Annotated in this window: 49 protein-coding genes (2 of these 49 cut by a window edge); 14 read left to right on the top strand and 35 right to left on the bottom strand. The window is 56.9% G+C overall.

Annotation, left to right across the window (positions count from 1 at the left end; all coding sequences use genetic code 11):
• The 4 genes in view from MDHKLMBL_RS02890 to MDHKLMBL_RS02875 are tightly spaced (at most 32 nt apart) and all read right to left on the bottom strand, a layout consistent with a single transcriptional unit that may run on beyond the window.
• Window positions 1-970, bottom strand: the 5' portion of a protein-coding gene (locus MDHKLMBL_RS02890; RefSeq protein ID WP_008174693.1) for an efflux RND transporter periplasmic adaptor subunit. It extends 236 nt beyond the left edge of the window; the window shows 970 of its 1,206 coding nt (coding positions 1-970); its start codon is at window positions 968-970; its stop codon lies off the left edge, out of view.
• Between the two features lie 32 nt (window positions 971-1,002).
• Complete coding sequence (locus MDHKLMBL_RS02885; protein ID WP_104270061.1) at window positions 1,003-3,384, bottom strand: ABC transporter permease; 2,382 nt, start codon at window positions 3,382-3,384, stop codon at window positions 1,003-1,005.
• Between the two features lie 21 nt (window positions 3,385-3,405).
• Complete coding sequence (locus tag MDHKLMBL_RS02880; protein ID WP_008174689.1) at window positions 3,406-4,137, bottom strand: ABC transporter ATP-binding protein; 732 nt, start codon at window positions 4,135-4,137, stop codon at window positions 3,406-3,408.
• An 8-nt stretch (window positions 4,138-4,145) separates the two neighbouring features.
• On the bottom strand, window positions 4,146-4,466 hold the full coding sequence (locus MDHKLMBL_RS02875) for a TraR/DksA family transcriptional regulator (RefSeq protein ID WP_008174687.1): 321 nt from the start codon (window positions 4,464-4,466) through the stop codon (window positions 4,146-4,148).
• Window positions 4,467-4,609: 143 nt separating this feature from the next.
• On the opposite strand from MDHKLMBL_RS02875, the gene MDHKLMBL_RS02870 reads away from it, so the two are divergent.
• The 3 genes from MDHKLMBL_RS02870 (at window position 4,610) to MDHKLMBL_RS02860 (ending at window position 8,218) form a co-directional block, all read left to right on the top strand.
• Entirely contained in the window at window positions 4,610-4,942 is a 333-nt protein-coding gene (locus MDHKLMBL_RS02870; RefSeq protein ID WP_008174685.1) for a phasin family protein, read from the top strand.
• Between the two features lie 9 nt (window positions 4,943-4,951).
• The gene (locus tag MDHKLMBL_RS02865) at window positions 4,952-6,754 is read left to right on the top strand and encodes a PHA/PHB synthase family protein (protein WP_104270060.1); all 1,803 of its coding nucleotides are present in this window, start codon (window positions 4,952-4,954) and stop codon (window positions 6,752-6,754) included.
• 99 nt (window positions 6,755-6,853) lie between these two features.
• Window positions 6,854-8,218: a sodium:solute symporter family transporter gene (locus MDHKLMBL_RS02860; protein WP_008174680.1), complete on the top strand. Its 1,365-nt coding sequence runs from the start codon at window positions 6,854-6,856 to the stop codon at window positions 8,216-8,218.
• Window positions 8,219-8,242: 24 nt separating this feature from the next.
• Here the strand turns inward: MDHKLMBL_RS02860 and MDHKLMBL_RS02855 are convergent, their stop codons facing one another.
• From MDHKLMBL_RS02855 to MDHKLMBL_RS02785, 15 genes are all read right to left on the bottom strand, one after another.
• The gene (locus tag MDHKLMBL_RS02855) at window positions 8,243-9,244 is read right to left on the bottom strand and encodes an AgmX/PglI C-terminal domain-containing protein (protein ID WP_104270059.1); all 1,002 of its coding nucleotides are present in this window, start codon (window positions 9,242-9,244) and stop codon (window positions 8,243-8,245) included.
• A 2-nt stretch (window positions 9,245-9,246) separates the two neighbouring features.
• Window positions 9,247-9,747 carry an ExbD/TolR family protein gene (locus MDHKLMBL_RS02850; protein WP_008174676.1) on the bottom strand — a complete coding sequence of 167 codons (501 nt, stop codon included), beginning with the start codon at window positions 9,745-9,747 and terminating at the stop codon, window positions 9,247-9,249.
• Window positions 9,744-10,256 carry an ExbD/TolR family protein gene (locus MDHKLMBL_RS02845; protein WP_104270058.1) on the bottom strand — a complete coding sequence of 171 codons (513 nt, stop codon included), beginning with the start codon at window positions 10,254-10,256 and terminating at the stop codon, window positions 9,744-9,746. Before MDHKLMBL_RS02845 ends, MDHKLMBL_RS02850 begins: the two co-directional genes overlap by 4 nt.
• Window positions 10,257-10,281: 25 nt before the next feature.
• Window positions 10,282-10,989, bottom strand: coding sequence for a MotA/TolQ/ExbB proton channel family protein (locus MDHKLMBL_RS02840; RefSeq protein WP_104270057.1), 708 nt, complete (start codon window positions 10,987-10,989; stop codon window positions 10,282-10,284).
• A gap of 139 nt (window positions 10,990-11,128) precedes the next feature.
• On the bottom strand, window positions 11,129-11,434 hold the full coding sequence (locus tag MDHKLMBL_RS02835; protein WP_008174672.1) for a hypothetical protein: 306 nt from the start codon (window positions 11,432-11,434) through the stop codon (window positions 11,129-11,131).
• 15 nt (window positions 11,435-11,449) lie between these two features.
• Entirely contained in the window at window positions 11,450-12,019 is a 570-nt protein-coding gene (locus tag MDHKLMBL_RS02830; protein WP_053112302.1) for a tetratricopeptide repeat protein, read from the bottom strand.
• Window positions 12,006-14,891: a tetratricopeptide repeat protein gene (locus MDHKLMBL_RS02825; protein ID WP_104270139.1), complete on the bottom strand. Its 2,886-nt coding sequence runs from the start codon at window positions 14,889-14,891 to the stop codon at window positions 12,006-12,008. Before MDHKLMBL_RS02825 ends, MDHKLMBL_RS02830 begins: the two co-directional genes overlap by 14 nt.
• Window positions 14,884-16,827, bottom strand: a complete 1,944-nt coding sequence (locus MDHKLMBL_RS02820; protein ID WP_241956160.1) for a hypothetical protein — start codon at window positions 16,825-16,827, stop codon at window positions 14,884-14,886. The genes MDHKLMBL_RS02825 and MDHKLMBL_RS02820 overlap by 8 nt, the downstream gene beginning before the upstream one ends.
• 8 nt (window positions 16,828-16,835) lie before the next feature.
• Window positions 16,836-17,387, bottom strand: a complete 552-nt coding sequence (locus MDHKLMBL_RS02815) for a hypothetical protein (RefSeq protein WP_041645288.1) — start codon at window positions 17,385-17,387, stop codon at window positions 16,836-16,838.
• A gap of 19 nt (window positions 17,388-17,406) precedes the next feature.
• A complete protein-coding gene (locus MDHKLMBL_RS02810; RefSeq protein WP_039882068.1) occupies window positions 17,407-18,567 on the bottom strand; it encodes a DUF3570 domain-containing protein in 1,161 nt (386 codons plus the stop codon).
• Window positions 18,554-18,790 (bottom strand): DUF4266 domain-containing protein, encoded by a 237-nt coding sequence (locus tag MDHKLMBL_RS02805; protein ID WP_104270056.1) that lies wholly within the window; start codon window positions 18,788-18,790, stop codon window positions 18,554-18,556. Before MDHKLMBL_RS02805 ends, MDHKLMBL_RS02810 begins: the two co-directional genes overlap by 14 nt.
• Window positions 18,791-18,808: 18 nt before the next feature.
• The gene (locus MDHKLMBL_RS02800; RefSeq protein ID WP_014577483.1) at window positions 18,809-19,312 is read right to left on the bottom strand and encodes a TlpA family protein disulfide reductase; all 504 of its coding nucleotides are present in this window, start codon (window positions 19,310-19,312) and stop codon (window positions 18,809-18,811) included.
• 11 nt (window positions 19,313-19,323) lie between these two features.
• The gene (locus MDHKLMBL_RS02795) at window positions 19,324-19,968 is read right to left on the bottom strand and encodes an outer membrane beta-barrel domain-containing protein (RefSeq protein WP_008174661.1); all 645 of its coding nucleotides are present in this window, start codon (window positions 19,966-19,968) and stop codon (window positions 19,324-19,326) included.
• Window positions 19,938-20,690: an SH3 domain-containing protein gene (locus MDHKLMBL_RS02790; RefSeq protein ID WP_104270055.1), complete on the bottom strand. Its 753-nt coding sequence runs from the start codon at window positions 20,688-20,690 to the stop codon at window positions 19,938-19,940. Before MDHKLMBL_RS02790 ends, MDHKLMBL_RS02795 begins: the two co-directional genes overlap by 31 nt.
• Window positions 20,691-20,712: 22 nt before the next feature.
• Complete coding sequence (locus MDHKLMBL_RS02785) at window positions 20,713-23,388, bottom strand: HzsA-related protein (RefSeq protein ID WP_482805318.1); 2,676 nt, start codon at window positions 23,386-23,388, stop codon at window positions 20,713-20,715.
• A gap of 197 nt (window positions 23,389-23,585) precedes the next feature.
• Between MDHKLMBL_RS02785 and MDHKLMBL_RS02780 the strand changes: the two genes are divergently transcribed.
• The 3 genes from MDHKLMBL_RS02780 to MDHKLMBL_RS02770 are packed head-to-tail and all read left to right on the top strand — an operon-like array spanning window position 23,586 to window position 28,890.
• Window positions 23,586-24,821, top strand: coding sequence for a hypothetical protein (locus MDHKLMBL_RS02780; RefSeq protein ID WP_092029857.1), 1,236 nt, complete (start codon window positions 23,586-23,588; stop codon window positions 24,819-24,821).
• Between the two features lie 31 nt (window positions 24,822-24,852).
• Entirely contained in the window at window positions 24,853-27,318 is a 2,466-nt protein-coding gene (locus MDHKLMBL_RS02775; protein ID WP_199185476.1) for a LamG domain-containing protein, read from the top strand.
• A gap of 12 nt (window positions 27,319-27,330) precedes the next feature.
• Window positions 27,331-28,890 carry a general secretion pathway protein GspF gene (locus MDHKLMBL_RS02770; RefSeq protein ID WP_104270052.1) on the top strand — a complete coding sequence of 520 codons (1,560 nt, stop codon included), beginning with the start codon at window positions 27,331-27,333 and terminating at the stop codon, window positions 28,888-28,890.
• Between the two features lie 21 nt (window positions 28,891-28,911).
• Here MDHKLMBL_RS02770 and MDHKLMBL_RS02765 read toward each other — a convergent pair whose 3' ends face one another.
• Window positions 28,912-29,805, bottom strand: a complete 894-nt coding sequence (locus tag MDHKLMBL_RS02765; RefSeq protein WP_008174651.1) for an FAD:protein FMN transferase — start codon at window positions 29,803-29,805, stop codon at window positions 28,912-28,914.
• A 401-nt stretch (window positions 29,806-30,206) separates the two neighbouring features.
• Between MDHKLMBL_RS02765 and MDHKLMBL_RS02760 the strand changes: the two genes are divergently transcribed.
• Entirely contained in the window at window positions 30,207-31,457 is a 1,251-nt protein-coding gene (locus MDHKLMBL_RS02760) for a substrate-binding protein (RefSeq protein ID WP_008174649.1), read from the top strand.
• 109 nt (window positions 31,458-31,566) lie between these two features.
• On the opposite strand, the gene MDHKLMBL_RS02755 is transcribed toward MDHKLMBL_RS02760, so the two are convergent.
• From MDHKLMBL_RS02755 to MDHKLMBL_RS02730, 6 genes are all read right to left on the bottom strand, one after another.
• Window positions 31,567-33,309, bottom strand: coding sequence for an ABC transporter substrate-binding protein (locus tag MDHKLMBL_RS02755; RefSeq protein WP_008174648.1), 1,743 nt, complete (start codon window positions 33,307-33,309; stop codon window positions 31,567-31,569).
• Window positions 33,310-33,536: 227 nt separating this feature from the next.
• Window positions 33,537-33,812, bottom strand: coding sequence for a DUF2160 domain-containing protein (locus tag MDHKLMBL_RS02750; RefSeq protein WP_008174646.1), 276 nt, complete (start codon window positions 33,810-33,812; stop codon window positions 33,537-33,539).
• Between the two features lie 11 nt (window positions 33,813-33,823).
• Complete coding sequence (locus tag MDHKLMBL_RS02745; RefSeq protein WP_008174643.1) at window positions 33,824-34,630, bottom strand: carbohydrate ABC transporter permease; 807 nt, start codon at window positions 34,628-34,630, stop codon at window positions 33,824-33,826.
• A gap of 10 nt (window positions 34,631-34,640) precedes the next feature.
• Window positions 34,641-35,507, bottom strand: a complete 867-nt coding sequence (locus tag MDHKLMBL_RS02740) for a carbohydrate ABC transporter permease (protein WP_008174642.1) — start codon at window positions 35,505-35,507, stop codon at window positions 34,641-34,643.
• Window positions 35,507-36,607: an ABC transporter ATP-binding protein gene (locus MDHKLMBL_RS02735; RefSeq protein ID WP_104270051.1), complete on the bottom strand. Its 1,101-nt coding sequence runs from the start codon at window positions 36,605-36,607 to the stop codon at window positions 35,507-35,509. Before MDHKLMBL_RS02735 ends, MDHKLMBL_RS02740 begins: the two co-directional genes overlap by 1 nt.
• Window positions 36,607-37,701, bottom strand: coding sequence for an ABC transporter ATP-binding protein (locus MDHKLMBL_RS02730; protein ID WP_104270050.1), 1,095 nt, complete (start codon window positions 37,699-37,701; stop codon window positions 36,607-36,609). The genes MDHKLMBL_RS02735 and MDHKLMBL_RS02730 overlap by 1 nt, the downstream gene beginning before the upstream one ends.
• Before the next feature lie 332 nt (window positions 37,702-38,033).
• On the opposite strand from MDHKLMBL_RS02730, the gene MDHKLMBL_RS02725 reads away from it, so the two are divergent.
• The gene (locus tag MDHKLMBL_RS02725) at window positions 38,034-39,914 is read left to right on the top strand and encodes a sigma-54-dependent Fis family transcriptional regulator (RefSeq protein WP_104270049.1); all 1,881 of its coding nucleotides are present in this window, start codon (window positions 38,034-38,036) and stop codon (window positions 39,912-39,914) included.
• A 25-nt stretch (window positions 39,915-39,939) separates the two neighbouring features.
• Here MDHKLMBL_RS02725 and glpK read toward each other — a convergent pair whose 3' ends face one another.
• Window positions 39,940-41,412, bottom strand: a complete 1,473-nt coding sequence (glpK, locus tag MDHKLMBL_RS02720; protein WP_008174634.1) for a glycerol kinase GlpK — start codon at window positions 41,410-41,412, stop codon at window positions 39,940-39,942.
• A gap of 204 nt (window positions 41,413-41,616) precedes the next feature.
• Here glpK and MDHKLMBL_RS02715 point away from each other — a divergent pair, with 204 nt between their 5' ends.
• Both MDHKLMBL_RS02715 and glpD read left to right on the top strand, forming a co-directional pair.
• Window positions 41,617-42,375 (top strand): DeoR/GlpR family transcriptional regulator, encoded by a 759-nt coding sequence (locus MDHKLMBL_RS02715; protein WP_008174631.1) that lies wholly within the window; start codon window positions 41,617-41,619, stop codon window positions 42,373-42,375.
• A 181-nt stretch (window positions 42,376-42,556) separates the two neighbouring features.
• The gene (gene glpD / locus MDHKLMBL_RS02710; RefSeq protein ID WP_008174629.1) at window positions 42,557-44,086 is read left to right on the top strand and encodes a glycerol-3-phosphate dehydrogenase; all 1,530 of its coding nucleotides are present in this window, start codon (window positions 42,557-42,559) and stop codon (window positions 44,084-44,086) included.
• Between the two features lie 10 nt (window positions 44,087-44,096).
• Here glpD and MDHKLMBL_RS02705 read toward each other — a convergent pair whose 3' ends face one another.
• Window positions 44,097-44,705: a uracil-DNA glycosylase family protein gene (locus MDHKLMBL_RS02705; protein ID WP_104270048.1), complete on the bottom strand. Its 609-nt coding sequence runs from the start codon at window positions 44,703-44,705 to the stop codon at window positions 44,097-44,099.
• Between the two features lie 92 nt (window positions 44,706-44,797).
• Here MDHKLMBL_RS02705 and MDHKLMBL_RS02700 point away from each other — a divergent pair, with 92 nt between their 5' ends.
• A complete protein-coding gene (locus MDHKLMBL_RS02700) occupies window positions 44,798-45,538 on the top strand; it encodes a nitroreductase family protein (protein WP_092029877.1) in 741 nt (246 codons plus the stop codon).
• A 21-nt stretch (window positions 45,539-45,559) separates the two neighbouring features.
• Here MDHKLMBL_RS02700 and MDHKLMBL_RS02695 read toward each other — a convergent pair whose 3' ends face one another.
• Together MDHKLMBL_RS02695 and edd are read right to left on the bottom strand one after the other, a co-directional pair.
• Complete coding sequence (locus tag MDHKLMBL_RS02695; protein ID WP_104270047.1) at window positions 45,560-46,525, bottom strand: glucokinase; 966 nt, start codon at window positions 46,523-46,525, stop codon at window positions 45,560-45,562.
• A complete protein-coding gene (gene edd / locus MDHKLMBL_RS02690; RefSeq protein WP_104270046.1) occupies window positions 46,522-48,342 on the bottom strand; it encodes a phosphogluconate dehydratase in 1,821 nt (606 codons plus the stop codon). The genes MDHKLMBL_RS02695 and edd overlap by 4 nt, the downstream gene beginning before the upstream one ends.
• 169 nt (window positions 48,343-48,511) lie before the next feature.
• Here edd and gap point away from each other — a divergent pair, with 169 nt between their 5' ends.
• Window positions 48,512-49,516 carry a type I glyceraldehyde-3-phosphate dehydrogenase gene (gene gap / locus MDHKLMBL_RS02685; RefSeq protein ID WP_053112363.1) on the top strand — a complete coding sequence of 335 codons (1,005 nt, stop codon included), beginning with the start codon at window positions 48,512-48,514 and terminating at the stop codon, window positions 49,514-49,516.
• A gap of 68 nt (window positions 49,517-49,584) precedes the next feature.
• Entirely contained in the window at window positions 49,585-51,033 is a 1,449-nt protein-coding gene (gene pyk, locus MDHKLMBL_RS02680) for a pyruvate kinase (protein WP_008174617.1), read from the top strand.
• A 426-nt stretch (window positions 51,034-51,459) separates the two neighbouring features.
• On the opposite strand, the gene MDHKLMBL_RS02675 is transcribed toward pyk, so the two are convergent.
• Genes MDHKLMBL_RS02675 through zwf form a run of 3 tightly spaced genes read right to left on the bottom strand, consistent with a single transcriptional unit; the run spans window position 51,460 to window position 54,318 of the window.
• Window positions 51,460-52,119, bottom strand: a complete 660-nt coding sequence (locus MDHKLMBL_RS02675; protein ID WP_199185475.1) for a bifunctional 4-hydroxy-2-oxoglutarate aldolase/2-dehydro-3-deoxy-phosphogluconate aldolase — start codon at window positions 52,117-52,119, stop codon at window positions 51,460-51,462.
• 17 nt (window positions 52,120-52,136) lie between these two features.
• Window positions 52,137-52,850, bottom strand: coding sequence for a 6-phosphogluconolactonase (pgl, locus tag MDHKLMBL_RS02670; protein ID WP_008174611.1), 714 nt, complete (start codon window positions 52,848-52,850; stop codon window positions 52,137-52,139).
• On the bottom strand, window positions 52,843-54,318 hold the full coding sequence (zwf, locus tag MDHKLMBL_RS02665; RefSeq protein WP_062782442.1) for a glucose-6-phosphate dehydrogenase: 1,476 nt from the start codon (window positions 54,316-54,318) through the stop codon (window positions 52,843-52,845). The genes pgl and zwf overlap by 8 nt, the downstream gene beginning before the upstream one ends.
• 211 nt (window positions 54,319-54,529) lie before the next feature.
• On the opposite strand from zwf, the gene MDHKLMBL_RS02660 reads away from it, so the two are divergent.
• A complete protein-coding gene (locus MDHKLMBL_RS02660) occupies window positions 54,530-55,402 on the top strand; it encodes a MurR/RpiR family transcriptional regulator (RefSeq protein WP_008174607.1) in 873 nt (290 codons plus the stop codon).
• A 112-nt stretch (window positions 55,403-55,514) separates the two neighbouring features.
• Here MDHKLMBL_RS02660 and MDHKLMBL_RS02655 read toward each other — a convergent pair whose 3' ends face one another.
• Window positions 55,515-57,359, bottom strand: coding sequence for a SurA N-terminal domain-containing protein (locus MDHKLMBL_RS02655; RefSeq protein WP_008174605.1), 1,845 nt, complete (start codon window positions 57,357-57,359; stop codon window positions 55,515-55,517).
• Window positions 57,360-57,515: 156 nt separating this feature from the next.
• Window positions 57,516-57,671, bottom strand: the 3' portion of a protein-coding gene (gene hbs / locus MDHKLMBL_RS02650; protein ID WP_008174603.1) for a non-specific DNA-binding protein Hbs. Its footprint extends 117 nt past the window's final position; the window shows 156 of its 273 coding nt (coding positions 118-273); its start codon lies off the right edge, out of view — the gene reads right to left on this strand; its stop codon occupies window positions 57,516-57,518.

Raw genomic sequence — 57,671 nt, 5'->3', positions numbered from 1 at the left:
ACTCGGCGTCTACCCGATAGCCGTCCCCCAGGCTTTGCCAGGCATCAGCAGGACTGGTGATATCCGCAACCACCTGTACCCGCCTTTCTTCCACACCCAGGGCCGACACGTCCTCGAATCCAACCGGCTCAACGCGCCGGACAGTAGCGTCCAGGGTGCCGCCACCCCACCCGGTGAGGCGCGTCACCATACCGGGTTGGAGATTCACGGCATCAAAACTCAATACATCCACAACCACCTCAAGCGCCCCGGGATCCCCCAGTTCCAGAATGGCTTCACCGGCCTGAATCACACCCTCGCTTTTTCGAACAATTCCCAAAACAGAGCCGTTTACAGGGGACCTGACCGGCACACGTTCAACCGCTCCATCGCCGTTCGCACGCGCGGCAGACACCTCAAGGCGCGTTCGGGCCGCTGCCAGTTCGTGGGCCATCACTTCTTCGTCAAAGCGCGCGGAACGCAGAATGGCCTGGGTTCTGGCCGCAGTGGCCCGGGCCTGCTGCAAACGCTCGTCGGAAACAAAACGATCATCACTGAGTGCCTGGAGGCGGGCCAGCTCACGCACGGCGAGGTCTGCTTCAGCCTCGGCCGCCGCCACTTTTTGACGAGTGGAGTTCAGCGCCGAGCGGGCCGACTGCACCTTGGCCTCCGCTTCGGCCCGACTTCGGGCATCAAGGGTGCTGGCAGGCATGGGGTCAACCTCCGTCAGCAGCTCTCCCGGAATCACCGGATCCCCCACTTCCAGCAATACCCTGTGCAGATAGCCGGCAACCGGTGATGAAACCACGTATCGGTCACGCACCCGCGTTTTGCCCTCCTCCTTGATAGTGATTTCCATGGGGCCACGGGTTACCGGCGCCAGATCCACCCAGACCGGATCGGGTCGGATCGTGACCACAACTGCAACACTGGCGAGCATTACGAACACCCCCCAGAACAACCATTTTCCGGCAAACCCTTTTTTCGCCATAACCTCAGTTCACTCCCCGGTTGCTTTCGCACCTATTCCCGTGTTTTCAACACCGCTACAAGATCCAGCCGTTTCAGGCGCCACCAGGCAATAACCCCGGAAGCGATCGCCGATACCACCACGACCAACGCGGACATGCCAAGTGTCTGGCTGGTGATCGTCAAGGGCACCCGATACAGTTCGGTTTGCATGGCAGTAACGATCATGAGCGCCAGACCCTGGCCAATCAGCCAACCGAGGGGAATACCCAGAAACAGCAAGAGCGCAACCTCTCCCAACAATATATACGCAACTTCATTCTGGGTGTATCCCAGCACTCTCAGGCTCGCCAACTCCCGACCTTTTTCCGCCAGTGAAATCCGGATCATGTTGTAGACCACTCCAAAAGCGATGATTCCGCCCATCAGGCTGTTGAAAAAGGTGAACGTCAGGAAGGTTCTCGCCAGGGTGTCGTAGAAGCTGTCGAGCATGGCCTGCCGGATGCTCAGGCCAAGCACTCCCGGGGTTTCGCGAAGACTGTTATAAACTTCCGAAGCCTTGTCCGGGTCCAGGTTGATCAGGGCCTGATTGATCAGGGGCCCGTCCCCCAGTGCCCGGTTGAGGGCATCCAGATCCATGTAGGCACCAACCCCGAGAAACTCGCTGGTGATACCGGCGACCGGAACCATAACCGTTCGGCGGTCGCCCTCCAGGAGCTCCAGCTGCAGAACATCTCCCGGACCGACACCCAGTTCATCGGCCAGAAAATCGGTCAACAACAACCCCTCCCTGGGGAGCGGAACCGGCTGCAGGTCACTGTCGATGACAAATTGCAGGCGCGCCTCGGAGGGTATTCCGGTGACTGCGCTTCGCCACTCCCGATGGCCGGAAACAAGACGTGCCGGGACCGAGCGTCGCCCCTCCACGTAACGTATCCCGGCTTGCCGCTGCAAGCCGAACAACGCCGCGCTGTTCACCGGATCAATAAAGGTCGCGGACAGATCCTGTTGCTGAACCCGTGCAAACTGCGTGTGGACCATCAGGGACACCGAGTCGAACTGGAAGTTTCCCACCATCACGATGGCAGTGGCCATAGCGACCCCAGTCATGGATAACAGGGTCCGAACCGGACGACGGGAGAGCTGGCGCACGATCATTCGGGAGGGCTGGGCGAAACGGATTCCCGAGAGCAGCTTTTCCACTATGGTCACCCGGTACCTGGCGGGCCCCTCAGGCCTCATGGCTTCAGCGGGTGGCAGTGCCGCTGCCTGCCTGATGGCTCGCCAGGCACCGAGCCAGGCGACCACAATTGTCATCAACCCCAGCAGCACAACCCATGCGGGGTCAATGCGAAACAACAGCCCCGGAAAGCGGTAATAATCCATGTACAGTTCGCCGAGAGAGCGTCCAAGCCATAGGCCAAGGCCAAGCCCCGCCAGCAAACCGATGACGGCAATCACGATGACCAGTTTGCTGTAATGCCAGGCGATCTGACGGTTGCTATAGCCGAAGGCCTTGAGTACCGCGACGATATCCCGTTGGGTGCTGATCAGACGGCCAATCACCACATTCAACAAAAACATGGCGACACTCATGAAAATGAGGGGGAAAACCGTCGCCATGGTTTTCAACTGATTGAGCTCGTCACTCAGAAAACGGTGGGAAAACTGGTCGTCCCGGCCAAAAGCCCCCGTTGCCCCATACCGGGCCAGCAATCGATCCAGAGCATCAATGACGGAGGCAGCAGAATGGCCAGGTTTGAGCGTCACCACCAGGCTGTTGAAAGCGCCCCGCATATCCATGGCGGATTCCAGGGACTCTCTGTTCATCCAGAGAACACCATACCGCTGATAGTCCGGCAGCATACCGCCCGGAGGAATGACGTAGATGAATTCCGGTGACTCAACAATGCCGGTTATCGTAAGAGCCTGCCGGCGGCCGTTGATAATGGCTTCAAACTGATCTCCCAGAACCAACTCATGCGCTTCGGCAAAGCTTCCGATAACTGCGATCTCCTGGCTTCGACCAGCAGCCGGGAGCCGTCCCTGGCGAATAAAAAGGCGGTTGACGTCAGGCTGACCTTCCGGCGGAACAGACACCAGGCGAGCCGACACCGGATCCGGAAACCCGGGTATTTCCAGTTTCGCAGCGCCTTCGACCCTCCCCTCGTACCTGGCGATACCAGGCAGCGCAGCGGTGTCCTTGAGAGTATGGCGTGGAGCCCGTTTGACCGGCGCAAAGACCTCGGCAAATTCGTGTTGTTCGTAATACTGGGCTCTGGTTGCCAACAGCGATGAATAGTTCACGAGAGACATCACGCACACGCCCACGCCTCCGGCAATAACCAGTGCGATGGCCAGTACCTGACCGCGCATCTGCCAGAGTTCCCGCCGTAACTTTACGTTCAGAACCGTGTTCAATCCCTTCGGGGACATCGCTGTTACTCTTCAGTACCGTTACCAGGACAGTGTACGGGGATCCTGGCGACGCTCATTAAGACGCTCACCGCTGATGTTGCCGTCCGAGAGCGTTATCACGCGATCCGCCATGCCGGCGATGGAAGCATTGTGGGTAATGATGACGGTAGTCGTGCCGGTCTCCCGGTTGGCTTTGTCCAGTGCCTCGAGCACCAATACGCCGGTGGCGGAATCGAGGGCGCCGGTTGGCTCGTCGCACAGGAGTACATCCGGTCGTTTGGCAATGGCCCGGGCAATGGCAACGCGCTGCTGTTCACCACCGGAAAGCTGGGCCGGAAAATGGTCAATGCGGCTCTTGAGCCCAACCAGTTCAAGTGCCTCTTCCGGCGTCATTGGATTGGTCGCTATCTCGGTCACTGCCGCCACATTTTCCCTGGCGGTGAGGCTGGGAATGAGATTATAGAACTGGAACACGAAACCCACGTGTTCACGGCGATAACGGGTGAGTTCGCGGTCGCCGGCAGTACTGAGATCAAAATCCCGATACCGGACTTCGCCGGTCGATGGCACATCCAGCCCGCCAAGAATGTTAAGGAGTGTGGATTTGCCAGAACCGGAAGCGCCCAGCATGACGACCAGTTCGCCGCCATAGAGATCCAGATCTACGCCACGGAGGGCATGAACCTGAACCTCCCCCTGATCATAGGTTTTCGTCAGGCCCCGGGTCTGGAATACGGCCGAGCCGGTCGTGGATGCCTGCAGTGGCTCCATGGTGTCACTCAGTCTTCGGCACAATCCACGCAAACCGTGGTATAGGGCAGAACCTGCAAGCGGCGTGGGTCAATGGCCTCGCCGCAGGATTCGCATTCGTCACCCACACCGTTATCAATCCGAGCCAGTGCATGTTCAATCTGAGCGAGTTCGGAACGGGTTTCGGTTTCCAGCGAATCGACCACTTCGTCGTTCTGGGTCTGGGTAGCCTGCTCCTCGAAATCCTTGTCTAACGCACCCCCTTCCCGATGCTGATGCGCCTCATAACGGGAAAGTCTGGCCGTCAGGTCGGCTCTCAGTGTTTCAAGTTCGGATTTCCGGTTGGTCATATGGCGCCTCCTGCCTTGCCGGGAAAACATGTTCCTACAGTAAAGCATAAGCTGAACCCGGGATTGATGCTTGTCAAAATTGCGTCACGCAGGATGAGGCAGAATAGAATTCCATCAAATCCATACGCAAAGGAGTTGTGACCATGAACACCGAGCTTTTCGAAAAAGCGACCCGTCTGAACGAAACCCTGTTCGAGCAATTTGGCAAGGCTGCAGAAATGCAGATGAACGCCTTCCGACGTTATGCCGATGTCACCATGGAGCAGGCTAAAAAGGTGTCTGAGGTCCGTGATCTGGAGAGCCTGAAAAGCCTGACTGGCGATCAGGCGGAGACCCTGAAATCACTGAGCGAGCAGTTCACCGCAGACTGGAAAGCCTGGCAGGACTACTTCAACGAAAGCAGGGAGCAGATTCAGAAGGTGTTCGAGAAAGCACCCGAGGCATCGGCCAAGCCCGGCCCGAAAACCGCCAAATAAGGGATAGTTATGTTCGGTCTCGATACGCTCGGGAAAGCCGTAGGTCAGCTCGTCAACGGCTTCGAAACCAACGTCCGCCAGGGACAGCAGCAACTGGAGAAAGCATTGGGAGATGCTGGCGTCCTGGATGCGGCAACGCTCTCCACGATAACGGAAATGTCCGATGCCTACCGCACAATGGCCGAGGACCTGCTCCTGCACCCGCTCCGGTTTGCAGGAGCGGAACTGGATCTGGCCCGCAAACATGCCGCGCTGGGGCACTACACCCTTGCACGGCTCGTGGGCAAGCATAAGCAGCCCGTTGTCGAACCAGAGGCCGACGACCGACGCTTCCAGGCCGAGGAGTGGCACAAGCATCTGCCTTTTGATGTCCTCCACCAGGCCTATCTGATCAACTCACAGGCCTTTCTGAACTGGGCGGCCGGCATGGAAGGGATTCCCCCGGCAGGACGGGACCAGATGCTGTTCTACGCCCGACACCTGACCAGCGCACTGTCGCCATCGAATTTCCCCGCCACGAATCCGGAAGTGCTCAGGATTACGTGGGAACGCAAAGGGATGAACCTGATTGACGGTGGACGGCAGCTGATCGAAGACCTGCGGCAGAATCCTTCCCTGTTCAATGTTGGGATGACAGATCGCTCTGCCTTTGAGGTAGGACGTAATCTGGCAACTACCCCTGGCAAGGTCGTGTTCCAGAACGAACTGATGCAGTTGATCCAGTACTCGCCAACAACAGAGACCGTCAGCAAACGCCCGTTGCTGATTGTTCCGCCATGGATCAACAAGTACTACATCCTGGACCTCACCGCCAGGAACTCCTTTATCCAGTGGTTGGTCAACCAGGGACAGACTGTTTTTATTATTTCCTGGCGAAATCCCGGGCCCTCCCTGCGGGACAAAGGCTGGGAAGACTACATGGAACTCGGGCCACTGGCGGCCATGGATGCGGTTACCGAAGCCACCGGCGAAGATCAGATGAATCTGATCGGCTATTGCATCGGTGGCACCCTGCTGGGCTCAACATTGGCCTGGCTCAAGAAAAAAGGCCGTAATCCGGTAGCCAGTGCTACCTATCTGACGACACTTCTGGACTTCTCGGACCCTGGCGGAATCGGTGTCTTCATCAACGATCACTCGATCCGGGGTATTGAGAAAATGCTGGAGCGCAAGGGCTACCTGGACGGTCGCGCTATGGCATTCACGTTTAACCTGTTGAGAGAAAACGAGCTGTTCTGGTCGTTCTGGACCAATAACTACCTTAAAGGCCAGAAGCCCGCGGCTTTTGACCTGCTCTACTGGAACACCGACGGCACCAACCTGCCAGCTCGAATGCACAGTTACTATCTGCGCCAGATGTACCTGAATAATCGTCTGGTGAAGCCAGATTCCCTGAATCTGCTCGGCGAGTCCATCAACCTGTCCGAAATCGATGTACCCTCTTTTTTCCTGTCCGCCAGACAGGATCACATCGCCAAATGGAAAACCACCTACAAAGGGGCGCTGGCCCACGGCGGTGATGTCCGCTTTGTGCTCTCCGGCTCCGGCCATATCGCTGGCGTTATCAACCCGCCCTACAAGGAAAAGTACGGCTACTGGACCAATGACACCCTGGTGCCGGATGCAGACGCCTGGTTCGAGAAGTCCGAACACCATCCGGGATCCTGGTGGCCCCACTGGCTCGAGTGGATTGCCCGTTTTTCAGACGGCGACGTGCCGGCTCGCATCCCCGGCGAAGGGAAACTTCCTGCGATTGAGGACGCACCCGGCAGCTACGTCAAAGTCAAAGCTGCGGAGGCCGTGAAGCAGTAGACCTCTGCGTGGCCCGCATTCCTGCGGGCCAACGTATCTCGCCCCGCTTCCGCCGTTGTGGCACTATGGCCCGCTTGATGAACGGCGGAGAACCTCCCGATGTTTTATACCACCCTCGCGGCGATCGTGGTCGCCATGATCCTGTTTGCCTGGCTCGGACTGAGAGCCCGTCTCGCCGACGGCGGACTGGATGACTATGTAACGGCAAGAAACAGTCAGGGAGCCAGGGCCCTCGGACTGTCTTTCCTCGCTTCCGGCATGGGCGGCTGGATACTGTTTGCCCCGCCTGAGGTTGGCGCACTGGTCGGCCCTCTGGCTCTGGCTGGCTATGCCCTGGGCGCCGCCTTGCCGTTTATCGTGTTCGCCTTCTGTGGCCCCGCTATTCGCCGCTTCCTTCCGGAAGGACGCAGCATCGGCGAATTCGCCAACGCCTGTTATGGCAATGGCGTACGCCGCTACGTTTCGACGATCTCGGTGCTCTACATGCTTTGCTTTCTCACCGCGGAGCTTACTGCCATTGGTGCCATAACGTCGCTGCTTTCCGGTATTGATGGCGGCATTGTGGTCATTGGCGTTGCCATAACCACGCTGGTATACACCGCTGTCGGTGGTCTCAGGGCCAGCATCGTTACCGACCAATGGCAGGCACTGTTACTGATCGGCTTGCTGGCTATCGTCAGTTTTGTTGCCGTAGGCAAGCTTCCGGACGCAGCACCCGCAGCGCTACCGGATATCCCTGCGTCGGCAGCCCTGAGCGTGGCGCTGACTCTGGTGATTGCCGTCACCGCCGCCAACCTTTTCCACCAGGGATACTGGCAGCGTTTATGGTCGGCTCGTGATACGGACGCCCTGAGCCGCGGCGCGTTGCTGGGCGGCGTGGTCACCATCGCCGTTGTCGCCGTGGTTGGCGGGCTGGGAATACTGGCGGCCATGAGCGGCGCCGACCTGGGCAGCCCGCCGATTCCGTTTTTTGCCTTGCTTGCTGATGCGCCGGCCTGGCTCGCTTTACCGGCCCTGATCCTGGCCATCACACTCGTGGCATCCTCGGTGGATACCCTGCAGAACGCACTTGCGTCGCTGGCGGTTACCGAAAAACAGGGGTTGTCCATTGTCAGTGCCCGATGGTTTACCGTGCTGCTGATGATTCCTGTGGTTCTGGTGGCACTTCAGGGGATTTCCGTGCTGCGGCTATTTTTGATCGCAGACCTGCTTTGCGCCACGGCGGTTCTGCCTGTACTGATGGGGCTCTGGGGAAAGATGACCACGAGGGCGGCGATCCTGGGCTGTCTGGCGGGACTTTTCGGCGCGATTCTGCCCGGATGGATTACCGGTGGCAGCCTGATGGCCGGATTGGAAGCTGCCAGCTTCCCCGGCAGCATTCCCACCCTGATGCCTTTCGTTGGTGCCCTGGTAGGCTCCGGACTGGTCAGTGTCGTGATCGCGACCACAACCCGGAAACGCTAAGCGGCATCCTTGCTGTCCAGCGCCCTAGCTGGACAGCAATTCGATCGGATAACGGATCTTGGTTTGATCAACGCCCGGTCGGGCCCCGAAATCCACCAACCTCAGACGATTGCAGATCTTGCTCTCCAGCGCCGGCTCATTGAGTGTAGATTCCACCACCGAACAACTCGATACTGCACCGTTCGGCTCAATGACCAACTCCGGGGTAATACTTCCTTGCAGCGACGGTTTGCGACGAAGCTCCCGGTTGTAGATGCTGTAGATCGCGGATTTGTTGGCATCCATGGTCCGGCGCAACTCTTCCTTGCTCCGGGTTCTGGCCGCAGTTTCCTGCTGTTCCTTGCGTGCCGCCTCTTTCACCGCAGCAACTCTCTCTGCTTCGGCAACTTCCGCGCGCTGACGCTCGGCCAGGGCGACCTGACCGGCCTCCCGATTGAGCGCTTCCTCGTTCACCCCACTGCTCTTCGCGCTCGCGGTCGCGCGCGAGGCCAAAGTATCACCGGTTTTGCGGGCAATAGGTTCCGCTGTATTGGCAACCGGGCCATCCAGCTTGACCGACTCCGCCAGCGAACTGAGTTTTTTCAGTTCGTTCCCCATTGCCAGAATACCGGTATTCTTTGCCTTCTCCCGCGCCTTGGCGACCTCTTCAGGCTTGGGTTCTGGCTTGGGCTCCGGTTTTTCGGCTACCTGAGGCTCCGGCTCGGGTTCCGGCATCACCGGTTCAGGAACCGGCTCCGGCTTGGGCTCTGGTTTGGCCTGTTCCACCGGCTTCTCCTCAGGCTTCGGCGGTTCGGGCTCCGGCTCGGGCAACACCGGTTTTGGGGGCTCCTTTTTCTCGATGATCAGCTTGGCCAGCTGAGGCGGCAGAGCTTCCTGTTCCTGCCTGTCACGTTCTGGCAGCTCGACCCAACTGACATAACCTGCAAATGCAAGGAACAATGGCATCACAAAAACAGCGGCGGCCAACAACCGCTTACGTTCACCACGCTCCTGATTCCAGGGCAATCCGTACCGATAATCCATCATGGTCAGGCTCCCTGTTCCGCACGCTGATTAACCGCCAGGGAAATACTGGCGTAACCGGCGTCCACACAGGTGGACATGATTTTTTTCAGCAGCTCGTAGGGCAGTTCGCGGTCTGCAAGAATGGTAATTGGTCGACCCGCATCCGGGGCAGGTGCCGACGAGCGACTGGCCTGATAGTCCAGTTCCTGCTTCAGGGCAGGCTCCACCTGTCCGTCAAACGTCTGGAAGGCGTCGCGTTTCACTACCAGCCGACCGTTCACCAGGATATCCCGGTCTGTGACGGTGAGGGCCAGGACGTCACCAGGGGGTTGCTGAGCGGTGGAATCCGGCAGTTTGATAGTATTGTTCTGGTTCAATACCTGTACGTCGGAGGAGGAGTTCACCATCAGGAAGAACACCAGGATGGTGAAGATATCCATCAACGAGACCAGGTTCATCTTTCCCTGGCTTTTATTGCGCCGGTAATGGCGTTTCTGGCGGCGGGCCTTGGCAGATTCTTTCATGAACTCACCTCCGCGGATCCCGAAGGCTGTGCGGGCGCATCGCCGAGAGAGATCTCGGGGAACAGCTCCGCTTCAACCACACTACCAGCCACTACTGCCTCGTATGAGCGCACCGTGTCCATCACCGAGACCAGAGACTGATAGGACGTCTGCCGGGACGGCATAATAATCACATCCTTTTTGTCGGGCACACGGCTCTTGATTTCCTTCATGACATCCTTGAGCAGAACGAAATCATACTCGCCCTCGCGCTGGGGGATGTTCTTGATGACGCCGCCCTGGTTATCCGCAACGACCAGGCGATCCTCATAGATCACCACCTGGATCTGCAGCTCTTCCGCCTGCTGGGCCGAAAGGCTGTCACCGGTCGGGAAGTTGAGTTCCAGAACGCTGGTGTGGGCGAACACCATATTCAGCAGCAGTACCGGCACCAGCACAATCATGAGATTCATGAAGGGCGTGATGTCGAGATCGGCCTCACTTTGTAGGCGACGATGCTTCCGTCTCATGGCCTGACATCCTTCTGGCTGGTTATCAGGCCGGGCTACCGGCCGGAGTCGCTGCCTGTGCCGGCGAAGCGGCATTCTGTCCCTGTGGTTGAGCGGCGGTCTTACTCCCGGAACCATCGCTGAGGAGGTTCAGGACCTTGATGCCCGCCATCTCAAAGCTGTCGACGATCTCATTGGTCTTGGTCTGCAGCAGTGAGTGGATCAGCAGCATGGGAATAGCAGACATAAGGCCGAAGGCGGTGGTGTTCATGGCAACCGAGATACTCTGGGACAGAAGGCTCGCCTTCTGGGCCGGATCCGCTGCAGCTACCGCCGTAAATGCTGCAATCAACCCGATAATGGTACCCAGCAGGCCAAGCAGCGTGGCAATGTTGGCCAGCGTTGCCAGATACTGGGTGCGCTTTTCCAAACGCGGCATCACATCCAGTAACCCCTCTTCCATCGCGTATTCGATCTCTTCACGACCCTGGCGGCGGGCAAGGCGCTGAAGGCCGAAGCCGATCATGGTCGACATGGCACTACCGGATTCCTGGGTGTAGTTCAGGGCGCCCTTCAGGTCACGCTTGGCGATCATCTGATGCAGGCGGTTGAAGTCCCGACGGTTGGTCAGTTTCTGGGCGGAAAGGTAAACGTAACGTTCAATGGCAACAATGAGTCCGACAATCAGCACAACTGCAATCGGAAACATAAAAAAGCCACCTTCCTGGAAGAAGCGAACGGCGGTATCGATCATTTTCTGGGCACTCCATGGTCCGGTTTTCAGATCAGTCTAAGCGCGTCACTCCCCTGCAAGGGTAAGTTCGCGAAAGTCTGTGTGAGGGTTTGTTTAATCTTGCGCAGGAACACACTCATGACGTGACAGGCATCACACTCTACTGCCCTGTGCTGGCCTGGGTCTGTTTGATAAACGCTTCGTGGTACTTGATAAAACGCTGGAACTCATAGCGTTCCAATGGCCGGAGACCCTGATCAACCATCAGGCGTTCTTCTGGCGCACGCAACTCGTCCACTTCCGGTGGCTGCCAGGGCACCAGATACATCACCGTAGGCACTTCCTGATCGCCACGGATTCGCGTGCCCTCAATGGTAACCACACCCGGGGCGTCCTGGGCGAAGACCATCGGCGCCGTGGGCAACAGGGCGGAAACTGCCAGAGCGATTAGCGCGAGACGTTTCATATCACATAGTCCACATTAGATTCTGTTTTTGGCATCGAAGATCCAGTCTTCCAGTCTGGGGTGCGGCTCACTGGCCGCGGACTGATAACGCTCATAAAGGTCGACCGCCTCGGAAGGTTTACCCAGGTAGATATCAAGCAGGAAGGCCAGATTAAGGATAGCAGGCGCGTAATTCGGATCAGCAGACAGTGCCGCGCGATAATACCGTTCTGCTTCGTCGAATTCTCCTGCGTTCCGGGCAATTACTCCCAGATGATTCAGCGCCTGCACATGTTCCGGATTCACCGCCAGCGTGCGTTCAAACCAACTTTTCGCGGTCTCGGTATCCTCTTCCTGGAACGCAATAATGCCAAGGTTGGCCATGGGGCCGGCTCTTCCGGGGTAGTCGCTCGCCAGTTGCTCGAATCGGGTTTTGGCCTCGGCGAGATTTCCCTCCTCCATGGCACTCACGGCCTTGGCGAATGACGCTTCCAGTACAGCTTGCTCAACTTCTGCCTCAGACTCCGGCGGCGCCGGCGCCGTTACACACCCCGAAAGCGAAAACATCACGAAAAGACAGAGTCCACAGGCCTTAATCGAGCTCATAGACAACCCCCTGGGTAACTTCTTCTTTCCGATAACGTCCGGGCAACAGGGCTTTCAAGGCCTCGTAACTGCGCTTGACCCATTCATCGAAAATGCCCTCCCGGGCCCGCCGGATATTCTGCTCGTGGATATCGATGGCGTTGTCCTCAAACGGGTAGGCCTGCTCTTCCAGGAGAAGCTCGTACTGAGCCAGTTCAAGCTCGCTCAATCCGGTGGGCCGCTCCGAGTCCATGAGATCGGCACCTAGGCGTGCATAGATGTGGGCGATCTGGTAACCGGCCTCGGTTGCAAATGATGAAAGGCCATAGCTGGCCGTCTTCTTGTAGGCGTTGACCGCTCGTTCAAGCGCATCGGTCTTCGCTGTCATGCTTTGATTGAGTGGAAGAGTCAGCCTGATGCCGTCATACCTGGCAAGGGCGTCGCGGGCGAGGATTGCAGAGGCTGACGCCGCAAGGTACCGCATGCGATCGTCTGCGGCGTCCGGGTCCCGGTCCACCGTTTCCATCTGCTTTCGCAACCAGTAATCCCTGCTTTCGGCATCCCCGTCTTCCTGATAGAGCTCAGCCAGCCGATTGGCCGCTTCCATGTAGACGTCCGTCGGCTCGGGGTGGCTGTTGGCGTAATTTCGCCAGGTATCAATCGCCTTCTCCCGGTTACCGGCCTGATCGTACAGTTCTGCTGCAATCAACAGGTTTTCCCTTCGCTCTTCCGGCGTCTTGGCGAGGGAGACCATTTGCTGGAGTTCGTCGGCGGCTCGCTCCCACTGCTCCGTTTCACGGTAGGCCAACGCCAGTTTTGCAGGGACTGTGTCAATCAGCTCGTGATTGGGGAAAGACCGCCTGAAACTGGTCAGCACACCGATGGCCTGCTCCCAGAGATTGGCAGTGATAAGAAGTGATGCAGCATCGTATTCGGCGTTTGCCCGCAGAGCGGATTCTGGAACGGCCGTGCCGACTCGCAGGAATTCGCTCACCGCAGCCTCCACATTTCCGGCATCAGCTAACTGCTCCGCCTGTCGATAGACCGCGGCTGCCAGATTTTCACGAACGCCGCTTCTGCGTTCATCGTCTTCGGCCATTGTTGCCAGGGCGTCACGATAAGCCTGTTCCGCCTCGGCGTATCGGGCCAGTTCGGAGAGGCTGTGCCCGGATAACAGCAAAGCTTCCGTCGTCAATTCATCCGGGGGCGTGGGTTGCCAGGTAACAAGTCGGGCCGCCATATTGACGGTCTCTTCCCAGTTGTTCAGGTCAAATTCACGCTGCAGCGCAATGTAATACACCGCCGGTGCCCGGGCGTCGCCGGGAAACGCATTTGCGAACCGCAGCCGGTTCAGTTGTTGCAGCTCCTGATAGGCCATCCGCTCCGATACCGGTTCACTCTCCCAGGTTTGCGAGTACTCCCGGAATGCCAGCACCGAGGCATACCCGGCTTCAGCTGCCCGATCGGCTACTGTGTCTTCCGGATAGTCATAGGCCACGCGTTCGAAAGCTGCGATTGCTGCCGGCCAGTCTTCCAGCTCCAGGTAAGTCTCACCCAGAAGGAACAGCCGCTCCGGTGTACGGGGGTGGTCCGGAAAGGTAGCCGCAAATTCGGCGTAATAACTGGCGGCTTTGCGGTAATGATCGTCCGCCTGCTGATCATCCTCCGCCTCCCCTGCCAGCAGGTACTGGCGGTCCGCCAGTTCCGGCAACAGTTGTTCCAGTTGTTGCTCGATAAAGCCAATTGCATCGGGGCCCGCTGACTGCCAGTAATCGCTGTAGATTCCGTAAAGGCTGACAAAGCCGGCCTTTCGTTCAGGGATCGTACGGGTGAAACCGGCCAGCTCAAGGGTATCAATGATCCGGATGTGGTAGCGCGGCGCCCAGGGACTCTCCGGATGGTCTTCTATGTAGGCTTCGAAGACATCGATGGCATCACTGTATTGCTCTCTCTCGAGCAAGAGCTCGCTGTAGCGGTCGTAGACCAGGATTTCGTAGGGGCGACCACCCGTTTGGCGGAAAAGCGCCTGGAGGGTTTCCGCTCCGTCAAGGTACGACAGGGACAGCCCTACCACCCTGAACAGATCTTCGATCAGTGTCTGGCTTCGCTGATCCACGTCCGCCACCGGCCTGCCCTCGGGCATGACGAGATCAAGCACTTCAACGTAACTGAAGAGCGCTTCCTGGTATTGCGCCTGTTTGAAAAGACTCCAGCCCTTCATGTAATGCGCGTTCACCAGGAACGAGGGATCGGCCATGCGTTCCTGGCTCGCGAGGGTAACCTCGTCGAAAGCCTGTTCCGCTTCCCCGTATCGGCCATCGATAAACAACAGATCGCCGCGGCGGAATTGAGCCTCAACCCAGTATTCTGAATCCGGGTAGCGGCGGACCAGAGTATTCAGTGCATCAAGCTGCTGCGGTGTCGCGCCTCGAAGCTCCCAGGCTCTGGCAAGCTGATAATAGATCTGGTCATTGCCCTCACGCTCTGGATATTCCGACAGAAGGCGCTGGTAGGCATCGATGGCGCCAGACAGTTCATCGACAGCCGAATCCGCCATTTTCCGCTCCGCACGCTGGAATTCCAGATCGGCCAACCGATGCCTGATGGTAACCTGCTTGCGGGGATCCTCTACGAGTGGCAAAAGCGCCTTGTAACTGTCCATTACCGTTTCAATGGAAACATCTTCTGCGGGGTCGCTGACCGCCGCTGCATCGGCACTTTCCTGCCGCGTTTCGATCGTCGGAAGCGCAGCCAGTGTGCCCTCACGGACTCGCGGCATTTCTTCGCCACCGGCAGGCATCATCGACTGCAACATCTGGCAGCCACTCGCCATGACAAGGGCCCCAACCATGAGGAGGCCTTTAACAGTCCTGCCGGCCATCCGATTATTCATCACCGGCACCTGCATTTTGCGATGCGCGGAACAACTGGTCCGCCAGCCTCGCCTGGGCGTGGCGAGAGGCCAGCAGGTATCCATTAAGCTCCTGTTGCTGGGCAGCCAGCATCCGATCAACCTGCGCCAGGAGTGTTTGCCGGGCACTGCCTAATGCCTCGGACACCTCTGTTCCAAGAGTCGCGAGTTCCCGTTCGCTGGCAGCGATCCGCCGAGCCAGTTCCGCATGGCGGGCATCATCGGCCATCAGGCTTTCAACCCGTTGCCGCTGGGCCTGAAAGCTTTGCATCTCGCGATCCAGTTGCATGAGCTGTTTTTGCGCCGCCCAGCGATTGATTCCATAGTCATCCGCAATCCACCAATCGAAGTAGGCACGCATCCGCCGATACGTCGCACGCTGCCTGGCGGTCGTCGCGTCGTCAGGCAAATCCGCCAGAGTTTTCTCAACCTCAGCGAGCTTGTCTCTGAGCGCTTTTTGTTGCGAGGTCATGAAGAATCCCGCATCTTCGTCTGCCAGCGCCGAGGAAATTCTGTCCGTGAAGTCCTCGTGCAACTGCTGCCACTGGTCTGCCTGTTGGGTTTCGAGTGCCCGACGGGTCTCGGCAATACGAATCTGCCGTTGCTGCTCACGGGTCTCCAGCATGATCCGGAACGATTCAAACCTGGACTGCCGCTCGGCGATGAAGGACTGCATTCGGTAGAGTTCGTTCAATTCGGCAAGCGCCTGCTGGAACGTCTCCGAAGCCAGCACTTCCGCCATACCAGAATCGAGGGGCTGCACGCGCAGCCGGCCATAGGAATCTGTAAGAATCCCGTCGCTGTCACGGCTGAACTCAAGCTGGGCCATAAGGTTTTCTTCATTCAGCCGATCCCGGATGTTGTCGAGCTCCCTGATACGGGCCTGGTAATGGTCGGCCGCCTTTTTAAACGCAGGCAATGCTCGCTGTGGAGCGTTCATCTGCTCAAGAACATAGGCGCGGGCAAAGGGAACCTGCTGGCGCCAGGGCAAAAACAGTTCACGGTTCGCGAGAGTATCAAGGGCGTCGAGAGCCCTCTCTGGCCTGCCCTGGCCCGCCGCGGCAACGGCGTAGTCAAAGAGAGCCTGGTCGGCGAACACGCCGGTCAGTGGCATGGCTCCCAGGACCTCCAGAGCTGCCTCAAACTGGTTGTCACGCAGGTACAGGCCCGCAAGCGAGAGGCGAGCGCGGCCCAGCAGGCCCTCCCGTTCGGCATCTGGCTCGACGGAGTCAATGGACTGGTCGAGGATGGCGATGAGCTTTTTCAGTGCCTCTTCGGCGGCAGCTCCGTCTGCCGCATCGAGAGCGGAGACCGCGGAATTGTACCGGAGGTAAAGGGACCAGATGTCCGTTTCGTCCAGCTGCTCCCGAAGCGAAGCCAGTTCGGGTTCATCATCAGGGCGGGCAGACATCATGACCAGCCGGGAGCGCAGATAAATCCATTCGCGGAAAAGATCGTGGTCGGCCTCGGCCAGTATCTCGCCATCCACACGATTGAGGTTCTCACGTGCGAGCGCCTGATTCCCCTCGAGGTAAAACACCTTACCGAGATAGAACCAGGCCTGGTTGCGCACATCAGGCGACAGATTGCTGCCGGCGCCATCGGCCCCGAGTAGCTGCGTAAACAACCTGCTCGCCTCTCGGGTCATCCCCCAGGACAGCATGAGCCCGCCCTCGACGAGAGCCGGATGATCTCCGTGTCCCTTGATGCCGCCCCGTTCGCGTGCCACGGCCAGCTGGGTCAAAGCCTCGAAGGCGTTACCCTGATGGTATTCGTACAGCGCCCAACCATAACGAAGGTCCTTCGCCCGCTCGGGTTGCGCCTCATCGGCATGGACCGGGGTCATCATCAGCCACAATAGGGCACCCGCGTAAATGAACGGGCGTCGACCTGAGGACTGGCTTGCTTTCAATCCCACGACGCGGCTTACTCCCACTCCACAATGGATACGGAGGGTTGGTAGTTGGAGGAGCGATCTTCAACGCGGATTTCCAGAGCGGCCGTTCCAGTGCCCTTCTCAAACTCCAGGGAGGCCGCCTGCTTGTAAGGCCGCTGATCCGGGCCGATTCCCTCAACAAACGCCGTCATCTCATGGACGCCGGTTTTCAGGTTGCCGACGTATAGCCGCTGCATGCCACCGCGTTCAAGGGCAGTCACCTGTCGCTCCGTATACAGGTGGGAAGCAACAATCTCGTCGTCGACTTTCAGTTTGACCGCATCCAGCTTCAGAAACTTCCCGGCATCAACGCTGAGAAACACGGCAACCTGGGTATTGGCTGGAAAAAGCAGATCTTCCTCAAGGATAAACAGGTCACGATTCAGGCGTATCACTTTCTTCTTGAGCGCCTCCACCTGCTCGGCGACGGCTGTATCATCTTTCTCCGCCCCGGGATTGGTCTGGGCAAATGCGGGGGCTGTCAGGGCGAGGGTCAATGCCGCTAAAAGCACCGGAAATCGGGAGTTCAAGCAAGTGGCCATGGTCGTTCTTCCTGCATGCTCAGTATTCAAGAATCAACGACGCCCGGGTTACGTAGGCATCGAAGGAATATAGGGGTTCTTCGCCGGGGAGAAAGTCACCTGCTGCGGTGACATCCCGGAAGTTGTCATATTCAAAATTCAGCCAGTCCACCAGTAAGCTGAACTGCAGGCGATCGATGCCGGGAAGCGACGTCTGCTTCCATTCGTAGACCGCGCCCACCGCCAGGGTTGTCCCGGATAGGGAGCTGAGTTCCTTGTCACGTGCCAGGTGTGTCTGGGAGTTCTCGAATGGGAAAAGATCGCTGTAAAAGTCCGCCTCGCTCTGGCTGTAGTAACGAATGGAACCTTCAAGGGTCCAGTGCTGGTTCAATCCGTGCACGTATCCCAGTTCGACCGTGTGGGCGTTGATGCCCCAGGTATCGGAAAAATAACGGTATTCACCGCGAATTGAGGCGCGATATGGCAGATAGTAAAGCGCTCGCATGGCCACGGAGGTACTTGTTCGGGTTTCCGGATAACGCTCCGGTTGATACAGGAACGCTGTGGAATCGTTCGGGTCGATGTAGCGATTTTGTCGGTAAGGGTTCTGCAGGAAGCCCTCATCCGTAACCACCTCAAGATCCAGGCCTACCAGGCTGTTGCGGGTAACGACCTGGCTCAGTCCGAGCTGATAGTTCCGACGATCAGCTTCCTCGCTGAAAGAATCGTTGCCAACCCGGCCCACTTCATCCCAGCCGCTGGCATAGCCCATGGTTACTGTGGACATGCCCCCGAAAAACTCCTGGCTGAGCGAGAAGTAAACGGTGTTGGCTTCGTAATCGTTTTCGGAACTGTTAGTGAAACCCAGACTCAAAATGGACTTATCGTGCAGGTAATCGACACCAAAGGTGTACTCGTTGCGTTCTTCCTCGTAAGGGCTCGCCGTGGCCAGAACGTCCACAGAGGCAGCCGAAACGGAATCAACATAGTACTGGCCGGAAAACGAAACCGACGAGCCAATACCCTTGCGCACCAAAACTGAGGGGCCATCGATGACCATGCCACCACCGTCATAGCGGTGGTAGAGAACATCCACGTTATCCACTGGCAAGGTCGCCGCAATCGCCTGTTGCCCGGCCAACATCAGCACGAACAGAGCGCAGACGGAGCGTACTAACCTTTTGCCGTCAGTTACAGCCACAGCCACCCCCAGAACCGCCTTCTGCTCCCCGCGCAGACTCCCGGGACTGATAGACGTGATGCATATAGGAATCCGCCTTGCCATGACGGCTGAGACTCATGACCGGATCCGCCAGATTGTCCCGTTCATAGGGTTTTACCCACGGCTTGATTGAGCTGCATCCAGAGATCGTGAAGGTCACGACCAAAAGAGCAGAGGCAGTGAAGATCGACAAATTACGCATAAACGTTCCGTCCGAAAATTATTCGCGCACCAGCTCGCGAATCTGCTGTTCGTACTCGTCTTCGTAACCCGGCTGATAGCCGTAGTGGAGATACCGGGCATTACCATCGCGATCGATCATCACGGTCGTTGGCATGGCCTGCACTTCATAAAGCTCGCTCACCGAACTTTCCGGATCGTAGAGGATCGGGTAATTCACGGGTACCTTGTCCAGGAAGCGATGGGCCTCTTCCCGATTCTCATCCACATTGACCGCCAGAATCGTGAAGCCGAGATCCTTGTATTGGCTGTAAAGCTCATCCATCAGCGGCATTTCCTGGCGGCAGGGACCACACCATGATGCCCAGAAGTTCAGCATCACCACTTCACCACGATGGTCCTCCAGCCTCAGGTTTTCGCCGGAACGGCTTTCCAGGGTGAAATCCGGAGCTGGCACATTGATGGCCTCGGCGCCCGCCATGGGGCTAAGACAGGCCAGGACGCCCGCCACCGCCAGTGATTTTATGGATGCTTTCATTACCATTGCTCCTGTAATCAGAAAAAGACCGACAGGCCAGTGCTGACCTCTGTGTTCATGGAGGTTTTCTCGGCCCCAAGAACATCTATTCGGTAGTAGTGCTGTCTTACGCCAATCTGAACTGCAACGCTGTCCGTCAACAGAACCTGATAGCCCGCGCCGGCATTCAGGGTAAACCGGGTGTCACCCGCAAAATCGGTAGCGCCGGCACCCGCAATCAGATAGAAATTGGTGTTGAATGCGTAGTTCTCGGTGAGGAAGGCCTCGCCCGGAAGCACGTTGTAACCCAGGTTGATGTTGTAATAGCTGTAATCCCGCTCGCTGTCGGTAAGCACCTCCACGTTACCGGCCAGCTTCTCGAAACTGGTTTCTCCACCCTCCGCGAAGCCGACTCCGGCCTCGAAAAAGAAGGACTCGCTGAGGTGGTAGGTGAGCTTGCCGCCATAAAGCAGCGACGACTCGAAGTCCTCAATATTGAGCACGCCCACAAAAGCGCCAATTTCAAAGTTCTCGGTGTCAATCAGCGCCTCGGTGACCGGCACCGGGGTAACATCCGGCTCGATCAGCGGCCGATCATCCTGGGCCTGGGTTGCTGTGGCTATGCATAGCCCTGCCCCGAGACACAGCGTTTTCAGAAAAAGATGCTTAGTCCGATTTTCCATTCTGTCGCTTCTTCGTTGGTGGACCGGGTAGTGAACACTTTGTAGTCCTTCACTTCGGCACGGATGAAATATCGATCGGTGATGTAGGCGCGGATGCCAAGCCCTGCATGGCCAATGCTGTTATCCCGTTCTTCGGGCTGAGCCAGAGTGGCCTTGGGATCAACCCAGATATGCCCGACCCCCAGGGTAAAAAAGGGTGATACCCGCCAGTCAGGAAATGGCTGATGCACCAGATTCGCATTAACCATCCTAATTTCCGAGGCGCTGCCCAGAATCTGAGAAGCCCAAAGCTCGGCGGACAGGTTTCTGGTCATCCAGAAGCCTCCGTAGCCTGCCGTGACAGCGGCACCGTCAAACTCCCCCATCATCAATCCGGCTTCCACCCGCCGGCTTTCAAAAGCCTCAAAATCCGGCACCTGAAGATCCATACGATTACCCGTGGCATCCACCGTCTGCGCAATATCCGCAACCGCTATCCAACCCTCCCGGCCACGGGTATCCGTCACTTTGATCCAACTTGTCTTGCGCTGGAGAATGGTCAGCCATTCCCCTTTTTCGCTGGTATGAAAAACCGGATAGCCCGTTGCCGGTCCGGTTCGCCAGGACACATAGGGCTCCGCCACCTGCACTTTCAATGCATCGTCTTCAGCCTGCCCCCACAGCCAGCCGGCCCAGCTCTGCGCCGGCAACAACAAAAGAAACATAAGAATGGCGATGGGCATGGTGCGAATTTCAGTCCTTGGATCAGTCTTCCGGAGCGTCGAACGGATTGTTGAAATACTGGCCGCCAATATCCAACCACTCTGCAATCAGTCGCAGTTCGGCGGGCGAGAGGAAATCCCTATGTGAACCGTCGTCGGCGAATACGTCGAAGAAACGACTGGCAAGAGCACCGTTGACGGTCATTGAAGCCTGCACCGGCACTGTTACCAGGATGGGTTGTTCATCTCCGTTGGCGTCCAGAATGGGATTGCCTTCTTCGTCCCTCAGGATCTCTCCGGAATCTACTCGCCTGTCCAAGATAGCTCCCCCGACCAACTCTTCTTCGTTGTCAGGGAACAGCAACTCCCTATAAGCCTTGAAGTGCAAAGGTTCGTCCGGCGAAGGACCATCACTTAGATCCAATTGGGCTTCGGGGACCCTGGCCATACCTGCCGCATCACTATTGCTGTGGCAACTAGTACAAGTGGCATCATCAAGCACCGCCATAGTGTCCGGGTCCAAGATTTCCCGGTTCAGACTCCAGAGCGGATGAATATGCTGTTCGTAGTTGATCACAATCCGGCAATTCGGCGCCCACTCGGTCGCGCAGACACCCGAGATAGGCGATGGCGTCTGCAAATCGGCATAAGCGTAGGCAAAGCCGTCAGGTTTGGGGTTAACGGCATCACCAGACCATTCATCGGCATAGACCACATCCGGCGTCGGCCGGCGAATCTCGTTGATGCGGGCAAACACCTGAGCCATGGTTTCACCCATGTCGGCAAACAGAGCCGGGTCGGTATTCGGGAACGGAAGGCTGGTGGTTGCGGCCCCACCCCACACGGACGCTGGACCGGCATCCGGTCTGCCATGGGGTGTCGGACTGCTCGGGTTATGGCACCCTGAACATTCAAGGGTCTCGCCGGGGCGCACCGTGAGCCAGTTCTGGTGCCGGTTGCCCATAGCGCCACCAACACGCCGGCCTTTCTCATCGAGAATACTGATGGCAAAAGCAACATTGGCGGGCACCGCCACCTTCACTGACCCATCAGGCTCTATCGGCACGTAGCCCAGAATCTCCCGCATTAGCTGAGCCCGGCTGCGGCCAAAGGCGCTGTTGTCGAAATCCCGGACGTTCTCATCGGGGATGGCCACGGGCTTTTCCAGTCGAAGGAATCTGGCCGGGCGATCTTCCGGCGGCGTTTGCAGCGGATCAGCCATTGCAGCAATACCAGTCGGCGTGGTGTCCACTCCATCGATATCATAGACGCTTCGAATGTGCAGGACGCCGTAGCCGGCATCGCCGAGGGCCCCCTCATCACCCGTGAACTGGGATTCCGGGATGAACCCTTCCAGAGGCCGCTCCTTCATCAGGACCGCCTCATCAAACTGAACGCCCTCTACCGGCGGAACCACCGGCCGCTGGGTTTCGCTGTTGATATCCAGAAGCCACAAACCGTAGACGGGCTCTGCGGGTTGATAGTCTTCGGATTGCAGGCGATCTTCCGTGCAGTTCACAATCCGGTCCGTCGCTGTTTCACGCAACCGGCAGGGCGTCCAACTGACCAGGTAGCGGTTGGTACCATCAAGCAGTGGTGAAACCGATGCATAACTGCCTTTCAGCGACAGTTGGCCATCCAGGCCCACGCCGGGCACTAGCGAGCGCTGGCCCGAACCTTCGGTGCCATCGAGACGAAGATTGGCCTCAACAAATTGGTCAACATCGACTTCCGCCAACACAGACGCGTAATCATCCGTTTCAAACGGCCTTAGCTGCACCAGCAGATTGCCGCTGTCTGATTTGCGTGGCTGCAGGTACTGTATGTCGTTCGCTTCTGGAACCGAATCGTGGGAGTGACGACCGAAAAGATAACTCAGGCCAGTGCCGTCAGGGTTGACGCGGTAGAGGTTCACACCGTTGTTCCGGGTTTGGCCGGCATTATCCCAGCGGCTGAACACAATGGTGCCATCATCCGCCACCATGGGGTCGAGGTCGTGGCTCTGATTGAAGGTGATCTGTTCAATGTTCTGACCATCGTCGTCCATCACATGCAGAACAAACCCGGGGCTATCACCCTCCTCGTCCAGACCGGAGTACTGGGGTTTGCCTTCATCAAGCAGCACCGCCTTGGAAATCCGCTGACGGGTTGACGAGAAAACGATTCTGCCATCAGGCAGATAGGCTGGCGCAACGTCCTGCCCGGCCCCGGCGGTAACGTCCGAATCGATGATCCGGCGCAGGATGTCGGTACTAACGTCGTATTCCCAGATATTCCAGGTTGGCTGATCCTCGTCGTCTGCGTCCTCGATTTCCGGCGCACGCATGGCAAACAGCAGTCTGGAGCCATCGTGGGAAACGTGGAGATCTTTCACGTCGTAACGCAACTGACCATTGTCATCAAGGAATTGCGGCCCCGCGAATGCTCTTGAGGCAATATCCCGCGTCTCGGCGTCCGCAGTGGCACTGGCCTTCAGAAACAGCCGCGCTCCGGGGCGAAAAGCGCTCGGGTCGGCCAGGTTGTCCTCGACCAGGGCCCCGGTGTTTTCGTCAAAAAGCAGAGCCCGTTCGACATAAGCCACAGGGTTCTCGACGACAACCGGATCGGCCTGCTGACTGTCGCTGCTCGAAAGACAGCCAGACAGAGCTGCAAGCGAGCCGAGTGCGACAGCCAGGCGAGTACTGCGGGAGATGTTTAGAGTGGGCGACTTAATTTCCAACGTGAGAAACCCTGTTTCGGATGACATTCCATGACATAAATTAAGTCGGTTCCGAGGGTAGGCTCCAAGGCTTTTACGTAACCTAATGTAATAACGTGGCCTACAGCTCAAAACGAAGGATATAGCAAGCCGTAAACTTTTAACAAATGTCAAAAGGCATTAATGTGCGATTGCTAACGATCACCGAGGGATAGGACATGACCGGCCGGAACAGGATCAGAAGCCTGATCAGAAAGGCTTGCAGTACCGCAGTTCTCGTTGCACTGGTTTTTGGGCAGACCAGTCTTGTTCAGGCCGGTCCCAGGGAGCAGGCCAAACGAATCTACGACCGGATTGCCGGCGTTCCGCCTTCCGCCGATGTTCTCAACGCTATGGAAAGTGACATCGTTTCGGGCAACACAATTGACGCCGCGTTCACTGCCATGGAGGACAGTGCATTCTACGACGTAACCCTGAAGAATTTTGCAGCCCCCTGGACCAACGAGGCGATGTCAAAGTTCGTGCCCCTCAATGATTACATTGCCACGGTGATCGGCCTGGTGCGGGACGGGGAAGACTTCCGAAAAGTTCTGTATGACGATGTTCTTTACATCGGGAATCCATCCCTGAACCTGCCAAACTACTCCACCAGCAACAACAACCACTATGAATCCCTCGAGAACAGTGGAGCCAGCCTTAAGGACAACCTGGAGCGGGTAAACCAGTCGACCTATACGGGCCTTCCTCCCTCGGCCACCGCCGGCGTCATCACATCAAGAGCTTCCGCCCGGGCTTTCTTCAGTGCCGGCACCAACCGGGCAATGTTCCGCTTCACACTGATCAATCATATGTGCAACGACCTGGAGCAGGTTGCGGACGTTACCTTGCCCACGGACCGCATTCGCCAGGATGTTTCCCGCAGCCCGGGTGGTGACAGCCGGGTCTTCCTGAACAACTGTGTGGGGTGCCACACCGGCATGGACCCCATGACCCAGGCGTTTGCCTATTACGACTACGAGTATGATGCCAACACCGACCCCGATGGAGAGCTGGGCAGGCTGGTCTACAACGCCATTGGCGAAACAGATCCAGAAACCGGCTCCAGGGTTCAGGCCAAGTACCACATCAACTCTGCAACCTTCGAGCAGGGCTATGTCACACCTGACGACAGCTGGGATAACTACTGGCGCCAGGGCGCCAATCGCCGACTGGGATGGGATCCCTCACTCCCGGGTTCCGGCAGCGGTGCCAAGAGCCTGGGTATGGAATTCGCGAATTCCGAGGCCTTCGCAGAGTGCCAGGTCAAGAAGGTGTTCGAGAATGTCTGCCTGCGACCTCCCTCCGACAGCGCAGACCGTTCGCAGGTAAGCAGTATGGTTGCCAGCTTCGCAAGTCAGGGGTACGACCTGAAGCGGGTATTTGCAGAATCCGCCGTGTACTGCATGGGGGAGTGAGGACGCTATGAAAACATTTAAAGGAATTTCAATGAGCTCCCTCAAATCGGTCCTTGCCATCACTGCCCTGGCCCTTCTGCTGTCAGCCTGTGGTGGCGAATCCACGGAACAACTGCCGAATACCTCCCAGAATTCCGGCACGGTTACCTACAACGGGCCTCCCCCCTCGACGGATGATGTAGCCAACTTCAAACGCACCGTGTGGGACAACCTGGTCACCCAGGATAAATGCGGCGCGTGCCACGGCTCCAATGGCCAGGCGCCCACGTTCGTCAATGAGCTTGACGTTAACCTTGCTTACGCACAGGCGAACTCTATTGTTAATCTTTCAGATCCATCCCAGTCAACGATGGTGACAAAGGTGGCAGGTGGCCACAATTGCTGGCTCCAGAGCACGTCAGCCTGTGTGGACATTCTTACCACCTATATTTCCAACTGGGCCGGCGGCTCTGAAGGCTCTGCAAAAACTGTCGAACTCCGCGCACCGGCCCTCAAAGAGCCGGGTGCCACGGTTGCTCTGCCCGGCGACCCTGGCCTGTTCTCTAGCACCGTATACCCAGTACTCACACAGTATTGCAGTGACTGCCACGGGGACGGAGGCCAGACCCCCTACATCGCCAGTGCCGATGTCACCACCGCCTACGATCAGGCGAAAAGCCGTATTGATCCTATGAATCCGGGCGCATCCCGACTGGTTGAACGTCTGCGCTACGACTTCCACAACTGTTGGGACGACGACTGCGAAGCCTCAGCCGATTTGATGGAACTGAAGATTCTTGAAATGGTCCAGGATCTGAGCGCCCAACCCGTGGACCCGGCAATCGTTGCCAGCAAGGCACTCAACCTGCAGGCAGACGGCCTGCTCGCAAACTCCGGCGGCCGGTTTGAAGACAACGTGATTGCCCTGTACGAATTCAAGTTTGGTGAAGGCCAGACTGCCTTTGATACCAGCGGCGTATCGCCAGCGCTGGATCTGACCCTGAGCGGAAACGTTGACTGGGTTGGCGGCTGGGGCATCGACCTTGGCCCGGCGGGCGAAAACGAGCAGGGCTTCATGATCCCCGCGGGCAAGGCCCAGGGCAGCACCACCGCCAGCCGGAAGCTGCACACCCTGCTGACCGCCTCCGGCGAATACAGCATCGAGGCCTGGGTCGCCCCGGGCAACATTACCCAGGAAGATGCCCGGATCGTGACCTACTCCGGCTCATCCACCACCCGCAACGTCACCCTGAGCCAGTCGCTCCAGCGTTACGAGGTACTGCATCGCAGCACCACCAGTGACGAAAACACGCCTTTCGCAACCCAGGACGCCGACATGCTCCTGCAGGCAACGCTCCAGCACGTAGTGGTTAACTACACCCCGGCGACCGGTCGCCAGATCTTTGTGAATGGCGTTCCAACCGGCGATGTTGATCCGGACGACGGCGGACTACTGACCGAATGGGACGACAGTTTTGCCCTGGTCCTGGGCAACGAGACCGATGGCAACTCGCCCTGGCAGGGCGCGATCCGGATGGTCGCCATCCACAATCGGGCGCTGACACCGGAACAGGTCCAGGCCAACTTTGAGGTGGGCGTTGGCCAGAAGTTCTACCTGCTGTTCGGGGTCTCTCACCTGATCGACCTGCCCGAGAGCTTCATCGTGTTCGAAGTCAGCCAGTTCGACAGCTACGCCTACAGATTCACCAGTCCCTTCTTCATCAGCCTTGATGACTCCGTCGAGCCATCAAATATTCCGCTGCGTGGCATGCGACTGGGTATTAACGGCAAGGAGGCAACGGTGGGACAGGCCTGGGCCAATCTGGACGTTACCCTCGACAGTGGCAGCTATGAACCGGGAACCGGGCAACCTCTCTCCTCCCTGGGCACCATCATCGCTCTTGAGAATGGGCCCGGAAACGATGAGTTCTTCCTGACGTTCGACCAACTGGGCGGAAACAACTTTGCCCGCTCCGAACCCTCGCTGCCGCCGCAGCCGGAACCCGCTGACCTGCCACCGTCATCGGAGATCGGCTTGAAGACTTTTGACGAGATAAACGAGTCCATGTCGAGGATGACCGGTGTTCCCACAACCAACCAGGCTGTATTCAACACATACACCACCGTGAAGCAGCAATTGCCTACGGTAGAGACTATTCAGGGTTTCCTGTCCTCTCATCAGATGGCCGTTACCCAGATGGCCATCCAGTACTGCGATGCCCTGGTCTCAAATTCGCAGCTTCGGGACCAGATGTTCCCAGGGTTCGATTTCTCCGCCCCGGCCAGCACCGCCTTCGACCACGGTGGCAAGAGCCTGGTTACCGGGCCATTGCTGTCGCGCTTTGTGGGCAGCAACCTGGCATCACAGCCTGGTGACAGCGCAATCGAAACGGAGCTCAGCGAGCTCATGGATAGACTGACCAGCTGTGATACAGGGTGTGAGCCTGACCGCACAGAAACAGTCGTGAAAGCAAGCTGTGCCGCCGTGCTTGGCAGCGCCACCACCCTGGTTCAGTAGAGGAAGCCGATCATGTTTATACGCAAATCCCGTAAAAAGCCTTTGGCCAACGGCAGCCCACTGCTCCACGACGATCACGGCAAGCCACGGACCCGCCGCGAATTTATCGCACAGGGCCTGATGGCAGGCTCAGCGACGGTGTTCGGTGCTTCCCTGTTCAGCCTGTTCGGTAATCCGAGAACAGCATCCGCGGCGCTCTCTTCAGACCTGGAAACGCTGAAAGCAAGCTGTGGCATCGCGGTTCAGGGCGCCGGCAAGATTCCGTTTATCTGCTTTGACCTGGCAGGAGGCGCCAACATTGCCGGCTCTAACGTGCTGATGGGCAAATCCGGTGGGCAAATGGATTTCCTGAGCACCGCGGGCTACAACAAACTCGGGTTACCAGGTGACATGCTGCCGAACGACCCGGCGTTCGTGAACACTGAGCTGGGCCTGGCGTTCCATTCGGACAGTGGTTTCCTGCGGGGCATTCTCCAAAGCACGAGTGCCGGCACCCGAGCAGGAATCGACGGCGCCATTATTGCGGCCCGCTCGGAAAACGACACCGGAAACAACCCCCACAACCCGATGTACGGCATCCATCACGCGGGTGCCGACGGCTCCCTGCTCTCCCTCATAGGGTCCCAGAGTTCGGAATCCGGCGGTAACTCGCTGGCACCGATGAATCTGATCAATCCGGAGGTTCGCCCCACCAAGATTGACCGGCCCTCAGACGTTACCGGCCTGGTAGATGTGGGCGACCTGATCGGCATTCTGGATCAATCAGACGCGGTCGCCGTGATGGAATCCATTCAGCGCATCAGCGACGCCAAGATGAATCAGGTCAACACCGGCATTTCTACAGACGACGTCGTCAAGGATCTGGTTCGCTGCGGCTACATCAAGAGTGCAGACCTGGCAGACCGCTTCGGCGATCCGGCAGAACTGGATCCAGAGCTGGACCTCGAAATCGTGGGCCCTACCGGCATCTTTACCCGCGATGAGTTCAATAATAACCGTGAGTTCCGCAAAACTGCGTCTGTCATGAAGCTGGTGCTGAACGGCTACGCTGGCGCCGGCACGATCACCATGGGCGGCTACGACTACCATACGGGTGAGCGCGGAACCGGCGAACGTCGTGATGAACAGGCCGGTCGGTGTATGGGCGCCTGCCTAGAATACGCAGCCCGGGTAGGAATGCCATTGATGCTCTATGTGTTCAGTGACGGCTCGGTGTCGAGCAACGGCCGAATCGACGATTCCATGGACGGTCGTGGCAAGGGCGAATGGACCGGCGACAACCAGCAGACAGCCGCCTCGTTCTTTATGGTATACAACCCGGCTGGTCGCCCTACCCCGATTCGCAGACAGATCGGCTTCATGCGCTCCGATGCGTCCGTAGAAACTGCATCCAGCCCGGCGGCCAACAATGTCAACCAGTTGGTCCAGACCGTGTTGCTCAACTACATGGCATTGCACGGAGAACAAAACCAGTTCGGAACCCGCTTCAACGGCCACGGGCTGGGCAATGGGACATCTCAGGACAGCCTGATTGCGTTCTCGAATGTCGTGAACGGCACTATCGGAAATTGACAGAAACTGCTCGTTCCGCCCCTAGTCTGATTGGGGCGGAACGAGGCCTTCTGAAACATGCATCATGCGCTGATCATCGATAACCACAACATCGATACCCTTCAAACGCTCAATCATCTCCAGTCCCTTTTTGGGCCCGAGCACGAAAACCGCCGTGGAGAGGCCGTCGGTTGTTAACGCATCCTCGCCGATAATGGTCACGCTTTGGACACCCTGGACCGATTTGCCGGTCTCAGGCGACAGGATGTGATGAACCCTTTCTCCCGCCTCATCCACGAAGAACCGCTCGTAGTCGCCGGAGGTGGACACTGCCACATCCTCGAGCGGCAAAACCACCGCGTTGCGCCCTTCTGAACGGGGGTCCCGAATGCCCACGTACCAGGGCCGGCCCCGCTTGTCCCCTAACAGTCGCATGTCGCCGCCAGCACTCAGCCGGGCATGGCGAATGCCAAAACTGACCAGACGCTCGATTCCCAGATCCACTGCATACCCTTTGGCGATGCCACCGAGGTCTACCAGAATCCCTGCCTGCCGGTATTCGACCGTCTGATCATCCTCATCAAGAATCACATCCCGAAAATTCACCCGCGGCAAGCCGGATCGAAGCTCCTCGTCCGTGGGCTTTTTGCCGGCCCTGAAGTCATACAGGTAACCCACTGAGCCAAAGGTGATGTCGAAGGCGCCCTGGCTGAGTAGAGAAACCTCCCGTGCTTTTTCAATCACCTCGAACAACCCGTCACTGACTTCTACTGGCCCGTCGGGTGCATTGAGGTTGAGCCTGGAGACCTCCGACTCTTCCCGATAGCGACTCATCTGTTCATCAACCTGATGAAAAACCGCCAGCACCTCTTTGCCAACCCGGTTCGCCAGCTCTTTATCCTCCGCCCAGAACTCCAGTTCGATAGGCGTGGTCATTGCAGTATCCGAAAACCGATACCACTCGGCGCTGGCCGACATCGGGACGATGACAAGCCCCATTGCCGCCAAAAGAAACGAGAGAGTCGATCCAAGTCCGAATTTCCTGCGCTTTATAGTTACCAAGACCCACAAAACTCCATTGGCTGCAGCGAAGCCCACACCGGGCAATTCCGGAAAGTATATCCATTTCTTCGGCTGCAGCCGAACCGATTCATGGGAACAACATAGGCCAGACAAGATGCAGATCACTAACCTACAATTTGTTACCCAAAATTCCACTTTTGTCCCATTGTTGGCCTCATAATCAGCAGAGACACTAGCGTTGCTTAACAAATAATCAAAACAATGATTGGCAGCCCTTTTCCCCATTGGCGCTGCAATTCCGGAGGCCAACCTGAATGAACGTCAGAAAAGTACTCTTTTCTGCTTGTCTGCTGTTGCTGGCGAGCACTACTGTGTATGCCGAAACCCTTAAAATCGGCCTGAACTACCCGCAGACCGGTCGTTACAAGGATCAGGGTCTGCAACAACGTCTGGGCGCCTTTCTGGCGCTTGATGAAATCAATAAAGCCGGTGGCGTGATGGGGCGTCAGCTGGAGCTGGTGATCAGAAATACCCGCGGTGACCCTGCCCAGGGCGCAAAGAACACCGCAGAACTCATCGACCGTGAAGGCGTCCAGATGGTGTTCGGCGGTGTGTCCAGCGCCGTTGCCATTGCCTCAGGCAAAGCTGCTCGCGATCGCAACCGGATCTACTTCGGCACGCTGACCTACTCGAACGCCACCACCGGCGCCGAAGGGCATTCATACATGTTCCGTGAGCCCTACAACGCCTGGATGACTGCAAAGGCGCTCAGTCAGTATCTGACCACCAATCATGCGGAAGACGATTACTTCTACATTACCGCCGACTACACCTGGGGCTGGTCTGTGGAGGAGTCTGTTCGCAAGTTCTCGGGAACCGAAGACACTGACCGCCATCAGGGCGTGAAAACCCCTTTCCCCCGGGCACTGATTACCGATTTCAGGGAGGCGCTGGAGCAGGCAGAGGCCAGTAACGCCAAGGTTCTGATGATGGTCCTGTTCGGCGACGACATGGTGAGAGCACTGAATGTTGCCTACGAAATGGGCCTTACCAAGAAAATGCAGATTGTTGTGCCCAACCTGACCCTGGGCATGGCTCGGCAGGTAGGTCCCACCATTATGGAGGGCGTTATCGGCGGCTCGCCCTGGGTATGGAACGTACCCTACGAGCTGAACTATCCGAGAGGAAAGGAGTTTGTAGAAGCCTTCTCAAACCGATATGAAATGCGACCATCCACCGCTGCGGCCTCGGCCTACAGCATTATTTATCAATACAAGGATGCGGTGGAACGTGCCGGTACCACCAATACCGCCAGCCTGATCCGGGCCCTGGAGGGACACAGGTACACTTTCCTAAAAGACGAACAGTACTGGCGCGAATTCGATCACCAGAATGTCCAGACGGTGTATGTGGTTAAGGTAAAACCGCGCAACACAATCATTGCTGACGAATACAGTTCCGATTATTTCAGCATCATCGATTCAATGCCGGGTGACCAGGCGGCGCAGACCCGGGAAGAATGGGAAGAGCGGCGCCGGGAGGCTGGAAAACCGCTCAGGCTCTAAACAGTCCCTTAGGGAACTGGAGAAAAATGTCTGGAAAAACATGACTCCGCCTGCCGCAACTTGAGGATCGCGTTGCGGCAGGCATTGTGATTCCGAAAAGCGACTTGCCTTAGCGCGCCTCTTCCCAGGTCTTCAACAGCTCGTCGTAGGCAACGGTTTTGCCCTGTGGCTTCTCGTTAGCCAGCTTCGGCTTGGGTGCGCCGGGCTGATCCAGCCAGTATTGCGGGTCGCGCGGTTCGTTCAGCTTCGGACCACAGGTCGGTTGAACATTGGCACGCTCAAGGCGCTCCATGACCCGATCCTGAGCCTGAGCGAGGCCGTCGAGGGCTTCCTGAGGAGTGGCTTCACCACTGGCCGCCTGGGCAATGTACTGCCACCAAAGCTGGGCGAGTTTCGGATAGTCTGGCACATTGGTACCGGTCGGTGACCACTGCACACGAGCCGGGCTCCTATAAAACTCCACCAAGCCGCCGAGCTTCGGCGCCATTTCAGTCATCGCCTCAGATTCAATGTCGGACTCGCGAATCGGCGTCAGGCCGGCAATCGTTTTCTCCAGAGAGACGGTCTTGGATACGGTGAACTGGGCGTACAGCCAAGCTGCAAGGCGACGTTTCTCAGGCGTGGAGTCCAGGAAAGTCCAGGAACCTACGTCCTGATAGCCCAGCTTCATACCTTCTTCCCAGTAGGGCCCACGGGGAGACGGTGCCATCCGCCATTTGGGGGTGCCATCCTCATTTACAACGGGCAGGCCGTCCTTGATCATGCTCGCGGTAAAGGCGGTATACCAGAAGATCTGCTGGGCAACGTTGCCCTGTGCGGGAACGGGACCGGCCTCTGAAAAGGTCATGCCCTGAGCTTCGGGGGGCGCGTACTCACGCAGCCAATCCACGTATTTCGTAGTGGCATAGACAGCCGCAGGCCCGTTCGTTGCACCACCACGGCTAACGCTGGAGCCGACCGGGTGACACTCTTCAACCCGAATCCCCCATTCGTCCACCGGCAAGCCGTTGGGCAGGCCCTTGTCGCCAGCACCCGCCATGGAGAACCAGGCATCAGTGAAACGCCAGCCCAGAGACGGATCTTTCTTGCCGTAATCCATGTGGCCGTATACTCGCTCACCATCAATTTCCTTCACGTGAACCGAGAAGAACTCGGCAATATCCTCGTAGGCAGACCAGTTAACCGGCACACCCAGGTCGTAGCCGTAAATTTCCTTGAATTGCTCTTGCAGATCTTCACGTTCAAACCAGTCGGCACGAAACCAATAAAGGTTCGCAAACTGTTGCGAAGGCAACTGATAGAGTTTGCCATCCGGCCCAGTCGTAAAGTCGAGCCCAATGAAATCATCAAGATCCAGGGTAGGCAGGGTAAGATCTTTACCGGAACCGTTCATGATGTCCTCAACGGCCACCACCTTTCCATAGCGAAAATGGGTACCAATCAGATCTGAATCATTCACGTAGCCATCATAGATATTTCTTCCAGACTGCATCTGGGTCTGGAGCTTCTCGATGACATCCCCTTCCTGAATCAGCGTGTGAGTCAGGTTGATCCCGGTGATTTCGGAGAATGCCTTGGCAAGGACATTGGACTCATATTCGTGAGTCGCTATGGTTTCGGAAACCACGTTGATATCCATGCCACGGAACTGCTCAGCGGCTTTGATGAACCACTCCATTTCCTTGAGCTGCTCTTCCCTGCTCAAGGTAGAGTTTTTGAACGCTTCATTGACCCACTTCTCAGCCGCTTCACTGTACTGATCGGCGCTGGCATGCAGGCTCAAACCCATGCAGGCGACACCAACGGCGGCGCTGAGCAACAGGGTCCTCGGATATTTGTTGTTGTTGAACATATCCAACCTCGTTCGACATTTAATGAATGGAACGAAACAGCCGTGTTTCGTGTCCGCAGTTATAGCGCTCTTTCTGGTCGCTATTCTTTTTTGCCGGAATCTATCGTGATCGATTCCGATCATTCAAACAAAATTAGTTCGTTTTCGAAATCATTACAAGAAGTCCTGAATCTTTTTTAGGACCAGGATTTTCGAAAAAACACCATACGAACATCCCTTGTCGATACTCACCCCCAACGCAGCAAAACCAGGAGCCAAACCACAGAGACAGCGAGCGCCACCCAAAGGGTGATATCGCTGACCGCCAGGAAGCTCAGATGTATATATGCTGCCGAAAGCAATCCAATAAACAACCGATCCCCGCGGGTGGTGGCTATCGGCAGAAACCCCTTCCTCTCGGTGCACGGGGAGACAATTTCGTAAACCGTCATTACCGCCAGAATTCCCGCAATCACGGCAAAGAAGATGGCGACGGTCGGAGTCCAGTTCATCCAGGCAATCATAAAACGTCTCCTTACACGCGTCCGAGGGCGAAGCCTTTGGCAACATGGTTACGAACGAACCAGATCACCAGCAGGCCGGGAATGATGGTTAGCGAACCGGCGGCAGCCAGAACACCCCAGTCGATACCGCTCGCCCCTATCGTTCGGGTCATGATCGCCCCGATCGGCTGGGCATCCACGGACGTTAGCGTCCGGGCCAGCAGCAGCTCCACCCAGGAGAACATGAAGGCAAAGAAAGCCGTCACCCCGATCCCGGAACGAATCATCGGCAGGAACACCTTCACGAAAAATTTCGGAAAGCTGTAGCCATCAATATAGGCCATCTCGTCATACTCACGGGGGACACCGGACATGAACCCTTCCAGAATCCAGACAGCCAGGGGCACGTTGAACAGGCAGTGAGCAAGCGCCACCGCAATATGGGTGTCGAACAGGCCGATAGATGAATAAAGCTGGAAGAAAGGCAGCAGGAAGACCGCCGGCGGCGCCATCCGGTTGCTCAGCAGCCAGAAGAACAGGTGCTTGTCACCCAGGAACTTGTAACGGCTGAACGCATAGGCGGCAGGCAAGGCCACAAGCAACGTGATCACCACGTTGATGGACACGTAGATCATCGAATTGATGTAACCGTTGTACCAGCTGGGATCCGTAAAGATCACGGCATAGTTATCCAGGGTGAAATTCTGGGGCCAGAGGGTAAGCCCCCCGAGAATTTCCTGATTGGTCTTGAACGACATGTTCAACAACCAGTATATCGGAGTCAGGAGCAGCAGAATAAACAGCGTAATCCCGACGTTTTTTGAACGTGTCTGTCTCATCACACTCTCCTTATTTTTCTTTGTCGGCGTGCGTAATGGCGGTAAAGAAGAGCCATGAAATCAGCAATACAATGAGGAAGTAGATCAGCGAGAACGCAGCCGCGCGACCCAGATCAAACTGCCCGATTGCCATGGTTGTCAGTGTCTGGCTCAAGAAGGTTGTGGAGCTGCCCGGGCCGCCACCGGTAAGCACAAACGGCTCAATGTAGATCATGAAGCTGTCCATGAACCGCAACAGCACTGCGATGATCAGAACACTCTTGAGCCTGGGCAGCTGGATATACCGGAACACCGCCCATTTCGAGGCACGGTCAATTTCCGCCGCCTGATAGAAGGCCTCCGGAATCGCCCTCAGCCCGGAGTAGCAGAGCAAGGCGACCAGCGGAGTCCAGTGCCAGACATCCATCAACAGAACCGTCAACCACGCATCAAGGGTGTCTCCGGTATAGTTGTAGTCAAACCCCAGCTGATTGATCCCCCAGCCGAAAAGACCGATGTCGCCACGGGCAAAGATCTGCCAAATGGTGCCAACCACGTTCCAGGGAATCAGCAACGGAATCGCCAGCAGAATCAGGCAGAGCGACCCCTTTATGCCAGATTTTGGCATCATCAGTGCGACCCCGATTCCGAGCGGAATCTGGATTAGCAATACCGCGCCGGAAAAAATAAATTGCCGAATAAGGGAATCCTGAAGGCGCTCGTTGGTGAGCACTTCCTTGAACCATTCAGTACCCACGAAGAACGCCTGGCCCGGACCAAAAATATCCTGGACCGAATAATTCACGACCGTCATCAGTGGAATGAGAGCCGAGAAGGCAACGAGCAGAAATACAGGCAGCACCAGCCACCAGGCTTTATTGTTTTGTACCTTTTGCATCAGTCTTGCTCCTGTACCAGGAATTCATCCATATACAGCTTCAACCACTGCTTCGGGAACGAGAGATAAACTCGACTGCCAATTGATGCGGCGAAGTCCTCGCTCTCCCGAACCTTCATTTTTTCGTGGTCAAGCTGAACGGTAACGATCTTGTAGGTACCCAGATCCTCGACATCCATCACCTCAGCCTCAAAGGTGTCGTCTGAAGCGACGGAGGACACTTCCACAAACTCCGGACGAATTCCGATCTTGATGTTGGTAGACCTGGTCCGCTGCAGGACATCAACCTGCCAGGGCTCAAGCGACACATTCGTGTTCCCAAAGCACACGCCCCGGGCACAGCGCTGCACCTCGATAAGATTCATGCCGGGGCTTCCGATAAAAAAACCCACGAAGGTATGGTTGGGCTGTTCAAAGAGTTCGGTTGGGGTACCAAACTGGACGATCTGTCCGCCATACATCACGGCAATCTTGTCGGCAAAGGTGGAGGCTTCGAGCTGATCGTGGGTGACATACACCATGGTGATGTCGAACTGCTCGTGAATCTGCTTGAGCTTGCGGCGCAACTTCCACTTGAGCTGCGGGTCGATCACCGTCAGCGGCTCGTCGAACAGAATCGCCGTCACGTCTTCCCGCACTAGGCCGCGGCCCATGGATACCTTCTGTTTTTCATCCGCGGTCAGGTTCTTTGCCTTTTTGTAGAGCTTGTCCTGGATCTCCAGGACTTCGGCAATCTCATGAACGCGGGCCTTGATCTTGGAGGCTGGAACCTTGTTGTTCTTCAGCGGAAACGCCAGGTTGTCGTAGACCGTCATTGAGTCGTAGATGACAGGAAACTGGAAGACCTGGGCGATATTCCTGTCCCTCGGAGACAACTCATTAACACGCTTTCCGTCGAAAAGTACCTCGCCCTCGGAAGGCTGAACCAGACCGGAAATAATGTTCAGCATGGTGCTTTTTCCGCAACCCGAAGGGCCCAACAGCGCGTAAGCCCCACCCTTGTGCCAGACATGGTCGAGCTGACGGATTGCGTAATCGTCTGGTCCCTCGGGCATGTCACTATAACTGTGGGCGAGTGATTTCAATTGAATTTCAGCCATCAGACAGACCCTCCTGAAACCTGAGACGGGGTGTGCACCAGTTGTTCGTTATTGTCGAAGACGAACAATTTATTGATCGGCAGATATACCTTGATCGGTGCGCCTGTGTGGTACTGATGCACTCCCATCAGTTGCATCACCATTTCAAAGTGACTGTTCTCCACATGCATGAAGGTTTCAGAACCACTGATTTCGCTGAGTTCTACCTCCATGGACATTTCCAGATCATCGTCGCTGGTGGGGACCAGACCAATATGGCTGGGACGAATTCCGAACCAGTAATCGCCAGGTTCCAGCTTCGACAGCTCCTGCGTAAGTGCATGGTGGGAGTACTCGTCGAACGTCACCTCGGTTTCAGACACCCGGCCTCGAATCATGTTCATCGGGGGTTCACTGAACAACTGTGCAGCAAGGGTGTTCACAGGTGCGCGATAGACATCCATCACTGGCCCGTTCTGAACCACCTGGCCCTGGTGTAACAGTGTGGTTGTGCCACCGAGTGCCAGGGCTTCATTGGCCTCCGTAGTGGCGTACACCGCAATGCACTGGCGCTCGCGGAACAGGTCTCGCAGTTCCGCCCGAAGCTCTTCCCGTAGCTTGTAATCGAGGTTTACCAGGGGCTCGTCGAATAGCACCAGGGTGGCATCCTTCACCAGGGCCCGGGCCATGGCGGTTCGCTGCTGCTGACCACCTGACAGTTCCAACGGGTAACGCTTCAGCAAAGGATCAATCCGAAGCATCGACGCCGTTTCTTTCACCCGGCGGTCAATTTCAGAATCAGTCATCCTCGCCAGCCGAAGTGGCGAGGCGATGTTTTCGTAGACGGTCAGATTGGGGTAATTGATGAACTGCTGATAGATCATCGATATGTTGCGGCTCTGCACGCTCAGCCCTGTAACGTCCTCACCGTTGTAGATCAGACGGCCGGTATCGGGCTTATCCAGCCCAGCCATCAATCGCATCAGCGAGGTTTTTCCGGCCAGTGTCCGGCCGAGCAGAACATTAAAAGAGCCTGCCTCGAAGGTGAGGTTGGCATCCCGTATGTAGTCGACGCCGTCGACCTCACGGGAGAGATTCTCCAGTGTTAAGGACATAGGCTTTCCTTTTTGTTCTTGTGGAAACGCGCTTTGAGACCGACGTAAATCAGCCGCGCAAATTCGATTTCGAACTCTCTACGCAAAGGACATACCACATTGCGCAAGCAAAGAAATTGATTCGCTTATAACGTTGTTTTAAAAAGCTTTTTCTCTACATGCAAATTTCTCATTCGAAAACCAAAATGTTCGTTTAGCAATATTGTGTTCAAACTGAACATTGACCTGAACAGCATTTGCACAGATTATTGAGCATCAGCTTTAGCATAATTGCCCGCGTAAGCTGCTCGAATGTCGACCAAAACAACGAACGAATGCTTGAGTGACGACTGATGAGAAAAAACGAATATGCGGATTACCGGAGCGTTATTGCCGATTCTTGGAACCGTTGTATTGCCTGGGGCCTTGAACACGACCATGAGCCAACACCGCTTATGCCGGAATCTGCCCGACTGGAGGAAATAAACCGCCAGTACAGCGAATTGCTCTCGGTGACCGAGGCTGAGGTTCTCCCCTACTACCGGAACGTACTTTCCAGCAGCCGATGCCTCATTCTGCTTGCCGATCAGCATGCCACGGTACTGAACAGCTGGGGTGATGAACGTATCACCGAGACCCGCCTGAAACCCTGGTTCCAGGCGGGTGCGAACTGGCAAGAACAGAATTGCGGTACGAACGCCATTGGCACCTCTATTGCTGTTAGTGCGCCCGTCCAGATTCAGCGAAACGAACATTTTCTGAAAACGAACCGGAGCATCATTGGTTCTGCGGCACCCATTTTCGGTGCTCACAGGCAGATTGCAGGGGTTCTCAGCGTATTCAGCGACGCTTACCTGCCACAGGCCCACACCCTCGGCATGGTTCGGCTACTTTCACAATCTGTCGAAAATCGTCTCATCAAACGTCAGTTTGGCCCCGATCATTTTCAGATTACCCTGAACACCACGGCGGATAACTTTGACAGCCCCTGGTCGGGCATCCTGGTTTGCGATGATTTCGGAAAGATCATTGCAAGCAACCAGCGAGCGGACCAGTTACTGGGAATGAATACCGTCGAGGCCCGCCTGGATGAGTTATTTACGAGCCGCCGGCATCAAATTCTTGAGCATCCAGAAACTGAAACCTTGCAACTGACCACTCGCAGCAAGGTGCGACTGAGCGCCAGGATCAAACGCCCTACAAGGGTTAACGAAAACCCGAATCGGATCGATCGGTTATCTCAGTCGAACGAGGGCTGCTATTCAGATGAGCTGCTGGGTATCGACAACCTGGAGTTCGGTGATTCGGCAGTAAAGCGTTGCGCTACACAAAGTCTCAAAGTACTTCAGCGGGGTGTCCCGGTTCTTATCACCGGCGAGACAGGGGTCGGCAAGGAAGTGCTGGTCAAGGCCCTTCACCGGGCATCCCACCGAAAGGATCAACCACTGGTCGCGGTTAACTGCGCGGCCATTCCGCCGGAACTGGTTGAGTCGGAGCTGTTCGGTTACGAAGCCGGCGCCTTCACCGGCGCCCGGGCGCAGGGTTCGCTGGGCTTTATTCGAAAGGCCCACAAAGGCATCCTGTTTCTTGATGAGATTGGCGAAATGCCCCTGTCGGCCCAATCCAGGCTGCTACGGGTACTCCAGGAACGGCTGGTTACGCCAGTGGGTTCTACCGACAGCGTTCCCGTTGATATTCTGCTGGTTACCGCAACCAACCAACCACTGGGCACACGTATCGAAAGCGGCCATTTCCGGGCGGACCTTTACTACCGGATCAACGGGCTATGCGTGGAACTCCCTGCGCTCCGAAACCGATCCGACAGGTCGCTGCTGATACAGAACCTCTATTCCCGACACCGTGACCCTGGTCAATCGGAACAGCTGTCTCCTAAAGTGCTTTCGGCCTTTGAGAACCACCCTTGGCCGGGTAATATCCGCCAATTGGTGAACGTGTTGCGGGTGGCGATCGCCATTGCTGACGGGGAAGATGTGCAGGTATGGCATTTACCGGAAGACTTTCTTGCAGAATTCGAGACCGCCGCAGGCGAGGAATCCGATCCACGGATAGCGGAACCACGAGCCCCGGGCGTTGAGGTTGAACAGGAGGATCCACTCGCCACAACTCTCAAGGTGTACCGCAAGTGCACTGGCAACGTGTCACAGGCAGCGAGAGAGCTGGCCATCAGCCGAAACACACTATACAAGCGTCTTCGGGAATTAGGGGTTCGCTAAACCGCGTTTCCGCAACATCGTATCGTCAAAGCTTCTGAACTGCCTGGATCCAGCCATCGTAAAGCTTGTCCCGGTTCTGCTTCGTCATGACTGGTTCAAAATTCCGGTCACAGCACCACAGATCCGAGAGTTCCTCAAGAGAGCCATAGACTCCGGCTTTCAGGCCGGCTAGGTAGGCAGCGCCCAGCGCAGTAGTTTCAACCAACGACGGGCGATCCACCCTCGCACCGAGAATGTCAGCCAGAAACTGGAGCACCCAGTTGTTGGCCACCATGCCACCGTCAACTCTGAGGTTGACCGGGCGAATGCCGTCTTTTTCCATGGCTTTCTGCAGATCCTTGGTCTGATAGCAAACAGACTGCAGGCCCGCCGTGACAATCTCTTTTATACCGGTATCGCGGGTAAGACCGAAAATGGCGCCTCTTGCATTGGGATCCCAATAGGGCGCGCCGAGTCCGGTAAATGCTGGCACCAGATATACTCCGTGGTCCATGGGCGTACCCTCTGCGAGCGGCTCTGTTTCACAAGCATTCCGGATTAGCTGAAGTCCGTCTCGCAGCCATTGAATGGTTGCGCCCGCGATAAAAATACTGCCTTCCAGGGCGTAGGTAGGCTTACCGTTCAGCCGATAGGCCACCGTTGTGAGCAAGCGGTGTTTCGACTGCAAAGCTTTGTCCCCAGTGTTGAGCATCAGGAAACAACCGGTTCCGTAGGTGCTCTTCGCCATGCCAATGCCGAAGCAGGTCTGACCAAATAGAGCGGCCTGTTGATCTCCAGCAATACCGAGCACCGAGGTTCCGTTAAGGGCTCCACCCTCTGTGATCTCTCCGAACTGATCGGCAGAGTCCATCACCTCCGGCAACAGCGATTCGGGAATGCCGAAAAGCTCCAGGAGCTCCGGATCCCATTTCTGGTTGTGAATGTTGAACAGCATCGTACGGCTGGCATTGGTCGCATCAGTGCGATGCTCTCGGCCACCGGTTAGTCGCCACAACAAAAAGCTATCGACGGTACCGAATGCGAGCTCACCGCGCTCCGCTCGTTCCCGCACTCCGTCGACATTTTCCAGAATCCAACGGATCTTGGTGGCCGAGAAATAAGGATCAATCAGCAAACCGGTCTTGCTGTTGACCCAGGGTTCGAGCCCTTCACGTTTCAGGGACTCGCAGTAGGAGGCGGTTCGCCGGTCCTGCCAGACGATAGCGTTGTATACGGGCTCTCCGGTATTCCGATCCCAGACTACCGTGGTCTCGCGTTGGTTGGTGATGCCTACGGCAACCACTTTACCGCAATCACCACACTCTTCGGCCATTACCGCGTCACAGGTCTGCTGAACCGATGACCAGAGATCCTCCGGATTGTGCTCAACCCAGCCGCTTGCCGGGAAATGTTGGGGAAACTCTTGTTGGCGGATAGCGTGTATGTTGCCCAGTAGGTCAAAGAGTATGGCACGGGAACTGGTTGTACCTTGATCGATGGAAAGTATGTACTGACTCATGGTATTTCGACCTGGGTTTCTTATTTTTTCGCATTTTTGCTTTTTTGAACATAAATTCCAAGTAGTTTTCACTTAAAGCGCGCGTCCAACTCGCCGAACCTTTTAAAGAAGCTGCATAACCCGCTGAAAACTACTAAGCTTTAAAACTGTTTTCGGACGCACAGTATTTCGCATGAGAAAAATGATAAAGCGGAGGAGGCTTTCATGGCACAGCGTCGCCGACAGGATCTTATTATGGAGCTGATCCAGCAGAACGGTTTTGTCACGACCGAACAGCTGGTGGACCAATTCAAGGTAACGCCCCAGACGATCCGCCGGGACCTGAATGAACTCGCCAAGGAGAAAAAGCTCCGCAGACACCATGGCGGAGCAGGCATTGACTCCAGCACAGTCAACACCGCCTACCAGGCTCGAAAGATAATGGATCTGGAAGCCAAGGAACGAATTGCACAAGCGTTGGTGGAGCTCATCCCTGACAACTCCTCCATGTTCATCAATATCGGCACCACCACCGAGACCATCGCTAAGGCTCTGCTTGAGAAGAACAACCTACAGATAGTTACCAACAACCTGCACGTTGCGTCCATTCTTTCGGCCAAAGAAGATTTCCATGTAATCATCGCTGGCGGAGAGGTGCGCAACCGTGATGGCGGAATTGTCGGTGAAGCTACCATGGACTTCATCAATCAGTTCAAGATGGACTTCGGCATCATTGGAATCAGCGGTATTCACAATGATGGTTCCCTCCTCGACTTCGATTACCGCGAAGTCCGAGTCGCTCAGGCAATCATCGCCAACTCCAACCAGGTCCTTCTTGCTGCCGACCACTCCAAGTTCGGACGAAATGCCATGGTCCGTCTCGGTAACATTTCCCAGGCCGATCATGTGTTTACGGATCAGCAACCTCCCGTAGAAATCCGTCAGTTGCTGAACGAACACAACGCTCAGCTCCATATCGTTTAATAGTTTTTCGCTTGTTCCCCTCTGCGAAAAGGTGATCGCGCTACGTTTTTCGTTTTTTTTCTATTTTTTCCTTTACGAATATATATGCCTTTCGCATAATAGCGATATACCGCATATTGAACACTGAAAAGTGCGCATCGCAACAAAGCGCCTTTTCAGAGTCGTCAGGAGATGACCAACAATGGCTATGGAGCATGAGCAGTTTGACGTTATCGTCGTTGGTGGCGGAGTCAACGGCACGGGCATTGCCATGGATGCGGCGGGACGGGGACTGAAAGTTCTGCTTTGCGAAATGAATGACCTGGCCTCAGCCACCTCATCAAGCAGCAGCAAGCTGATACATGGTGGGCTGCGGTACCTGGAACATTATGAATTTCGCCTGGTCCGGGAAGCCCTAGCCGAGCGCGAGTCTCTGCTTCGCAACTCACCACACATCATGTGGCCCATGCGTTTCCGGCTGCCTCACCGCCCTCACCTGCGGCCAGCCTGGATGATTCGCACCGGCCTGTTTCTCTATGACCATCTGGCAAAACGGGAAATCCTTCCGGGCTCCCGCTCGATCAAATTTGATGAGAAGGACCCTCTGAAGCCCGATATCACCAAAGGCTTTGAATACTCGGACGGCTGGGTAGACGATGCCCGTCTCGTGGTGCTGACCGCAAAGAAAGCACAGCAGTTTGGCGCACAGATACTGACCCGCACCAAATGCGTCAAGGCAGAACAGGGCTCAAAGGAATGGGAGGTCACACTTCGTGATATGACCAACGAAACCGAAAAAACGGTATCGGCGAAGGCTATTGTGAATGCCTCTGGCCCCTGGGTAAGCAAACTGTTCGGTGAGACTCTTTCAATGCCGGCGCCCAAGATGATTCGCATGGTGAAAGGCAGTCATATTGTGGTACCGCGCATGAACAAGGGCACCGAGGCCTATATCCTTCAGAACGAGGACGAGCGGATCGTTTTCGTCATTCCCTACGAGGACGAATTCTCACTGGTGGGCACCACCGACGTCGATTATGAAGGCGACCCGAAAAAAGCAAAGATCTCACCTGAAGAAACCGACTATCTTCTGAACATCGTAAACTCCCATTTCAAGCGGCAACTGGAGCCTTCGGATGTGATTTGGTCCTACTCTGGCGTGCGGCCCCTGATGGACGATGAACAGGAGAATGCCCAGAAAGCGTCACGGGACTACTCCTTTGAGGTCAATAGTGAAAAAGGTAAGGCGCCGCTGATTTCGGTATTCGGAGGCAAGATCACCACCTATCGCAAACTGGCCGAAGCCGCCACGGACAAGCTGTGCCAGTTCTTCCCGGAAGCCGGCGGTCGCTGGACCAAGACTGGTGTTTTGCCGGGCGGAGACTTTGCCAATCATGAAGCACTGGAAGAAACCCTCAGACGTGATTTTCCCTGGCTCTCCGAGAAGGTGATCAGTCGCTATGTGCGTACCTACGGCACAACCAGTTACGACATTCTCCATAATTGCCACTCAATGGACGATCTGGGCGAACACTTCGCAGGAACCCTCTATCAACGGGAAGTCGAGCACCTGATAAAGAACGAATGGGCGATGACCTCGGAGGATATTCTCTGGCGTCGTACTAAACAGGGACTTTATTCGAGCGACGCGGATGTGGAAGCACTGGACCGCTACCTGATGAAAAGCGCTTGTGCCGACACTCGCAAGACTTCGCTCCATCACAGCGCCTGAACCCCTCCGGTCACTGTTGCTCCGGCCCAAGAAGCAGGGCAACTCTTTGTTGCAGCTGGGGCACAACCTCGTCTTCGAACCATGGATTCCGACGCAGCCAGAGGTTATTTCTTGGGCTGGGGTGAGGCATTGGGACTATCTCTGGCCAATACTTCTGCCAATGCTCAACATTGGCCGTTACGGACTGACGACAGTCCGGCAGATGCCAGGTGTGCGCATACTGCCCGATAACAAGAGTCAGACCTATGTCTGGCAGATGATCCAACAGTAAATTGCGCCAGGCTGGCGCGCACTCCGGCCGCGGCGGAAGATCCCCGGATTTTCCGGTACCCGGATAGCAAAACCCCATCGGCAGGATCGCGAGCTTCTGCTCGTCATAGAAGGTATCCCGGGTAACCCCCATCCATTGCCGAAGCCTATCGCCGCTGGGATCGTTGAAGGGCAGCCCGGTCTCATGCACGCGCCTGCCCGGGGCCTGCCCGACTACGAGAATTCTGGCGCTTTCAGATATCTGTATGACAGGCCTCGGCCCGCGTGGAAGAACGTCGGCGCAAATCGTACACGCCCGCACGCGTCGAACCAGGTCATCGAAGGGAAGCCGGGAAAGATCCTCTGTCATGAGCGTTCCGTTATCAGGGTGATTGCATATACCGTCATTTCCCGTAACGATAGAGGCACAATCACGACACAACAAGTCTCGAAGGACACATCATGAATGCGAAAGCAGGCTCTCTCCCGCTGCCGGAAATCGATATCGAAGAGTTCCGGAAAGTTGTTCGCACGCGCCGCTCCATCAGGCGCTTTACCGATGAGCCGATTCCTGAGGCCGTGCTTGAAGATTGCCTGGAACTGGCAACCCTGGCTCCGAATTCCAGTAACCTCCAGCCCTGGGAATTTTTCGTTGTCCGCACGCCGGAGCTCAAGGCAAAACTCGCCCACGCCTGTCTTGGCCAGAATGCAGCGAAAACCGCCGCTGCGCTGATCGTAGTGGTTGCCCGACCGGATAGCTGGCGGGCTCATGCACGGCAAGCTCTTGAGGATTGGCCAGAAGAAAAACTGCCGCCCATCGTTGAAAAATACTATCGCAAAGTTGCCCCGATTCATTACAACCAGGGGCCGCTTGGTATTCTGGGTTTAGCCAAAAAAGCGGCAGGCCTTGCGGTGGGAATTACCAGGCCGGTGCCCCGGGGGCCCTACTCCAATTGCGAGATGAAAATCTGGGCTACCAAATCCACAGCCCTGGCTGCCCAGAACCTCATGCTTGCGCTCCGCGCCCACGGGTATGATTCCTGCCCCATGGAGGGTTTTGACGAGCATCGCGTGAAGAAGCTTATTAATCTGCCCGGAAAAGGATTGGTAACCATGGTACTGGCAGCCGGCCGACGGGCTGAAAACGGCGTCTATAACCGCCAGTACCGTTTTGATCAGCGCCAGATGGTGCACTACCTCTGATCCAGTAACGGCAATCCGGCCTCATACTTCCGGATTGCCCAGTGCCTCGGCAGCCCCCAGCAGGCCGGTGTAGGGCTCGGTGACCACATAGACCGGTGTAAACTCCAGTAGCGGGCGCATTCTTCCTTTATCCTCAAAGCCGTTGCGGAACGGGCTTTCGAGAAAGAACTCGAGGAAACGGGGCAGGATTCCGCCACACAGGAAGACACCACCCGTGCTACCCAAGGTCAGAACGCCATTGCCGGCTACCCGACCGAGAATTTCACAGAAATGGCTGAGCGTGTGGCGGGCCAGCCTGTCGGTGTTTTCTACCGCAGCCGCGGTGATTTTCTCCGGCGCATCCAGTGGCGCCGCAACGCCCTGAATCTCTGCATGGGCCTGATACAGGTTCAACAGGCCCTGACCGCACAGGATCCGTTCCACGGAAACCCGGCCAAACCGGGCCTTCAGAATCCGCAGCACAGCCATTTCGGCATCGTCCGTGGGCGCGAAATCCACGTGGCCACCCTCGGTCATCAACGGCACCCAGCCATGCTCGATGGGCACCAGCCCTGAAACGCCGAGCCCGGTTCCCGGACCCATCACCAGCCTGGGGCGCCGGCTGTCACCGGGGCCGCCGCAAACATGCACCAGATGGTCGTTCGCAACGTGAGGAACGCCGAGGGCCATGGCGGTAAAATCGTTGATCACCTTGAACCTGGACCAGCCAAACTGTGCTCGGACTTCTTCGGTATCAAAAAGCCAGTGGTTGTTGGTCATCCGAACCTGGGTCCCGCGAACCGGTGAGGCAACAGCCAGACAGGCCCCGTCGACCTCCGAAACCCCAACCCTAGCCAGGTAATCCCGCACTGCGTCATCGAGGTTCGCATATTCTCCGCAGGGCAAAATCTTGATGGCGCGAGGCTGCACGGTTCCCTGCTCTACCAGGGCAAAACGCGCATTGGTGCCACCAATATCACCGACCAGTGAATAGCGTGTTGCTGTCATGCCTCGTGATTCCAGAAAAAGCTGGCCCCTTCCTCGGGATTGCTGGCAGCGCGTCGCATCCAGCCAAATAACTCCCGACCGTAGCCGCGATGATACCCGGTCAGGTCCGCTTTTTCAGATTCCCGGCCGGCGAACTCCTGATCATCCACGCGGATGGCAAGAACACCACTCTCGGCATCCAGACAAACCATGTCGCCATTCTTGACCTTGGCCAGCGGGCCACCGTCCAGCGCCTCCGGGTAGACATGGATCGCCGCAGGTACCTTGCCCGACGCACCGGACATACGGCCATCCGTCACCAGACCAACCTTGAATCCGCGATCCTGCAACACGCCAAGGTAGGGGGTAAGCTTGTGCAGCTCTGGCATACCATTGCTCTTGGGACCCTGGAAACGCACGATCACAATACAATCCCTGTCCAGATCCCCTGCCTCAAAGGCTGCCTTGAGTTCGTTCTGGTCGTTGAACACAACGGCCGGCGCTTCAACTTTACGGTGCTCCGGGGCAACGGCAGAGACCTTGATAACGCCCCGACCGAGGTTGCCATCAAGCACCCTCAGCCCACCATCGGGTGCAAACGGCTCGGCAACCGGGCTGAGCACATCCGGGCGAAGGCTTTTTTCCGGCGCGGGCTTCCACACCAGTTGCTCATCCGACAACTCCGGCATCTCGGTATAGCGCTCAAGGCCATAGCCAACCACTGTGTTCACATCGTTATGCAGGTATCCGCCGCTCAGCAGCTCCCTGATCAGGAACGGCGTTCCGCCAGCCTCGTGGAAAGCATTCACGTCTTCCTGCCCGTTAGGGTAGATCCGGGTCATGGACGGAACCACGGAGGAAAGCTCGGCGTAGTCGTTCCAGTCGATGATGATCCCCGCCGCCCGGGCAATCGCTATCCAGTGAATGGTGTGATTGGTGGAACCGCCAGTAACCAGCAGCGCCACCAGAGCATTGACGATGCTCTTTTCATCCACCATATCGCCCAGACCCAGCTCGCCACCGTGAGGCTTGGACAGCCTGATCACCTGCTCGGTCGCCGCCCGGGTAAGCTCATCACGGAGCGGCGTATTGGGGTTCACAAACGCCGACCCCGGCATATGCAGGCCCATGACTTCCACCAACAGCTGGTTGCTGTTGGCGGTGCCGTAAAACGTACAGGTGCCGGGGCTGTGATAGGACTTGCTCTCGGCCTCCAGCAATTCTTCCTTGCCAACCTTGCCCTCGGCGTAAAGCTGGCGGATCCGCTGCTTTTCCTTGTTCGGGAGCCCTGAAGGCATCGGCCCTGCGGGGACCAGAATGGTAGGGAGATAGCCGAAGCTCAGCGAGCCGATCAGAAGGCCAGGCACAATCTTGTCGCAGATCCCCAAAAGCAGCGTGGCATCGAACATGTTGTGACTGAGGGCCACGGCCGTACTCATGGCAATGGTGTCCCGGGAGAACAGGCTCAGCTCCATACCCGGCTGGCCCTGGGTTACGCCGTCACACATGGCCGGCGTGCCCCCGGCCACCTGAGCCACCGACCCCATTCCACGGGCCGCCTCCCGAATAATATCCGGGAACTTTTCGTAGGGTTGGTGGGCCGAAAGCATATCGTTATAGGCCGTTACCATGGCCACGTTGGCCTTGTTCATGAATTTCAGGGTGTCTTTGTCGCCCTGATTACAGGCCGCGAAACCGTGGGCCAGATTGCCGCAGGACAGAGAGCTCCGGTGTGGAGACTGGGCTTTGAGGGCATTCATGCGGTTCAGGTAATCCTTCCGCGTTGGGCGACTGCGCTCGATGATTCTCTGGGTAACCTTATCTACGGTCGGGTGCATGGTGGGCTCCATTGCGTAATTTATTAGAGTGGTCGTTTTTAGACGTAATTTTACTTCCTTTTTTTGGCATTTCCACCGTTTTATCGTTCATTTCTTCTTTTTTTGTTGTTATATTTACTACATTACTGAGGTAAAACGAACAAAAAACGACCACCCAAGGAGTCAGACAATGACAATCCGTATCGCAATTAACGGTTTTGGCCGCATCGGTCGCAATGTTCTCAGAGCATTGTATGAAAATAACTACCGGAGCCAGCTACAGGTTGTTGCCATTAACGACCTTGGCGACGCCGAAACCAACGCCCATCTGCTCAAGTATGACAGTGTTCATGGTCGATTTGAGGCCGATGTCAGCCACGACTCAGAATCGCTGACAGTGAACGGCGACCGCATTGCCATCACAGCACTGCGCAACCCCGAAGAACTGCCCTGGAAAGATCACCGTGTCGATGTTGTTTTCGAGTGCACCGGGCTTTTCACCAAACGGGACAAGGCGGCAGCTCACCTGAAAGCCGGCGCGCGCAAGGTCATCATCTCTGCACCCAGCCCCGATGCGGATGCCATGATTGTCTACGGCGTGAATCACGAAACCCTGACCACCAATCACGACATTATCTCCAACGCGTCTTGCACTACCAACTGCCTGGCACCGGTTGTTGAAGCTTTGCACAAGGCCATCGGCATCGAGAGTGGCCTGATGACCACCATCCACTCCTACACCAACGACCAGAAACTGAGCGACGTGTACCACTCTGATCTTTACCGCGCTCGCTCTGCCACTCAATCGATGATTCCAACGAAGACCGGCGCGGCTGCCGCCATTGGCAAGGTTATTCCGGAACTTGAGGGAAAGCTTGATGGCCTCGCAGTTCGCGTCCCCACCATCAACGTATCATTGGTGGACTTTGGCTTTATCGCCAGCCGCGAAACGACCGTTGACGAAGTAAACGAGGCGATAAAAACAGCGGCCGAGAAAAATCCGGTTCTTGGTTATAATATCGAGAAACTGGTTAGCATCGACTTCAATCACAACGCACTTTCCAGCATCTATGATGCCAACCACACCCGCGTTCTGGGTCGTCACGTAAAAGTCATGGCATGGTACGATAATGAATGGGGCTTCTCGAATCGTATGCTGGATAATGCCCTCGCCCTCTTCGAGGCCGGCCAGTAAATCTGGCCGTTTCAGCTGATTCCGCTACTCTTTTCGAGACCATTTTGAAGAACCAAAGGACACCAACCATGCTCAGGCGTACCAAGATTGTCGCCACTCTCGGCCCGGCCACCGATTCACCGGAATCCCTCGCGGCCATTATCGCCGCCGGTGTGGATGTCACCCGACTCAACTTTTCCCACGGCAGCGCCGAAGAGCACATCGGCCGCGCTCGCCGGGTTCGCGAAGCAGCAGCGGCCCAAGGCCGGTTTGTCGCTTTGCTGGCCGATTTGCAGGGCCCCAAGTTGCGCATCGCACGGTTCTCGGAGAACAAGGTCACCCTCAAGGCAGGCCAGACGTTTATCCTGGACGCTGCCATGGACAAGGAGGCGGGTACCGAGGAAAAGGTCGGCATCGACTACGAGCAACTGATCGAAGATGTGGAACCGGGAGACATTCTGGTTCTGGACGATGGCCGCATTGAGATGGAAGTGCAGTCGGTCAGCGACCACAGCATCACTTCCACCGTGCTTATCGGAGGCCCGCTCTCGAATAACAAGGGCCTGAACAAGCGCGGCGGCGGCCTGTCCGCTGAGGCACTGACGGAAAAGGACAAGCAGGACATCGTCACAGCCGCCAAACTGGGCGCGGATTACGTGGCGGTTTCGTTTGTTCGCACCGCCGAGGATATGCACATCGCCCGGCGCCTGCTTAAGGAAGCAGGCTCTGACGCCGGCCTAGTCGCCAAAATCGAACGGGCAGAGCTTGCCGACGATGTGGAAGCCCTGGACGCGGTAATCGAAGCATCCGATGCGGTCATGGTTGCCCGTGGCGATCTGGCCGTTGAAATCGGCGACGCCCAGTTGGTGGGCGTACAGAAGCACATCATCTCCCGCGCCCGCGTTCTCAACCGCGCGGTGATCACGGCCACGCAGATGATGGAGTCGATGATCACCAGCCCCATGCCAACGCGAGCCGAAGTCTCAGACGTTGCCAACGCGGTGATGGACTATACCGATGCAGTGATGCTGTCTGCGGAAACGGCCGTGGGTGATTATCCCAAGGAAGCAGTCGAAGCCATGGTGCGCATTTGCCTGGGCGCAGAGAAGCATCCGTCGATGCATCAGTCCAAACACCGGATTCACGAGAGCATGGAGGAAGTTGATGAAGCTATCGCTCTTTCCGCCATGTACGCAGCGAACCACCTTGAGGGTGTCTCGGCCATTATCTGCATGACCGAGACGGGTGCCACGCCAAGGTTGATGTCTCGCATCAAATCGAGCCTGCCAATCTTTGCGTTTTCGCGCCATCACTCCACCCAGCATCGGGTCGTTATGTTCCGTGGCGTTCAGACGGTGCCTTTCGATTCAGCCAAGATTCCGAACGAGCGGACCAATGCGCTGGCGGTGTCGGAGCTGGTGAATCGCGGAGCAGTCAAGGACGGTGATCTGGTGGTGATTACCAAGGGTGATTATGTGAATGCCCAGGGTGGTACCAATACCATGAAGATTGTTCGGGTTGGTTCTGATATTCGCTGACTGTAAGCCTTCTTTCCAGCCCTTAGTCGATTGGTGCGTGGCCTTGTAGCCTGCGGCAATGTGCGAATCGGCAGTGGGGCTCCCCTTTCCAAAAAACGCTACGAGCACATCCATGTGCGCTTGGCTGTGGCCATCCTTGGCCACAGACATTTTTGGAAAGGGGAACCCCACTCCCTCGTTCAGAATGTTGCAGTTTTCTCGGCGTGACAGTTTCTCGAGTATTGAGACCTACAAGGTTGCGACGAATACTCGCGTTATCGGAAGTTTTGCTAAGCGCTTCTGGGCGGGGCTGACGGGAATGTCGCTGGCCATGGATGGCCAGCGCCAAGCGCACATGGATGTGCTCGTAGCGTTTCCCGTCAGTCCCGCCCAGAAGCGCGCAAACGCCGAAACCTTCAGGCTACAAGAACGAGAACAAGACCAAAGTCAGAGGTCCGCCAGACTCCCCCGCGCAATCTCGGTAATCTGCGCCCAGTCTTTGGCCGCCACCACATCTGCAGGGGTCAACCAGGTGCCACCAACGGCCTGGACGTTGCCGAGGGCCAGGTAGTCGGCTGCGGTGTTTCGGCGGATGCCGCCTGTGGGACAGAAGGTGACGTCCGGGAACGGCCCGCTGAAGGCTTTGAGGGCCGGGATGCCGCCGGCGACTTCGGCGGGGAAGAATTTGAATTCGCGGTAGCCGAGGTTATAGCCAATCATCATTTCCGAGATGGTGGCAATGCCCGGCAACAGCGGGGCTTCGGAGGTCAGGCCGAATTCCAGGATGGCTTCGGTTACGCCCGGGGTGATTACGAACTGGGCGCCAGCGGCCTCTACCTGTCGGTACTGGGCAATGCTTGTAACGGTGCCCGCGCCCACCCAGGCGTCCGGGATGGCTTTGCGGACTTCTTCGATGGCTTTTAGGCCGTGCTCAGTGCGCAGGGTGATTTCGAGGACGTTGATGCCGCCATCAACGAGAGCCTGGCAAAGGGGCACGGCGTCGTCGAGGTCCTGAATGGCGATGACCGGCACCAGGGCTGAGGATTGCAGTACTGCCCTGACGCGCTCGCGATGGTAATCGGAAAGTTGGCTCACGGTTTTCTCCATAACAAATGTCGGGCGTTTCAGGGACTCCAGAACACCTGGAGGCCTGGTTTCAGGAAAGCTCTGATTGGCATCTCGAGCACCTTGTCCGGTTCAGACATAGCACGGTCCAGTGTCTGCAGTTTGTCCTCGCCCTTCAGATGCAACGCGGTAAATCGGGCATCCCTCAGGGGTGGCCAGGTCAAGGTGATGCGTTTCTGCGGCTGCGACGCGGGCGTGGCGGGCGCAACGATTTCCTGGCATTCAGGATTCATCGCACTTTCCAATTCGGGTGCGTCGGGAAACAGTGAGGCGGTATGGCCGTCGTTGCCCATACCAAGAATCAGCACGTCGATGGGCAGGGCCAGGTTCACGAGCTCGGCCTTCACTCGCTCAAGACCCTCTGAGGGTGTCGCACCAGGCTGTTTGAGCGACAGGAACCGGGCCGAGGCCGCCTTATTCTGCAGCAGGTTCTCCCGAACCAGGCGGGTATTGCTGGCGTCATCGTTTTCTTCCACCCAACGCTCATCCGCCAGCAGAACGTCTACCCTGCCCCAATCCAGATCCTTGCCGGACAGCGCCCTGAAAAATGGCAGCGGCGTGGAACCGCCGGATACCACCAGGCTCGCCCTGGGCACCTCTCTCAGGCGGGCCGCCAGAAATCCCGCCACGGCATCAGCAAGATCCAGGGCCACGCCATCAGCGGTTTCACCTGAGCGATCACTGACACCCTCGGGCAAACGCAGATCAGACATCTTCATACCAGCTCCTGCCATCCCGGGTAATCATGGCGATGGAAGCAACGGGGCCCCAGGTTCCCGCCGCGTAACGTTTTGGCGGCTCGCCGCCATCCTTCCAGTTCCGAATAACCTGATCGACCCAGCGCCAGGCATACTCCACCTCGTCACGGCGCACGAACAGGTACTGGTTACCCTTCATTACCTCCCAAAGCAAACGCTCGTAGGCGTCGGGAATCCGATCGGTAACAAAGGTCTCAGAAAAGGTGAGCTCCAGAGGGCCTTGACGAAGTCGCATGCCCTTATCCAGGCCCTGGTCCTTGGTGAGGATCTTCAGGGCCATGCCTTCGTCAGGCTGAAGACGGATAATCAGCTTGTTGTTGGCAAGGTGCTTCTGGTCCGGATCAAAAATGTAATGCGGCGCAGGCTTGAAGTGGATGATGATCTGGGACAGCTTTTCGGGGAGGCGTTTACCAGTGCGAATGTAAAACGGGACACCTGACCAGCGCCAGTTGTCGATCTCTGCTTTCAGGGCAACGAAAGTTTCAGTAGCGCTGCCCTTGTTTGCCCCCTCCTCCTCCAGATAGCCGGGCACCGGCCTGCCGTTACTGGTGCCGGCGGTGTACTGGCCACGCACCACGTAACTGTCCATCATATCGGGCGTTATGCGCTTCAAGGCCTTGAGAACCTTGACCTTCTCATCCCGGATGCTGTCGGCAGACAGGTCCGAGGGCGGGTCCATGGCGATCAGGCATAACAGCTGAAGCAGGTGATTCTGGATCATATCGCGAATCTGGCCAGCTTTGTCGAAATAGCCCCACCGTCCCTCGATGCCAACGCTCTCGGCCACCGTGATCTCCACGTGGGAAATGTGGTTCTGGTCCCACTGGGAGGCAAACAGGTTGTTGGCAAAACGCAGAGCGATCAGGTTCTGGACCGTTTCCTTACCCAGGTAATGATCAATCCGGAACAGCTGGTTCTCGTTGTAGACCTCGCCAAGCTCATCGTTGATCACCTTCGACGACTCCAGGTCGTGACCGATCGGCTTCTCGACCACTACCCGCGTCTTCTCGGTGCAGCAACTGGCGGCCCGCAGATTTCGGGCTATGACGCCATACATGGACGGCGGGGTGGCCATATAAACAATAAGCTCATTATTGGCATCATCACGCCACTCGTTGAGCACACCAAAAGCGTCGGGTTCGTTAAAATCCAAAATCTGGTAATCGACCCGCTTAAGGAAGGATTCGGCCAGTCCAGCATCGAACTCTTCCGGCTTTACGTACTGCTTCAGCTTGTCAAACAACTGCTGGCGCACGGTCTCGGTATCGGCATCTGAGCGGGCAATGGCCAGGACCCGGCTCCCCTCCGCCAAGAGGTTGGCGCGCTCAAGCTGGTACAGCGCCGGAAACAGTTTTCGCTGGGCAAGGTCACCCAAGGCTCCGAAGAGCATCAGGTCACAACGGGTATTGATCTTGTTGACCATTGGTTCCTTCTCTCTGGTGGGCAGTCCGTCGCAAAAACTCGACGACAGAACTCAATGTAGTAATTTTAACCAAATAATGACATCCAAAAATCGTTTTTCCAAGAAAAAACTGCGTTTCGTGATACTTTTACTACCCAAAAACCGGTAAAAAAGCGGTATAATCACCGCGTTTTCAAGACAACGACCGCCCATGATTCAGGGAGTACCATTGATGGCCGCGAACCAGGCGCACCGTGACGACAATCTGCTTGAGGACATCCAGTCCAGGCTGGAGACCCTTAACAAATCCGAGCGGAAAGTGGCCGAGGCCATTCTCCGTGACCCAAGCGCGGCCACCCGTTACAGCATAGCTGCCCTGGCGAGAGCCGCCGACGTCAGCGAACCCACCGTTAACCGTTTCTGCCGGGGTTTCTCGGCAACAGGTTTCCCGGATTTCAAGATTCGCCTCGCCCAGAGTATCGCTACCGGCACCCCCTATATCGGCCAGAACGTGGAGCCCGACGACACCGTTGCCGAATTCGCAGACAAGATCATGCTCAGTACCATTGCCAGCCTGGACAAGGCTCGGCAAGCGCTCGACCCGAAAGCCCTGGCAACGGCCATTGATTACCTGATCCAGGCCAAACAGATCAATTTCTTTGGCATGGGCGGATCTGCTGCTGTGGCTATGGATGCCCAGCACAAGTTTTTCCGCTTCAATATCCCGGTCATGTCCTACGACGACGCCCTGATGCAGCGCATGGTGGCGGCCGGAGCAAACGTGGGCGATGTTATCGTGCTCATTTCCTACACGGGCCGCACCCGGGAAACCGTGGATATCGCACAACTTGCGCGGGCCAACGGTGCTACGGTGATCGGTATCACCAACCCCGATTCCCCCCTGGCGGAAAGCTGCACGGTGGTGCTGGGCGTCACCGCGCCGGAGGACACTGAGGTCTATATGCCAATGTCCTCTCGGATCATTCATCTGAGCGTTATCGACATTCTTGCAACCGGCGTAACCCTCAAACGCGGCGCGGATTTCCTCGGGCACCTCAAGAAGATCAAGGAAAGCCTCAAGCCCACCCGCTTCCCACCGACCTGAGCCTCAGTGCCACAATAGAAGAGGTCAGCAGATACAAGAAAGCCCGGGCATTCGCACCGGGCTTTTCGTTGATCGCGGGGCGCCATTCGGCGCCTTTTTCATGAGGCGGATATCAGGGTCTCTCGACCTCCGCCCGGTTTCGAAGGAACTGCTGGTACGCGGCGTATTCCCTCTGGCCTTCGAGAGATGCCAGGAATTCCCGAAGCTGGTTCAGTTCGGTGCCATCTTCCGAGACCTGCCCGTCCGTGACCTCGTCCAGCGCGATCACCGCGGCAGAATTGGCCATCACAGCCTTGCCAAACCGGGCGCCATCCGCCGGGCGCGGCAAAGAAAACACCTGCTGGAGAATGGCGGGACCTGCCTCGGAGGCGTTCCGTGCCAGCCCTTCATAGCTGGACCACTCACCAATACCCTCGGGGCTCTCACCTGACTCAAGGTCAGCGATAATCGCGTCAGCCCTTTCAGAAAGAGCTTCCCGCGTCTTGCGCTGCTCCAGCGTCGTCCGGATCTGATCGCGAACCTGATCCAGGGGCAGCTGCTCGGCTTCATGATACTTATTCACCCGGGCAACGACAGACACGTTGTCACCCACATCGATCAACTCGGTGTTGTAACCCGCGTCGAGGACATCTTCGGAAAACAACTGTCGTACCAGACCGGCGTGGTCAAACGGCGCCTGACCACCGTCACGGGTAACGCCGTTGGCCTCCCGCACCTCAAGCCCGAGCTCTTCGGCAGGGCCGGCCAGATCATCGGCGGCATACGCGGAGTCGGCAAGCTCTGCCCGGACTTCAGCAAACTGCTCACGAGCCTTTTCACGGGCCAGCTCACGACGGAGCTGGTCTTCCATTTCATCCAGAGACGGCACCTCGGACTCCCTGACATCCTCGAGGCGAATAAGATGAACCCCGAACGATGTCCGAACCGGCTCGGAAACTTCGCCTTCCTCAAGGGCAAACAGGGCTTCCTCGAAGGGCTCGGCGTAAATGCCACGACCGGCATAGCCCAGGTCGCCGCCGTCTTCGGCCGAAACGGTATCAATGGAATACTCCCGCGCCAGGTCAGCAAATGACTCCCCGGCCGCCAGGCGCTCCTGGATCGTTGCCATGGTTTCGTCTGCGTCACTGCCCTCTTCGATCAGGATGTGGGACGCCCGACGCTCCTCACTGGCCAGATCGGCAGCCTGCTGCTCGTAATAGGCCTGAAGCTCCGCATCGTCAACTTCAATGCTCTCAGCAAGGGCACCCAGCGAAAGCGTGATGTAGGCAGCGTCTACACGCTCCGGCTGCTGAAACGCACCCGAGTTTTCTTCATAAAAGGCTTCAACGTCAGCATCAGAAACCGATACCGCGTCCGCCACTGAGCTGGCAGGAATATCCAGTACCCGGAAACTGCGTGTCTGGTTCTGAATCTGGAGCAGCTGCTCGGCATTCTCATCCGCCACCAGGCCACTCTGAACGATACCCGCACGGATCTGGTTCACCACATATTGCTTGCGCATGGCTTCCCGAAACTCGCCCACGCCCATGCCCATATTACGGACTGTGGCCACAAAGCGGTCGCGATTGAACTGGCCATCCACCTGGAACTGCGGCATCTGGGTAATCAACGCATCGATATCAGCATCATTGAGCTCCAGTCCCTGAGCGTTGGCATCCTGGATCAGGACCTGCTCCTGGATCAGGGAATCCAGAACGTCTGTGCGAATCTGGTCTTCGTCAAGCATCGAGGGATCCGGGTTTTCCATTCTGGATAGCCGGCGCTGGCTCTCCATCTGGACCACGCGGAGAAACTCCCGCTCGGTAATATCCTCGCCGTTGACGGTTGCCACCTCAGGCTCGCCGGAGAAGCCGCCGACAATGGCGTCCATCCCCCAGATGGATAGCGACACAATAAGAAGACCAATGATGACCTTGGCGATCGTGCCCTGGGCATTGTTCCGAATATCTTGAAGCATGTTTCTCCCGGATCCCTGTTCAAGGTAGTGCAGTTTTATTCGTTTCAGCGCGCGGCGAAGGGCGGACCTAACGTAAAAAGGCGCACCCGGTGTGGAATGCGCCTTGAATTCTTCTTGGGTGGCTTCCTGCGACAGAAGCCACCGGAGAAAGAACCGTTACTTAACGGCGTCTTTCAGGGCCTTGCCTGCTTTGAACCCAGGCACTTTGGAGGCCGGAATCTTGATCTCGGCACCAGTCTGCGGGTTACGACCGGTACGAGCAGCACGCTCTTTTACGGAGAAGGTACCAAAACCGATCAGAGTTACCTGATC

This window comes from Marinobacter flavimaris (genome assembly GCF_002933295.1).
GTDB classification, from domain to species: domain Bacteria; phylum Pseudomonadota; class Gammaproteobacteria; order Pseudomonadales; family Oleiphilaceae; genus Marinobacter; species Marinobacter flavimaris.
Note: the sequence above shows the minus strand (reverse complement) of the source record. Positions and strands in the feature narration are given on the sequence as shown.

Excerpts from the sequence above, each read along its gene's own strand:
- MDHKLMBL_RS02700 (WP_092029877.1), top strand. The coding sequence starts at position 44,798 with ATGAATGCGAAAGCAGGCTCTCTCCCGCTGCCGGAAATCGATATCGAA.
- MDHKLMBL_RS02655 (WP_008174605.1), bottom strand. The coding sequence starts at position 57,359 with ATGCTTCAAGATATTCGGAACAATGCCCAGGGCACGATCGCCAAGGTC.
- MDHKLMBL_RS02795 (WP_008174661.1), bottom strand. The coding sequence starts at position 19,968 with ATGGAAAATCGGACTAAGCATCTTTTTCTGAAAACGCTGTGTCTCGGG.
- MDHKLMBL_RS02825 (WP_104270139.1), bottom strand. The coding sequence starts at position 14,891 with ATGAATAATCGGATGGCCGGCAGGACTGTTAAAGGCCTCCTCATGGTT.
- MDHKLMBL_RS02880 (WP_008174689.1), bottom strand. The coding sequence starts at position 4,137 with ATGGAGCCACTGCAGGCATCCACGACCGGCTCGGCCGTATTCCAGACC.
- MDHKLMBL_RS02870 (WP_008174685.1), top strand. The coding sequence starts at position 4,610 with ATGAACACCGAGCTTTTCGAAAAAGCGACCCGTCTGAACGAAACCCTG.
- MDHKLMBL_RS02750 (WP_008174646.1), bottom strand. The coding sequence starts at position 33,812 with ATGATTGCCTGGATGAACTGGACTCCGACCGTCGCCATCTTCTTTGCC.
- glpK (WP_008174634.1), bottom strand. The coding sequence starts at position 41,412 with ATGAGTCAGTACATACTTTCCATCGATCAAGGTACAACCAGTTCCCGT.
- MDHKLMBL_RS02780 (WP_092029857.1), top strand. The coding sequence starts at position 23,586 with ATGACCGGCCGGAACAGGATCAGAAGCCTGATCAGAAAGGCTTGCAGT.
- MDHKLMBL_RS02850 (WP_008174676.1), bottom strand. The coding sequence starts at position 9,747 with ATGAAAGAATCTGCCAAGGCCCGCCGCCAGAAACGCCATTACCGGCGC.
- edd (WP_104270046.1), bottom strand. The coding sequence starts at position 48,342 with ATGCACCCGACCGTAGATAAGGTTACCCAGAGAATCATCGAGCGCAGT.
- MDHKLMBL_RS02770 (WP_104270052.1), top strand. The coding sequence starts at position 27,331 with ATGTTTATACGCAAATCCCGTAAAAAGCCTTTGGCCAACGGCAGCCCA.
- MDHKLMBL_RS02835 (WP_008174672.1), bottom strand. The coding sequence starts at position 11,434 with ATGAAACGTCTCGCGCTAATCGCTCTGGCAGTTTCCGCCCTGTTGCCC.
- MDHKLMBL_RS02660 (WP_008174607.1), top strand. The coding sequence starts at position 54,530 with ATGGCCGCGAACCAGGCGCACCGTGACGACAATCTGCTTGAGGACATC.
- MDHKLMBL_RS02675 (WP_199185475.1), bottom strand. The coding sequence starts at position 52,119 with ATGGAGAAAACCGTGAGCCAACTTTCCGATTACCATCGCGAGCGCGTC.
- MDHKLMBL_RS02755 (WP_008174648.1), bottom strand. The coding sequence starts at position 33,309 with ATGTTCAACAACAACAAATATCCGAGGACCCTGTTGCTCAGCGCCGCC.
- MDHKLMBL_RS02725 (WP_104270049.1), top strand. The coding sequence starts at position 38,034 with ATGAGAAAAAACGAATATGCGGATTACCGGAGCGTTATTGCCGATTCT.
- MDHKLMBL_RS02730 (WP_104270050.1), bottom strand. The coding sequence starts at position 37,701 with ATGTCCTTAACACTGGAGAATCTCTCCCGTGAGGTCGACGGCGTCGAC.
- pgl (WP_008174611.1), bottom strand. The coding sequence starts at position 52,850 with ATGTCTGATCTGCGTTTGCCCGAGGGTGTCAGTGATCGCTCAGGTGAA.
- gap (WP_053112363.1), top strand. The coding sequence starts at position 48,512 with ATGACAATCCGTATCGCAATTAACGGTTTTGGCCGCATCGGTCGCAAT.
- MDHKLMBL_RS02875 (WP_008174687.1), bottom strand. The coding sequence starts at position 4,466 with ATGACCAACCGGAAATCCGAACTTGAAACACTGAGAGCCGACCTGACG.
- MDHKLMBL_RS02775 (WP_199185476.1), top strand. The coding sequence starts at position 24,853 with ATGAGCTCCCTCAAATCGGTCCTTGCCATCACTGCCCTGGCCCTTCTG.
- MDHKLMBL_RS02695 (WP_104270047.1), bottom strand. The coding sequence starts at position 46,525 with ATGACAGCAACACGCTATTCACTGGTCGGTGATATTGGTGGCACCAAT.
- MDHKLMBL_RS02790 (WP_104270055.1), bottom strand. The coding sequence starts at position 20,690 with ATGCCCATCGCCATTCTTATGTTTCTTTTGTTGTTGCCGGCGCAGAGC.
- MDHKLMBL_RS02840 (WP_104270057.1), bottom strand. The coding sequence starts at position 10,989 with ATGATCGATACCGCCGTTCGCTTCTTCCAGGAAGGTGGCTTTTTTATG.
- MDHKLMBL_RS02805 (WP_104270056.1), bottom strand. The coding sequence starts at position 18,790 with ATGCGTAATTTGTCGATCTTCACTGCCTCTGCTCTTTTGGTCGTGACC.
- glpD (WP_008174629.1), top strand. The coding sequence starts at position 42,557 with ATGGCTATGGAGCATGAGCAGTTTGACGTTATCGTCGTTGGTGGCGGA.
- MDHKLMBL_RS02735 (WP_104270051.1), bottom strand. The coding sequence starts at position 36,607 with ATGGCTGAAATTCAATTGAAATCACTCGCCCACAGTTATAGTGACATG.
- zwf (WP_062782442.1), bottom strand. The coding sequence starts at position 54,318 with ATGGTCAACAAGATCAATACCCGTTGTGACCTGATGCTCTTCGGAGCC.
- MDHKLMBL_RS02860 (WP_008174680.1), top strand. The coding sequence starts at position 6,854 with ATGTTTTATACCACCCTCGCGGCGATCGTGGTCGCCATGATCCTGTTT.
- MDHKLMBL_RS02865 (WP_104270060.1), top strand. The coding sequence starts at position 4,952 with ATGTTCGGTCTCGATACGCTCGGGAAAGCCGTAGGTCAGCTCGTCAAC.
- MDHKLMBL_RS02760 (WP_008174649.1), top strand. The coding sequence starts at position 30,207 with ATGAACGTCAGAAAAGTACTCTTTTCTGCTTGTCTGCTGTTGCTGGCG.
- MDHKLMBL_RS02800 (WP_014577483.1), bottom strand. The coding sequence starts at position 19,312 with ATGGTAATGAAAGCATCCATAAAATCACTGGCGGTGGCGGGCGTCCTG.
- MDHKLMBL_RS02885 (WP_104270061.1), bottom strand. The coding sequence starts at position 3,384 with ATGTCCCCGAAGGGATTGAACACGGTTCTGAACGTAAAGTTACGGCGG.
- MDHKLMBL_RS02845 (WP_104270058.1), bottom strand. The coding sequence starts at position 10,256 with ATGAGACGGAAGCATCGTCGCCTACAAAGTGAGGCCGATCTCGACATC.
- pyk (WP_008174617.1), top strand. The coding sequence starts at position 49,585 with ATGCTCAGGCGTACCAAGATTGTCGCCACTCTCGGCCCGGCCACCGAT.
- MDHKLMBL_RS02715 (WP_008174631.1), top strand. The coding sequence starts at position 41,617 with ATGGCACAGCGTCGCCGACAGGATCTTATTATGGAGCTGATCCAGCAG.
- MDHKLMBL_RS02740 (WP_008174642.1), bottom strand. The coding sequence starts at position 35,507 with ATGCAAAAGGTACAAAACAATAAAGCCTGGTGGCTGGTGCTGCCTGTA.
- MDHKLMBL_RS02855 (WP_104270059.1), bottom strand. The coding sequence starts at position 9,244 with ATGATGGATTATCGGTACGGATTGCCCTGGAATCAGGAGCGTGGTGAA.
- MDHKLMBL_RS02815 (WP_041645288.1), bottom strand. The coding sequence starts at position 17,387 with ATGGCCACTTGCTTGAACTCCCGATTTCCGGTGCTTTTAGCGGCATTG.
- MDHKLMBL_RS02830 (WP_053112302.1), bottom strand. The coding sequence starts at position 12,019 with ATGAGCTCGATTAAGGCCTGTGGACTCTGTCTTTTCGTGATGTTTTCG.
- MDHKLMBL_RS02745 (WP_008174643.1), bottom strand. The coding sequence starts at position 34,630 with ATGAGACAGACACGTTCAAAAAACGTCGGGATTACGCTGTTTATTCTG.
- MDHKLMBL_RS02705 (WP_104270048.1), bottom strand. The coding sequence starts at position 44,705 with ATGACAGAGGATCTTTCCCGGCTTCCCTTCGATGACCTGGTTCGACGC.
- MDHKLMBL_RS02765 (WP_008174651.1), bottom strand. The coding sequence starts at position 29,805 with ATGACCACGCCTATCGAACTGGAGTTCTGGGCGGAGGATAAAGAGCTG.